Annotated in this window: 59 protein-coding genes, 4 pseudogenes and 1 riboswitch (1 of these 64 only partly in view); of the genes and pseudogenes, 30 read left to right on the forward strand and 33 right to left on the reverse strand. The window is 63.9% G+C overall.

The window, feature by feature from the left end; translation table 11 throughout:
• Positions 1-111: 111 nt before the first annotated feature.
• Together B4383_RS22910 and B4383_RS22915 are read left to right on the forward strand one after the other, a co-directional pair.
• Positions 112-480, forward strand: a pseudogene (locus tag B4383_RS22910) (hypothetical protein); the annotation flags it as partial.
• Between the two features lie 265 nt (positions 481-745).
• A pseudogene (locus B4383_RS22915) lies at positions 746-1,520 on the forward strand (glucose 1-dehydrogenase).
• A gap of 3 nt (positions 1,521-1,523) precedes the next feature.
• On the opposite strand, the gene B4383_RS22920 reads toward B4383_RS22915, so the two are convergent.
• A complete protein-coding gene (locus tag B4383_RS22920; protein ID WP_078293620.1) occupies positions 1,524-2,318 on the reverse strand; it encodes an alpha/beta fold hydrolase in 795 nt (264 codons plus the stop codon).
• 31 nt (positions 2,319-2,349) lie between these two features.
• On the reverse strand, positions 2,350-2,769 hold the full coding sequence (locus tag B4383_RS22925; RefSeq protein ID WP_078293622.1) for a TIGR03618 family F420-dependent PPOX class oxidoreductase: 420 nt from the start codon (positions 2,767-2,769) through the stop codon (positions 2,350-2,352).
• Positions 2,770-2,853: 84 nt separating this feature from the next.
• Between B4383_RS22925 and B4383_RS22930 the strand changes: the two genes are divergently transcribed.
• Complete coding sequence (locus B4383_RS22930) at positions 2,854-3,537, forward strand: hypothetical protein (RefSeq protein ID WP_078293775.1); 684 nt, start codon at positions 2,854-2,856, stop codon at positions 3,535-3,537.
• A 32-nt stretch (positions 3,538-3,569) separates the two neighbouring features.
• On the opposite strand, the gene B4383_RS22935 is transcribed toward B4383_RS22930, so the two are convergent.
• Positions 3,570-5,135, reverse strand: a complete 1,566-nt coding sequence (locus B4383_RS22935) for a carboxyl transferase domain-containing protein (protein ID WP_078293624.1) — start codon at positions 5,133-5,135, stop codon at positions 3,570-3,572.
• Between the two features lie 110 nt (positions 5,136-5,245).
• Between B4383_RS22935 and B4383_RS22940 the strand changes: the two genes are divergently transcribed.
• Genes B4383_RS22940 through B4383_RS22970 form a run of 7 tightly spaced genes read left to right on the forward strand, consistent with a single transcriptional unit; the run spans position 5,246 to position 11,724 of the window.
• Positions 5,246-6,403 (forward strand): acyl-protein synthetase, encoded by a 1,158-nt coding sequence (locus B4383_RS22940; protein ID WP_078293626.1) that lies wholly within the window; start codon positions 5,246-5,248, stop codon positions 6,401-6,403.
• A complete protein-coding gene (locus tag B4383_RS22945; RefSeq protein ID WP_078293628.1) occupies positions 6,403-6,804 on the forward strand; it encodes an iron-sulfur cluster assembly scaffold protein in 402 nt (133 codons plus the stop codon). Before B4383_RS22940 ends, B4383_RS22945 begins: the two co-directional genes overlap by 1 nt.
• A complete protein-coding gene (locus tag B4383_RS22950) occupies positions 6,779-7,969 on the forward strand; it encodes a cysteine desulfurase family protein (RefSeq protein WP_078293631.1) in 1,191 nt (396 codons plus the stop codon). The genes B4383_RS22945 and B4383_RS22950 overlap by 26 nt, the downstream gene beginning before the upstream one ends.
• Positions 7,966-9,072 (forward strand): ABC transporter permease, encoded by a 1,107-nt coding sequence (locus B4383_RS22955; protein WP_078293634.1) that lies wholly within the window; start codon positions 7,966-7,968, stop codon positions 9,070-9,072. The genes B4383_RS22950 and B4383_RS22955 overlap by 4 nt, the downstream gene beginning before the upstream one ends.
• 5 nt (positions 9,073-9,077) lie before the next feature.
• Positions 9,078-9,764, forward strand: a complete 687-nt coding sequence (locus tag B4383_RS22960; RefSeq protein WP_078293777.1) for an ABC transporter ATP-binding protein — start codon at positions 9,078-9,080, stop codon at positions 9,762-9,764.
• Entirely contained in the window at positions 9,761-10,066 is a 306-nt protein-coding gene (locus B4383_RS22965) for an acyl carrier protein (protein ID WP_078293637.1), read from the forward strand. The genes B4383_RS22960 and B4383_RS22965 overlap by 4 nt, the downstream gene beginning before the upstream one ends.
• Before the next feature lie 23 nt (positions 10,067-10,089).
• Positions 10,090-11,724: an AMP-binding protein gene (locus B4383_RS22970; protein ID WP_078293780.1), complete on the forward strand. Its 1,635-nt coding sequence runs from the start codon at positions 10,090-10,092 to the stop codon at positions 11,722-11,724.
• On the opposite strand, the gene B4383_RS22975 is transcribed toward B4383_RS22970, so the two are convergent.
• Positions 11,721-12,614 (reverse strand): amidohydrolase family protein, encoded by an 894-nt coding sequence (locus tag B4383_RS22975; protein WP_078293639.1) that lies wholly within the window; start codon positions 12,612-12,614, stop codon positions 11,721-11,723. The two genes, B4383_RS22970 and B4383_RS22975, sit on opposite strands and share 4 nt — an antisense overlap.
• A 143-nt stretch (positions 12,615-12,757) precedes the next feature.
• On the opposite strand from B4383_RS22975, the gene B4383_RS22980 reads away from it, so the two are divergent.
• Positions 12,758-13,471 (forward strand): DUF1326 domain-containing protein, encoded by a 714-nt coding sequence (locus tag B4383_RS22980; protein WP_078293782.1) that lies wholly within the window; start codon positions 12,758-12,760, stop codon positions 13,469-13,471.
• A 73-nt stretch (positions 13,472-13,544) separates the two neighbouring features.
• Here B4383_RS22980 and B4383_RS22985 read toward each other — a convergent pair whose 3' ends face one another.
• Complete coding sequence (locus B4383_RS22985) at positions 13,545-13,991, reverse strand: GNAT family N-acetyltransferase (RefSeq protein WP_078293641.1); 447 nt, start codon at positions 13,989-13,991, stop codon at positions 13,545-13,547.
• Positions 13,991-14,449, reverse strand: a complete 459-nt coding sequence (locus tag B4383_RS22990; RefSeq protein WP_139360999.1) for an SRPBCC family protein — start codon at positions 14,447-14,449, stop codon at positions 13,991-13,993. Before B4383_RS22990 ends, B4383_RS22985 begins: the two co-directional genes overlap by 1 nt.
• A gap of 169 nt (positions 14,450-14,618) precedes the next feature.
• Between B4383_RS22990 and B4383_RS22995 the strand changes: the two genes are divergently transcribed.
• A complete protein-coding gene (locus B4383_RS22995; protein ID WP_078293645.1) occupies positions 14,619-15,407 on the forward strand; it encodes an SDR family oxidoreductase in 789 nt (262 codons plus the stop codon).
• Positions 15,408-15,599: 192 nt separating this feature from the next.
• On the opposite strand, the gene B4383_RS23000 is transcribed toward B4383_RS22995, so the two are convergent.
• Entirely contained in the window at positions 15,600-16,034 is a 435-nt protein-coding gene (locus B4383_RS23000) for a helix-turn-helix domain-containing protein (RefSeq protein WP_217697271.1), read from the reverse strand.
• Here B4383_RS23000 and B4383_RS23005 point away from each other — a divergent pair.
• Positions 15,989-16,417, forward strand: coding sequence for a DUF3237 family protein (locus B4383_RS23005; protein WP_286143908.1), 429 nt, complete (start codon positions 15,989-15,991; stop codon positions 16,415-16,417). The two genes, B4383_RS23000 and B4383_RS23005, sit on opposite strands and share 46 nt — an antisense overlap.
• Before the next feature lie 89 nt (positions 16,418-16,506).
• On the opposite strand, the gene B4383_RS23010 is transcribed toward B4383_RS23005, so the two are convergent.
• Positions 16,507-16,791 carry a hypothetical protein gene (locus tag B4383_RS23010; protein WP_078293657.1) on the reverse strand — a complete coding sequence of 95 codons (285 nt, stop codon included), beginning with the start codon at positions 16,789-16,791 and terminating at the stop codon, positions 16,507-16,509.
• A gap of 229 nt (positions 16,792-17,020) precedes the next feature.
• Between B4383_RS23010 and B4383_RS27295 the strand changes: the two genes are divergently transcribed.
• Entirely contained in the window at positions 17,021-17,149 is a 129-nt protein-coding gene (locus B4383_RS27295) for a hypothetical protein (protein WP_286150725.1), read from the forward strand.
• Positions 17,148-17,424: pseudogene (locus tag B4383_RS27300) on the forward strand (CGNR zinc finger domain-containing protein); the annotation flags it as partial. The gene B4383_RS27295 and the pseudogene B4383_RS27300, both read left to right, overlap by 2 nt.
• Here B4383_RS27300 and B4383_RS23025 read toward each other — a convergent pair.
• Entirely contained in the window at positions 17,421-18,080 is a 660-nt protein-coding gene (locus tag B4383_RS23025; protein ID WP_078293666.1) for a DedA family protein, read from the reverse strand. The pseudogene B4383_RS27300 and the gene B4383_RS23025 sit on opposite strands and share 4 nt — an antisense overlap.
• Positions 18,081-18,235: 155 nt before the next feature.
• Here B4383_RS23025 and B4383_RS23030 point away from each other — a divergent pair, with 155 nt between their 5' ends.
• A complete protein-coding gene (locus tag B4383_RS23030) occupies positions 18,236-19,273 on the forward strand; it encodes an endonuclease/exonuclease/phosphatase family protein (RefSeq protein ID WP_078293671.1) in 1,038 nt (345 codons plus the stop codon).
• 3 nt (positions 19,274-19,276) lie between these two features.
• Here B4383_RS23030 and B4383_RS23035 read toward each other — a convergent pair whose 3' ends face one another.
• The 3 genes and pseudogenes from B4383_RS23035 to B4383_RS23045 form a co-directional block, all read right to left on the reverse strand.
• Entirely contained in the window at positions 19,277-19,705 is a 429-nt protein-coding gene (locus tag B4383_RS23035; protein ID WP_078293673.1) for a hypothetical protein, read from the reverse strand.
• 26 nt (positions 19,706-19,731) lie between these two features.
• Positions 19,732-20,365 (reverse strand): annotated as a pseudogene (locus B4383_RS23040) (phosphoribosyltransferase family protein).
• Positions 20,355-21,359: a LysR family transcriptional regulator gene (locus B4383_RS23045; RefSeq protein ID WP_078293675.1), complete on the reverse strand. Its 1,005-nt coding sequence runs from the start codon at positions 21,357-21,359 to the stop codon at positions 20,355-20,357. Before B4383_RS23045 ends, B4383_RS23040 begins: the two are co-directional and overlap by 11 nt.
• A 149-nt stretch (positions 21,360-21,508) precedes the next feature.
• On the opposite strand from B4383_RS23045, the gene B4383_RS23050 reads away from it, so the two are divergent.
• The 3 genes from B4383_RS23050 to B4383_RS23060 all read left to right on the forward strand — a co-directional run bounded on the left by B4383_RS23050 (position 21,509) and on the right by B4383_RS23060 (position 24,577).
• Positions 21,509-22,282 (forward strand): SDR family oxidoreductase, encoded by a 774-nt coding sequence (locus tag B4383_RS23050; protein WP_078293677.1) that lies wholly within the window; start codon positions 21,509-21,511, stop codon positions 22,280-22,282.
• 163 nt (positions 22,283-22,445) lie between these two features.
• On the forward strand, positions 22,446-23,645 hold the full coding sequence (locus B4383_RS23055) for a CoA transferase (protein ID WP_078293679.1): 1,200 nt from the start codon (positions 22,446-22,448) through the stop codon (positions 23,643-23,645).
• 29 nt (positions 23,646-23,674) lie between these two features.
• Positions 23,675-24,577, forward strand: coding sequence for a hydroxymethylglutaryl-CoA lyase (locus B4383_RS23060; protein WP_078293784.1), 903 nt, complete (start codon positions 23,675-23,677; stop codon positions 24,575-24,577).
• Here B4383_RS23060 and B4383_RS23065 read toward each other — a convergent pair.
• Positions 24,574-24,864 carry a YiaA/YiaB family inner membrane protein gene (locus B4383_RS23065; RefSeq protein WP_078293681.1) on the reverse strand — a complete coding sequence of 97 codons (291 nt, stop codon included), beginning with the start codon at positions 24,862-24,864 and terminating at the stop codon, positions 24,574-24,576. The two genes, B4383_RS23060 and B4383_RS23065, sit on opposite strands and share 4 nt — an antisense overlap.
• 237 nt (positions 24,865-25,101) lie before the next feature.
• On the opposite strand from B4383_RS23065, the gene B4383_RS23070 reads away from it, so the two are divergent.
• Positions 25,102-25,656, forward strand: a complete 555-nt coding sequence (locus B4383_RS23070; RefSeq protein WP_078293683.1) for an SRPBCC family protein — start codon at positions 25,102-25,104, stop codon at positions 25,654-25,656.
• Here B4383_RS23070 and B4383_RS23075 read toward each other — a convergent pair.
• From B4383_RS23075 to B4383_RS23095, 5 genes are all read right to left on the reverse strand, one after another.
• Complete coding sequence (locus tag B4383_RS23075) at positions 25,646-26,266, reverse strand: TetR/AcrR family transcriptional regulator (protein ID WP_078293686.1); 621 nt, start codon at positions 26,264-26,266, stop codon at positions 25,646-25,648. The genes B4383_RS23070 and B4383_RS23075 overlap by 11 nt on opposite strands.
• 68 nt (positions 26,267-26,334) lie before the next feature.
• Positions 26,335-26,934, reverse strand: a complete 600-nt coding sequence (locus tag B4383_RS23080) for a helix-turn-helix domain-containing protein (RefSeq protein WP_078293786.1) — start codon at positions 26,932-26,934, stop codon at positions 26,335-26,337.
• An 11-nt stretch (positions 26,935-26,945) separates the two neighbouring features.
• Positions 26,946-27,893 (reverse strand): oxygenase MpaB family protein, encoded by a 948-nt coding sequence (locus B4383_RS23085; RefSeq protein ID WP_078293788.1) that lies wholly within the window; start codon positions 27,891-27,893, stop codon positions 26,946-26,948.
• Between the two features lie 52 nt (positions 27,894-27,945).
• Positions 27,946-28,362, reverse strand: coding sequence for a nitroreductase family deazaflavin-dependent oxidoreductase (locus tag B4383_RS23090; protein WP_078293688.1), 417 nt, complete (start codon positions 28,360-28,362; stop codon positions 27,946-27,948).
• On the reverse strand, positions 28,359-29,612 hold the full coding sequence (locus B4383_RS23095; RefSeq protein ID WP_078293691.1) for an NADH:flavin oxidoreductase/NADH oxidase family protein: 1,254 nt from the start codon (positions 29,610-29,612) through the stop codon (positions 28,359-28,361). The genes B4383_RS23090 and B4383_RS23095 overlap by 4 nt, the downstream gene beginning before the upstream one ends.
• Before the next feature lie 120 nt (positions 29,613-29,732).
• On the opposite strand from B4383_RS23095, the gene B4383_RS23100 reads away from it, so the two are divergent.
• On the forward strand, positions 29,733-30,308 hold the full coding sequence (locus tag B4383_RS23100) for a TetR/AcrR family transcriptional regulator (RefSeq protein WP_078293695.1): 576 nt from the start codon (positions 29,733-29,735) through the stop codon (positions 30,306-30,308).
• A gap of 42 nt (positions 30,309-30,350) precedes the next feature.
• On the opposite strand, the gene B4383_RS23105 is transcribed toward B4383_RS23100, so the two are convergent.
• Positions 30,351-31,424 (reverse strand): diacylglycerol kinase, encoded by a 1,074-nt coding sequence (locus tag B4383_RS23105; RefSeq protein WP_078293697.1) that lies wholly within the window; start codon positions 31,422-31,424, stop codon positions 30,351-30,353.
• 21 nt (positions 31,425-31,445) lie between these two features.
• Positions 31,446-32,237, reverse strand: a complete 792-nt coding sequence (locus tag B4383_RS23110) for an SDR family oxidoreductase (protein ID WP_078293700.1) — start codon at positions 32,235-32,237, stop codon at positions 31,446-31,448.
• Positions 32,238-32,329: 92 nt separating this feature from the next.
• On the opposite strand from B4383_RS23110, the gene B4383_RS23115 reads away from it, so the two are divergent.
• On the forward strand, positions 32,330-33,190 hold the full coding sequence (locus B4383_RS23115; RefSeq protein WP_078293702.1) for a helix-turn-helix domain-containing protein: 861 nt from the start codon (positions 32,330-32,332) through the stop codon (positions 33,188-33,190).
• Positions 33,191-33,194: 4 nt separating this feature from the next.
• Here the strand turns inward: B4383_RS23115 and B4383_RS23120 are convergent, their stop codons facing one another.
• Entirely contained in the window at positions 33,195-34,079 is an 885-nt protein-coding gene (locus B4383_RS23120) for an AIM24 family protein (RefSeq protein WP_078293705.1), read from the reverse strand.
• Between the two features lie 21 nt (positions 34,080-34,100).
• A complete protein-coding gene (locus B4383_RS23125; protein ID WP_078293708.1) occupies positions 34,101-34,757 on the reverse strand; it encodes a VOC family protein in 657 nt (218 codons plus the stop codon).
• A gap of 50 nt (positions 34,758-34,807) precedes the next feature.
• Here B4383_RS23125 and B4383_RS23130 point away from each other — a divergent pair, with 50 nt between their 5' ends.
• The gene (locus B4383_RS23130) at positions 34,808-35,905 is read left to right on the forward strand and encodes an LLM class flavin-dependent oxidoreductase (RefSeq protein ID WP_078293713.1); all 1,098 of its coding nucleotides are present in this window, start codon (positions 34,808-34,810) and stop codon (positions 35,903-35,905) included.
• An 11-nt stretch (positions 35,906-35,916) separates the two neighbouring features.
• Here the strand turns inward: B4383_RS23130 and B4383_RS23135 are convergent, their stop codons facing one another.
• Positions 35,917-36,213 carry a hypothetical protein gene (locus tag B4383_RS23135; RefSeq protein WP_078293716.1) on the reverse strand — a complete coding sequence of 99 codons (297 nt, stop codon included), beginning with the start codon at positions 36,211-36,213 and terminating at the stop codon, positions 35,917-35,919.
• 149 nt (positions 36,214-36,362) lie between these two features.
• Between B4383_RS23135 and fadD8 the strand changes: the two genes are divergently transcribed.
• Positions 36,363-37,952, forward strand: coding sequence for a fatty-acid--CoA ligase FadD8 (gene fadD8, locus B4383_RS23140; protein WP_078293718.1), 1,590 nt, complete (start codon positions 36,363-36,365; stop codon positions 37,950-37,952).
• Here the strand turns inward: fadD8 and B4383_RS23145 are convergent.
• A complete protein-coding gene (locus tag B4383_RS23145) occupies positions 37,949-38,539 on the reverse strand; it encodes a TetR/AcrR family transcriptional regulator (RefSeq protein WP_078293720.1) in 591 nt (196 codons plus the stop codon). The two genes, fadD8 and B4383_RS23145, sit on opposite strands and share 4 nt — an antisense overlap.
• The gene (locus B4383_RS23150) at positions 38,529-38,948 is read right to left on the reverse strand and encodes a PaaI family thioesterase (protein WP_078293723.1); all 420 of its coding nucleotides are present in this window, start codon (positions 38,946-38,948) and stop codon (positions 38,529-38,531) included. The genes B4383_RS23145 and B4383_RS23150 overlap by 11 nt, the downstream gene beginning before the upstream one ends.
• A 75-nt stretch (positions 38,949-39,023) precedes the next feature.
• A riboswitch (cobalamin riboswitch) is annotated at positions 39,024-39,247 on the forward strand.
• 134 nt (positions 39,248-39,381) lie between these two features.
• Between B4383_RS23150 and metE the strand changes: the two genes are divergently transcribed.
• The 4 genes from metE (at position 39,382) to B4383_RS23170 (ending at position 44,168) form a co-directional block, all read left to right on the forward strand.
• A complete protein-coding gene (metE, locus tag B4383_RS23155; protein ID WP_078293725.1) occupies positions 39,382-41,652 on the forward strand; it encodes a 5-methyltetrahydropteroyltriglutamate--homocysteine S-methyltransferase in 2,271 nt (756 codons plus the stop codon).
• A gap of 99 nt (positions 41,653-41,751) precedes the next feature.
• Positions 41,752-42,651, forward strand: a complete 900-nt coding sequence (locus tag B4383_RS23160; RefSeq protein WP_078293728.1) for a mycobacterial-type methylenetetrahydrofolate reductase — start codon at positions 41,752-41,754, stop codon at positions 42,649-42,651.
• Between the two features lie 60 nt (positions 42,652-42,711).
• On the forward strand, positions 42,712-43,275 hold the full coding sequence (locus tag B4383_RS23165; RefSeq protein WP_078293731.1) for a GNAT family N-acetyltransferase: 564 nt from the start codon (positions 42,712-42,714) through the stop codon (positions 43,273-43,275).
• A gap of 56 nt (positions 43,276-43,331) precedes the next feature.
• Positions 43,332-44,168, forward strand: a complete 837-nt coding sequence (locus B4383_RS23170; RefSeq protein WP_139361002.1) for a DUF6578 domain-containing protein — start codon at positions 43,332-43,334, stop codon at positions 44,166-44,168.
• A 73-nt stretch (positions 44,169-44,241) separates the two neighbouring features.
• On the opposite strand, the gene B4383_RS23175 is transcribed toward B4383_RS23170, so the two are convergent.
• The 3 genes from B4383_RS23175 to prpD are packed head-to-tail and all read right to left on the reverse strand — an operon-like array spanning position 44,242 to position 47,791.
• Positions 44,242-45,363: a bifunctional 2-methylcitrate synthase/citrate synthase gene (locus tag B4383_RS23175; protein ID WP_078293738.1), complete on the reverse strand. Its 1,122-nt coding sequence runs from the start codon at positions 45,361-45,363 to the stop codon at positions 44,242-44,244.
• Entirely contained in the window at positions 45,360-46,280 is a 921-nt protein-coding gene (gene prpB, locus B4383_RS23180; RefSeq protein WP_078293741.1) for a methylisocitrate lyase, read from the reverse strand. The genes B4383_RS23175 and prpB overlap by 4 nt, the downstream gene beginning before the upstream one ends.
• Positions 46,277-47,791, reverse strand: coding sequence for a 2-methylcitrate dehydratase PrpD (gene prpD / locus B4383_RS23185; protein WP_078293790.1), 1,515 nt, complete (start codon positions 47,789-47,791; stop codon positions 46,277-46,279). The genes prpB and prpD overlap by 4 nt, the downstream gene beginning before the upstream one ends.
• A gap of 118 nt (positions 47,792-47,909) precedes the next feature.
• Here prpD and B4383_RS23190 point away from each other — a divergent pair, with 118 nt between their 5' ends.
• Positions 47,910-49,331, forward strand: coding sequence for a short-chain fatty acyl-CoA regulator family protein (locus B4383_RS23190; protein ID WP_078293743.1), 1,422 nt, complete (start codon positions 47,910-47,912; stop codon positions 49,329-49,331).
• Here B4383_RS23190 and B4383_RS23195 read toward each other — a convergent pair.
• From B4383_RS23195 to B4383_RS23210, 4 genes are read right to left on the reverse strand one after another with little or no spacing between them, the layout of a single operon-like run.
• Positions 49,322-50,557, reverse strand: coding sequence for an MFS transporter (locus B4383_RS23195; protein WP_286143909.1), 1,236 nt, complete (start codon positions 50,555-50,557; stop codon positions 49,322-49,324). The genes B4383_RS23190 and B4383_RS23195 overlap by 10 nt on opposite strands.
• Complete coding sequence (locus B4383_RS23200) at positions 50,521-51,255, reverse strand: alpha/beta hydrolase (protein ID WP_078293748.1); 735 nt, start codon at positions 51,253-51,255, stop codon at positions 50,521-50,523. The genes B4383_RS23195 and B4383_RS23200 overlap by 37 nt, the downstream gene beginning before the upstream one ends.
• Positions 51,252-51,896, reverse strand: coding sequence for a class I SAM-dependent methyltransferase (locus B4383_RS23205; RefSeq protein WP_078293750.1), 645 nt, complete (start codon positions 51,894-51,896; stop codon positions 51,252-51,254). Before B4383_RS23205 ends, B4383_RS23200 begins: the two co-directional genes overlap by 4 nt.
• Positions 51,897-51,942: 46 nt before the next feature.
• Positions 51,943-52,320 (reverse strand): DUF427 domain-containing protein, encoded by a 378-nt coding sequence (locus tag B4383_RS23210; protein ID WP_078293752.1) that lies wholly within the window; start codon positions 52,318-52,320, stop codon positions 51,943-51,945.
• Between the two features lie 98 nt (positions 52,321-52,418).
• On the opposite strand from B4383_RS23210, the gene B4383_RS23215 reads away from it, so the two are divergent.
• The gene (locus B4383_RS23215; protein WP_078293754.1) at positions 52,419-53,600 is read left to right on the forward strand and encodes an acyl-CoA dehydrogenase family protein; all 1,182 of its coding nucleotides are present in this window, start codon (positions 52,419-52,421) and stop codon (positions 53,598-53,600) included.
• Between the two features lie 336 nt (positions 53,601-53,936).
• Here the strand turns inward: B4383_RS23215 and B4383_RS23220 are convergent, their stop codons facing one another.
• A protein-coding gene (locus B4383_RS23220; protein ID WP_078293757.1) for a KasA/KasB family beta-ketoacyl-ACP synthase crosses the window boundary here: on the reverse strand, positions 53,937-54,882 show its 3' portion. 311 nt of this gene lie beyond the right edge of the window; the window shows 946 of its 1,257 coding nt (coding positions 312-1,257); its start codon lies beyond the right edge, outside the window — the gene reads right to left on this strand; it ends in the stop codon at positions 53,937-53,939.

Here is a 54,882-nt window from a genome sequence, read left to right on the forward strand (position 1 = left end):
CGTAATCAGTACGGCTATGGCGGAGGGTAATTCCCGCCATAATCATCAGCAAATATGACGCAAGCCACATATTTTGGTAGGCCATCAAGCTCGTTGTTAGCGTCCGGTCTCATGTCTGATCTCGCTGCTTTGCTGGCGTTTATCCATCAGGTCTCGGGTACGCCGTATATCTCGGGCGGAGACTCCGCACGGGGCACCGACTGCTCCGGCCTGGCCTCCTGGGTGTCCAACGTCGCCACCGATCGCCCCGCGTTCGGTTCTCGGTTCAACACCGGGAACCAGGAGCGTGCGCTCCTTGCACGTGGTTTCAAGTACGGCACCGCTCCTGGTGCACTGGTGATTGGCTGGAATGGCGGTCACACCGCCGTCACGCTGCCCGACGGCACGGCCGTGTCCAGTGGCGAGGGAGGCGGCGTCAGGATTGGTGGAGGCGGCGCCTACCAGTCGCAGTTCAAGCGACATATGTATCTGCCAATGGACAACACGGACGAGGCTGGGGCTGCGCCGTTGGATGTGCCCGCGCATGGGGAGGGTCCCGAGGTGATCCCCGCATCGGTGCTAGCGCCGAAGCCCGAGCCCGTACCCGCCGATGGTGCTTCCGCAGAAGCGGAGTCTGTCGAGATCTAAAGGATTCGAATCCTTTGGTGCCACCTCATAATTGGTGTGCACCGGTGTTATCGCTCACTCCTCCCGTAGGGTGGGAGAGGCTCCGCATGCGCTCGTGGGGTTGTGGTTGCCTGAAATCATGAATGGCAATTCTGCTCTGCTACAAGGAAAAGAACATCATCGTCACGGGTGGTGCTCGCGGGCTCGGCGCGTCCTTCGCGCACCGCATCGTGTCGCACGGCGGCAGGGTTGTCATCGCCGATGTGCTCGATGACAATGGCCGACAGCTTGCCGCCGAGCTCGGTGACTCCGCGTGATTCGCGCACCTGGACGTGACCGATGCCGATCAGTGGCGGGCACTGATCGAGACCACATTCGCGGAGTTCGGTTCGGTCACCGGCTTGGTCAACAACGCCGGGATGTCCAGTGCCTCGCTGGTCGCCGACGAGCCGCTTGAACACTTCCGCAAGGTGATCGACGTGAACCGCGTTGGCGTCTTCATCGGCGTGCAGGCCGTTATCCCGCAGATGCGCGTATGTCGCGGTGGTTCGATCGTGAACATCTCGTCGGCCGCCGGCCTCGTCGGTCTGGCGCTCACCTCCGGCTATGGCGCGTCCAAATGGGGCGTGCGGGGTCTGTCCAAGGTTGCAGCCGTCGAACTGGGACTCGATCGTATTCGGGTCAACTCCGTGCACCCTGGCGTTGTGTACACGCCCATGACGGCTCATGCCGGCTTTCAGCAGGGGGACGGCAACATGCCCATCACCGCCATGGGCCGGGTGGGGACTCCCGAGGAGGTGGCCGGCGCGGTCACCTATCTACTGTCGGACGCCGCGAGTTGCGTCACCGGGGCCCAGCTCGCCGTGGATGGCGGCTGGACGGCCGGCCCCACCGTGAAAACAATGACGGGTTAGTAGTTAGGAGAGCAGGTTCGTGATCTCCCGTGCGACCTGCGCTGGCAACTCCAGCTGAGGGAAATGGGTCGTGCCGCACAGCCGTGCGTAGCTGAACCAGGGATTGCGCGACTGGAACTCGTCGTGGAGATCGTCGTAGGCGGTGCGTTCCGGCCTGCAGAAGATGTGGTGAACGCGTCGCGGTTCGGTCAGCTTCTCCATGCGTGACATGGGTGAGCCCCATGTGGTGTACGCATCCTCGATGACTCGGCCGGCCCGTGCCCACACGTCGAACCCGAATCCGCCCATCTCGGAGCGGATGTGCCGGTTGACGGCCTCGTTGTCGCTACCGGCCAGCCAGGCGCGGAGGAACTCGAGGCGGCTGGATTGCCAGCGCAGCGGATCGCGGAATGCTCTTATGCCGTTGAGGAATTCGGTGGGGGCCTCCGACATGATGAGGTCCACGATGACGACGCTCGGCACCCGCACCGCGCCGAGCCGTTCGGCGATCTCCAGCGCCGTCCAGCCGGCGTGAGCATGAGCGACGGGGACAATCGACTGCACGCTGAGGGCGTCGAGCAACCCGGTGACATCTGAAATCTGTTCCGCAAGACCAAAGTCGGCAACGGCGGTGCGGTCGATGCCGTGGCCGCGCCAGTCCATGCGAATGATGCGGTGGCGGGGGAGGAGGTGCGGCAACAGCTCGTCATACGCGCGGTGGTCGTGCCCCCATCCGGTGAGTAGCAGGATTGCGGGCCCATCGTCCAGGCCCTGATCGTCGAAGGTGAGCTGCGCACCATTGATGGTGATGGTGTACATCGGGAGTCTCCTGGGTAGTCAGAGGCAGGTATCAGAGAGCAGCGTGGACGCGGACGGGATGTACCCGCACGATCGCCTCTCCGGGTGCGCTGTGATGCTCGTCCACGTAGGCTGCGGCGCGCTCGGCTCCCAGGTACCGGGCGGTGATGTCGATCAGGGTGGTGCGAACCTCAGCCTCGTCCGGTTCCAGCTTGGCTTCGCCCTGGATCTGGACATACAGGTAGGGCTCGGTTGGTGTTGCCGCGGTGATTGTGGCACGCGGGTCCCGTTGCAACGCTCTGACTTTCAGAGTGTCTACACGAGTGACGAACTGCAGGTGATCGTCGGCGAGCCGGTACCAGATGGGTAGTACGAGCGGGCGTCCGTCGGTTCCGAGGTACCCCAGCTGCCCTACCAGTGCGGGAGTCGAATCGAGGAACTGGCGGACGGATGGATCGTGGATCGAGGTCATGAGTCCACAACCTAGAATCTCAACCGCGCTTGAGGTCAAATTCGCACTTCCGTCAGGAGGCGGCGTGCCGGAATAATGCATCGGGTGACTCGCGTACTCGCGATCGGAATTGCGATGCTGGCGCTCGTCGCGGGTGGGCAACCCGCGGGATACGCCCACGCCGGTCCACAGTCGTGCGTTGCGGGCGATCCGGCCCACCCTCAGGCAGAGCTGTTCGCGACCAACAATACCGCGATCATCACCGACCCCGCCGATGGGCGTCTGCTGGACCCACTCGATGACTTCTCGCTACAAGTCAGCGCAATGACCGTCCAGAATCTGGTGCTGCCCGTGCGGTCGACGCCGGTCGACGGTGTGTATTGGTCGCAGGACAACAACCGAATGACCTACGAGCGGTCGCGCGCCTTCGAACTTGCCTGCGTGGATCGCGATGATCTACAACGCATCGGCGAGCAGGTGGGTCGGCAGTTCGGTCAGGAATCGGTGCTCACCTTCGAATATCTGCCGGCGGGGGACGCTGGGATCAATGCTGTGGCCGTGGAGGTTCCGGGGATCGATCGGGTGCGGTTCCACGACGCGCTGGCCGCGGACGGGACTGCGCGCGAGGCATTGGCCGGCGGGTCGGTGACCGAAGACGGGTGGTTGGCCCTGATCGCGGATATCAAAGATGTGGACACGGCGCGACGCCTGGTCGAGGCAGCCGGTGGCCGTGGGAAGGACGCCACCATCCGGTATGGAAGGCGTGAGTTCGTGGAGGCGGCGCAGTAACGGGTTCAGGGTTCCGAGCGCCGGCTGAGCCACTACCAGGTATCGACGACAGATCTGCGCGGCGGCAGCGGTTCTCGCATGGCGGCAGCGAAGGTCGAGGCGATGAGGGATCGCGTCTCGGCCGGGTCGATCACATCGTCGATCTCGAAGATCTGAGCGGCGTTGAGTGCCTTGGCATTCTCTTGGGCCGCGGCGGTGCCCTGACGCACGGCTTCCTCCCGGGCAGCCTCGTCGGGAATCGCTTCCAATTCCTTACGCAGCCCCAGTCGCACCGCGCCCTCCAGGCCCATGGGCCCCAGATGCGCGCCCGGCCAGGCGACTGTCAGCAGTGGTTCATGCAGGCTGCCGCCGGTCATGGCTTGTGCGCCAAGGCCATACCCGCGGCGCAGGATGACCGAAACAAGCGGTACGCGTAGCGCGGCCCCGGCGACGAGCATGCGCGATGCACGCCGGACCAGTGCATCGGCCTCCGCGGCGGGACCCACCATGTACCCCGGGCAGTCGACTAGTGAGAGCATCGGTAAGCCGAAGGCATCGCACAGCTGCAGGAACCGAGCGGCCTTATCCGATGCGGCGGCAGTGATCGCTCCCGCCATCACCATCGAATTGTTGGCGAGGATGCCAACGGCGCGGCCCTCAATACGCGCGAGGGCCGTCACCATCTCGGGCGCGAACTTCTCCCGCAGGAACGTCACCGAGCCCGCGTCGGCGAGCGTCTCGATGATCGGTGCCACCGGATAAGCCCTCCGTGCACGCTCGGGAATCATTGTCCGTAAGACGGTTTGGTCCATTGCCTGTCCGGGCTCTATTGCCCCCTGGAAATACCCGATGAGCCGTTTGGTGACGGCGACGGCCTGCTGCTCGTCGTCGACGACCACGTCCACGACCCCATTGGGTGATTGCACAGACAACGGCCCGACCTCATCGGGATGCACCTCACCGAGTCCGCCGCCGGCGATCATGGCCGGGCCACCCATGCCGATGGATGTGTCCTTGGTCGCCACGATCAGATCCGAGCAACCCGCGATGACGGCGTTGCCCGCGAAGCACCGTCCCTTGACTACCGAGATCCGCGGCACCACCCCCGATAGCGCGGCCCACAACTTGAACGCGCGGACGTCGAGCATGGAGACCACGGGATAGTCGGTGTCACCGGGGCGTCCGCCGCCTCCCTCGGCGAAGAACACCGTTGGCAGCTTCATGCGTTCGATGAGATCGAACAGTCTGTCCTTCTTATGGTGGCCGAGTGCGCCCTGCGTTCCGGCCAGCACGGTGTAGTCGTATGACAGCACGGCGCACGCGCTGCGGTCAGCGCCGAACATGTCGCCGTTGACGCGGGCCGTCCCGGCGACGAGGCCATCGGCGGGTGTGCGGGCGATCAAGTCGGCGATGTCGCGTCGCCCACGCTGCGCGGCGATGGCGAATCGCCCGTATTCCACGAATGACCCCGCATCTACCAGATCGGCGATGTTTTCGCGTGCGGTGCGACTGCCGCCGGCATGACGGCGGGCAACCGCATCGGGGCGGGCGGCATCCTCGGTAAGCGCACGTCGTCTCAGTAGCTCAGCGTGGTCCGCACGCAATGGTTCTTCAGCCATGGTCCGGACTCTTCCATAAAGCCCGGAAACTCTGCGGGAACTTTTCCTCACGATGATTCGACCACTCCATCGGTGCCCTGTGTGGGCGAGGCAGTCAAAGGAGATGCGCAGTGGATTTGGTCACCATGCTCGGGATGCCGGGGGAAGCCCTCCGGGCGACGCGGGACGACTGGCGGGGGTCGCTCGCCGACGTGGTGCGTCGGGCCTTCGCGTTGCACTTCGACCGCAACGGGTTCTATCGCGCCCAGTGCGAGGCTGTAGGCCTCACCCCGACTGACATTCGCGGCTGGGCTGACCTGCAGCGCATCCCCTTGCTTCCGGTCAGCATGTTCAAACAGGCTGGCGCGCATATCCTCATGACCTGCGGGCTTGAGGATGTCGAGATCGAGATCAGGTCTACCGGCACGAGCGGCGTGCCGTCGGTAGCGCGACGCGATGCGATGACGGTGACCCGGGCGTCCGTCGGAATCTTTGGGGGATACCGGGACTTCTTCGGTATTTCCCAGGGTGCGGGGCTATTCCTGTGCCCGTCTACCGCCGAGGTGCCCGAGATGGGCATGGTCAAGATCTTCAACCTTCTGACCGGGATGCTCGACGATCACCGCTACATCGTGCGCGAATACTCCTTCGATCCCGAGGAGGCTCTGGCACAGCTGCGGAGCTGGGAGGGGCGGATGACGCGGCACCTGATCGGTCCGCCCTTCATCATCGCCCGGTTCCTGAAATACCTGGAGCTCGAGGATATTCCGCTCACCCTCGATCCCGATTCGTTGATCATCATGCTCGGCGGGTGGAAGCAGTACACCGGAAACTCGATCAGCCGAGACGACTTCAACGAGAAGGCACAACGCGTGCTGGGCATTGACCGCACCCGCATCCGTGACATGTACGGCATGATCGAGTCCAACATGCTGGCCATCGAGTGCGAGCATCAGCGCAAGCATGTGCCGCCGTGGTGCTACATCTCGATCCGGGACGTCACCGACGCGGCCGTCGAGCTTGAACCCGGTAAGACCGGCGGGATAGCGATCCTTGACGCGCTGAACACCGCGTACCCCGGTTTCCTGCTCTCCGACGACATCGGTGAGGTGGATGAGAGCGATTGCCCCTGCGGCCGCACCGGCCAGACCGTGAAGTTCCGGCGGCGGCGTCAAGGTGCCGAACTGGGCTGCTGCGCCGTGAGTATCGAAAAGTACATAGACTCAAGGGAAGTCGTCGCCGAGTGCGAGCTGGCTTCTGCTGGGGCCTCTCAAGGGGCGGGCGCCTAGTGCCCCGGTTCAGTGCGACGGTGGTCGACCACTTCACCAACCCGCGCAACTCGGGCCGCCTGGCGCAGGTCGATGTGACGGCCTTCATCGGTAACCCGGTGTGTGGGGACCAGATCCTGTTGACCGCGCAGATCCAGGAGGAGGTCGTGAGTCAGGTCGGATTCGAGGCATACGGATGCTCGGCTTCCCTGGCGGTCGCGTCCATCCTCACCGAGCGGCTCACCGGTATGTCGGTGGAAGCGATCGCGACGATCCAAGCGACGCAGGTCACTGAGTGGTCGGGGGGCCTCTCGCCGGAACAGCAGCACGTCGCCGCGCTCGGCGCCGACGTCGCCCAGCGCCTAGCCAACAACTATCGCAACGGAATTGACGAAGATGTCAGCACCATCCCTGAAACTTAGACTGCCCGCGCAGTCGGCGCCGTCTGACATTTACTTGGACTATGCCGCTACCGCACCCCTGCATCCGCGGGCCGCACAGGCGATATTGAGCGGACACCGCCTGGTCGGCAATCCATCGAGCCGCCACAGCGCTGGACGTGACGCCGCCGATGCCCTCGCCGATGCCCGGCAGACCATTGCTGCGCTGTTCGGAGCTGACGCCGAGGAGGTTGTGCTGACTTCCGGCGGAAGTGAGGCGAACACCCTGGCGTTGTGGGGAACCTTTGCCGCCGTGGGATTTCGGGGCCACCTCGTGACCTCGTCCATTGAGCACCCGGCAGTCGTGGAGAACGCTCATGCGCTGCAAGACCTGGGCGTGGGGGTGACCTTCGTGGATCCCGCGCCGACGGGACATGTCGATGCCGTGGCTGTGGGTCGGGCGCTGCACCGCGATACTGTGCTGGTCTCGGTGATGCACGCAAACAACGAGACCGGCGCGATCCAGCCTGTCCGGGAGATCGCCGATATCGCCACGCGATCGGGCGTCGCGTGCCATGTGGATGCCGTGCACACTGCGGGCAAGCTGGATCTGACAAGCCTTGGTGCCACGATGATCTCGGTGTCGGCGCACAAGTTCGGCGGCCCTCGCGGTGTAGGCGCGCTACTGGTACGGGGTGGGCACCAACTGTTGCCGGTCATGCGTGGCGGACCGCAGGAGAACCGGTTGCGTGCGGGCACGGAGAACGTGCCCGGCGCACTCGGCATGGCCGCCGCGGCCGACGTGTGTCTGCGTACGGCGTCGATGGGGTACCGGCTGGGAATTCGGGACCGTCGCGAGCAGCTGATCGCCGGGCTTCGCTCTGTGGGCGGTGTACACCTCAACGCCACCGACCCGGTACTGGAGGAGACCGTCAGCGTGCGTTTCGACGGCATTCGTGCTGACACCCTCGCGGACGATCTCGACATGCACGGCATCTATGTATCCACCGGATCGGCGTGCCACGCCGGGGAGGACTCGGTTTCCCATGTACTGCAAGCGATGCGGCTGACCGAGGATCAAGCGCGGGCCACGGTGCGATTCTCGATGGGGCCGGACGTGTCGCCGGATGACGTCGAGAGGGTCATCGCGGTCACTACTCGGGCTGTGCACAGGCTGCGCGCGATGGCAGGCGGGATGGTCCGATGATTGTCGCCGTCAAGAACCTTGTCGCCGAGCGTGCCCGATTCGTCCTGTCGGTGATTGGGGTCGCTGTCGCGGTGATTCTGGTGCTGGTGATGTCTGGCATTTTTGTGGGCACCACAAATCAGGTGACCACTTACATCGACCACTCCAAAGGCGCGGTGTGGGTGGTTCAGCCCGGCGTTTCCCAGATGTTCCGTGCGGTGTCGTGGCTGCCCGGCGACGGCAAGGACAGGTTGCTCAAGGTCCCCGGCGTACAGTCGGCAGAGCCGATCCTTGGCCTGCCATCCGATTTCGTGCACAACGGTGGGCACACCGCGTATTTCGTCGTTGGATACGACACAGCCACCGGTGTGGGAGGCCCGTGGTCGTTATCGGAGGGCCGCAACGTGAGTGGGTCCGGCGAGGTCGTGCTCGATCGAGTGCTCGCCAAGAAGAACAAGATCCACGTCGGTGACACGGTGCAGCTCGTGGACGGTGATTTCATCGTCGTAGGGTTGTCCAACCAAACCGCCGCCGTGGGAAACTTCTACGCGTTCATCTCGCTGCCGGACGCGGCCCGTCTGCTGCGCGCGGGAAATCGTGTGTCCTACTTCCTGATTCATCCTGCCGAAGGATTCACCGCCGACCAGGTCGCGGACTCGGTCCGGAAGACGGTTCCCGGGATGGACGCGCTCACCTCGGCCACTTTCGCCGAGAACAGCCGGGCGATTGTCATCTCGATGATCGGGCGACCGTTGAAGACGATGATCGGGATCGCCGCGCTGGTGGGGGTGGCGCTCGTGGGGTTGACCGTTCTCGCGGTGACCACCGAGCAGATGAGTGATTTCGGAGTGCTGCGCGCGTTGGGCGTTCGTCCCGCGCAGTTGTGCCGCACCGTGATTGCCCAGGCCATCCTGATCGCCGGACTCGGATACCTGTCGGGGGCGGGCGTCACCTATGGGGTGCAGTTCCTGGTGAAGGATCGGCTGGGAGATGTCACGGTGGAGGTCACTCCCATCATGCTCGTCGCCATGGCCGCGGCGACCGCCGCCATGGCGATCATCGGATCACTGATTCCTATCCGGCGGGTGACACGGATCGACCCTGCTCAGGCCTTTCGGAGGTGAATTCGATGAATCCTGTGTTGCAACTTGAGAATGTGGAGCACCAGTACGGCAGCGGCGACGCGGCGGTGCGGGCTCTGCGGGGCCTGGATCTGACGGTCAGACCCCACGAGGTGGTGCTGGTTGTCGGCCCCTCGGGCGGAGGTAAGACCACTGCCCTTCTCGTCATGGGGATGTTGCTGACCCCGGGATCGGGGCGGGTCCGGATCGACGGCCAGGACGTTGGTGAACTTGGCGAGCGGAAACGGGCGCGAATCCGATTGGAGCGCTTGGGATTCCTATTCCAGGAGTACAACCTGCTCAATGCGCTGACGAGTGCGGAGAATGTGGCGCTGCCGCTGCGCTATGCCGGGGTGGGCAAGGATGTGGCCATGTCACGCGCCCGGGAATTGCTTGGAGAGCTCGGGTTGGCCCATCGCACTGATCACCGGCCGCCGACGCTTTCGGGAGGTGAGAAACAACGTGTGGCGGCGGCCAGGGCTCTGGTTGCGCGCCCCGGTCTGGTGCTCGCCGACGAGCCGACCGCGAACCTGGATTCGGCTACTGGCAAGAAGGTGGCCGAGCAACTCGCGGCCGCCGCGAGGACTCAAGGGGCGGCGGTGGTGATCGTGACGCACGATCTGCGCCTCACGGGAATCGCTGATCGCGTGCTGCACCTTGAGGACGGCGTGCTGCTGGAGAAAGAGGAAGAATGACCGAAACCTTTGTACTACCCGATGATACGGAGATCGTCGGCGCGCTTCGAGATGCCTTGACCCGGCTGCTTCCCCCGGAAGATCTGACACATGTCGACCTCGACGCGGTTGATGCCGATTCCCCGTTGCTCGCCCTTCCCATTGACTCCGTGGTGCTCATGGCGTTGATGAACGAGCTGGAGGACAGGTTCACGGTCTTCATTCCGGAAGAGGAAGCATTCGCGTTTACGGTGGTGGGCGATATCGGAGCTTTCATTCGTCAGCGTCTTAGCGATAAGGCGAAACGTCGCGAACAGGCATGAGTCACCTGGCGATTCGTCAGCATGTGAAGGCGAATGCTCCGGCCATGGCATCCGGCGCGATCGACTACGCCATGCTGCTGCACTCGGAGCTGGAGCAGATCGACTTCTACGACTCGCGTAGCCATCTGTACACCCTTCCGGCGGTAAACCTGGTTCTTACCACGCGGATTCGCGCGGCGGTGCTGGCCGGACGCGGCCTTCATCGTGGCGATCGGGTGGCAATGATCGCGGCGAGCGACGAGGAGTACCTGACGACGCTGCTGGCGGTGCTGCTGCTGGGTGCGGTACCGTGCGCGATCGCGCCCCCGCCGACTCCATCGCGGCCGGAATCCGCGGGTGTGGCGCACCTGAGTGCGGCGCTTACGGTGCTGAATCCGGTCATGGTGATCGCGCAACCGCGAGTGGCGGTGGCGGTCGCGCACCCGGTAGTCGTGACGTATGACGAGCTGGTGGATGCCGACCCGATTGACTTGCAGCGGTGTTCGCAGCCCCATCCCGGTGATATCCACCATATCCAGCTGACCTCGGGGTCCACGTCGGCTCCCAAAGCGGTGCTGTTGACGCATGGCAATGTGGTCCACAATGCCAGCGCAATTGCTTATGGCACAAGGGCGTTGCGCGGACGGGATAAGGTGTTCAGCTGGCTGCCGTTCTACCATGACATGGGGTTCATTCAGGTGCTGGCGGCACTGCTCTACGGCCTGCAGGTCGGGGTGATGACCCCGATGGGGTTCCTACGGGATCCGATGTCCTGGCTGCGGCACATGTCCCAGCACGGGTCGACGCACACTGCGGGCCCACCCTTCGCGTATCGGGCGGTATCGGAGGCGATCTCGCGCGGTGGCGCACTCGCGGACGTGGACTTGTCCGCGTTGCGTCACGCCTACGTCGGCGCCGAGCCCCTTCCGTTATCGGTGCTGCGAGAGGTCACCGAGCGGCTCGCACCGCTGGGGATGCGGACAGATGTGTTGGTGCCGTGCTACGGCATGGCTGAAACAGTGCTCGCGACAACCGTTGCGCTGCAACGCTGTGCGCCTGACACGTCGTCCTTCGGCAGGGTGCGGGTCGGTCGCAGGCGTGATGACGACCAGCCTGTCGTGTCCTGCGGACAGGTGGTTGATGGCCTGGAACTTCGGATCGTCGCCCCCGACGGCGAGCTAGTGCCCGACGGTGCGCTGGGCGATATCCAGGTGAGCGGGCCGTCGGTGATGTCGGGCTACTTGACCACAGACGGCGGGGTCGCAGTGCCCGCGGATGGCTGGCATGACACCGGCGACCGGGGCTTTCTCGCTGACGGTGAACTGTTTGTGGTGGGCCGTCACAAGGAGATGCTCATCGTGCGCGGTCGCAATTTCCCGCCCTATGACATCGAGCGGGAGATCGACGGCATGTGCGGCGCCGGCGGTGTTTCCGTTGTCTTCTCGCTGCGTGACGAGCAGCGAGCCCGCGAATCGGTGATCGCTGTCGTCGGAACACGGGCGGCGGCCGAGGAGTATGAGGCACTGCGCACGCGCATCGCCGGCGGGGTACGCGCAGCCTTTGGGTTCTCCCTCGATGAGATCGTGCTGGTGCCGGCGCGAACAATTCCCCGGACCAGCAGCGGAAAACGTCAGCGGCTTACGGTGCGCGAGGCGTATCGAGCCGGCTCGCTCATCTAGCCGTCAACGCCGAACAGCTTTGCGCCGTTGCGGTAGAGGACATCGCGCATCCACCCGTCGTCGACACCGGGCACGGACCGCAGCGCTGTGATTGCCTCGGCATATCCGTAGGGGATGTTCGGAAAGTCGCTGCCGAAGAAGATCTTGTGCCCTAGATCCACAAGCCGTGGGTAGGCAGCTTCCGGGAACGGCGCCTTCTCGTTGGAGAACGTGGTGAAGGCCATGGTGGTGTCGAGCCGCACCTCGTCGTACCGCGCAGAGATATCGAGGAAGTCCGAGTACTCGGGCATACCCATGTGCGCGATGATCAGGTGTAGTCGCGGAAACTGCGTCAGCAGCACCCGGATTGGCTCGGGCCCGGTGAATTCGCCCGGAGCCGGGCCCGAGCCGCAATGGATCACCACCGGAACTCCGGCGTCCTCGAGAAGACCCCACACCGGGAGGAGCAGCGGATCAATGGGGGAGAACGCACCAACCTGAATGTGGACCTTGAAGATGCGGGCTCCCGCCTCGATGGCCTCGCGCACATAGTCGACGGCGTGGGATTCGGGAAAGAAGGTGGCGGTGTGGATGCAGTCGGGGGTCTGCGCCGCGAACTGGGTCGCCCACTGGTTCAGCCAGGCAGCCATCTGCGGTTTGTGCGCGTAGATCAACGAGGTGAAGCGGAGCACTCCGAACTCCCGCAGCATCTGAACCCGCCGCGACTCCTCGGCGCGGTAGGTGATTGGCCAGGGGCGCCCGATGAGGGGCCCGGCCGAGTCGAAGTAGGCCCACACCTTGTCCATGACGGATTTGGGCATGAAGTGGGTGTGCACGTCCACGATCCCCGGGATGCCCAGTTCCTGCCAGAGCTGTCTGACGGGCGCGGGGTCGAAGGCTGATGCGGGCATGGACCTATCTATATCAATCGATCCGTCCATCGGGTGCGACTGCTCCCAAAGATACCCCCTAGGGGTATTTGCCAAAATCGGGGAGCCGCTGCTACCTTCAGCTTGTCAGATACCCCCATGGGGTATGGAAAGGAATGGATGAAATGCCGGCGACGGATACCTACGACTGGAATCTCAAGGGCGATTGGTTCGACGTGTGCAGCTGCAAGCTGCCCTGCCCGTGCAGCTTCGCGCAGGAACCCACACACGGGGACTGCCTCTTCACCTTGGTGTGGCATGTCAATGAAGGCCATTGGGGCGATGTCGAGTTGAGCAATCTGGGCGTGGTCGCTCAGGGCGAGTTCAAGGGGAACATGTGGATAGGTGACCCGGACGCGACGATGAAGCTGATGTTCTACATCGACGAGTCCGCGGACGCCCGTCAGCGCATCGCGCTGGAGCGAATCTTTACGGGTAAAGAGGGCGGCTGGCCCGCGGAGTTCGCGAGCCTCATCGAGGAGCTGCGCGGTATCGAATACGTCCCGATCAACTTCGACAAGGCCGATGATCTCGCGAGTTGGGGTGCAGAGATCCCCGGCAAGGTGGACCTCCGTGTCGAGGCGCTGACCGGTCCGACCGCCGACCCCAGTCGGCGAGTCACGACGGCGAACGCACCCGGAGCGGAAGTGGGGCCGGGTCAGGTCGCGACCTGGGGTGTGGTCAAGAAGGACCACTCCGTCGGGTTCGAATGGTCACACGAGCATCGCGGCGAGTCGAGCAAGCACTTCCCATTCGATTGGCGTCCTGACGGCACGGTTGAGGTTGTGTCAGAGGAGTTGGTGTCGGCTCAGCAGGGTGGATGCTGCTGCTCGGACTGAGCGGATCGGTGGACCGGAAACGCCCTCGGCATCTATCCGGGGGCGTTTCCGGATCGCCGGTGTCCGAGGCTCCCTACGGCCGCCACACCATCATCGATTGGGCATCGGTGAATCCGCAGCGCCGGTAGAGAGGTGTGGAGGGCGCGGACGGAGAGAGCACGAGTTTGGCGTAGTGCCGACGCTCCGCTTCTGCAAGTACGGTCTGAACTAGTGCTTCGCCGATGCCGAGACCCCGTGCGGACGGAAGGACGTACAGGTGTCCGAGGTATCCCCAGCTTGCCGCCGCTCGGGGGTTGGGGCTGGGCATCCGTTCGTGCGCGGTCACGCATACCATCCCGACCGCGCACCCTTGGTAGTGTGCCGTCCACACGGTGCGTGAACCCATCCAGGACGCGACGTGGGAGACGAACTCCGGCGACGGTGTTTCGGCGATATGGCAATCCGCAACGTCCTCTTGTGCCCAACACCAACGTAATCCGGCGACGTCGACAGGATCGCCGATGGTGATCACGTGCCTCATCACGACGCCATCGTTGTCGGTAGGCCGAAGAGCCGACGAATCAACAGCACACGAAGGCCCCATCGATGTGGATGCGTGGCGGTCCCGGTGACAGAGCGTTCGAGGTTGTCAAGAAGCTGTTCAACAACCGCGTCGTGTGCCGGAACCACGAGAGTCGTGAGCTTGATCCAATCACTGACGCCGCATTCAAGGTCGAGGGTGTGCTGCACCAGCACTCCGGCGCGGCGAGGCACCGCTTCCAAGACATGTCGGCCGTCGATGACCTTCCCATTCACGCTGTCGAAGGTGAACTCGACGAACCGTCCAGGAACATATGTGGTGCATGTGTATCGGATCTTCCCGTGTCCGCCGCTGGCCCCTTCAGGCAGCGGACGGTCCAAAATCATTGGGCTCCAGTCAGTCCCGGGCCAGAATCGATCTGTGGGTGATCCGAGGGTGGCGAATAACGGCGCGATCACGTCGAGATTTTTTCCTGGAAACTGCCGTTCGTGAACGTTTCTGACTCGCCAGCTGGGTACAGCACTGCGGCCGGTCCAGCGGACACGCGGACGATGGAACGAGCTCATGATCTCAAGTCAATCAGCCCGCTGGGAATGAACTCGGGTGCGGTGAGACTTCAATAGACACGTGAACATCGATCTGACTGGTAAGACCGCCTTAGTCACTGGGTCCACGCAGGGTATTGGACTGGAAATCGTCCGGCAGCTCGCCGCCAGCGGTGCGCGGGCTGTGGTGAATGGTCGCTCGCAGGACCGCGTCGATGAGGCCATCGCCGAGATTGGGCTGCAGAACGGCAGTGTCATCGGAGTCGCCGCGGACGTTTCGACTGCCGAGGGAGTGGAGCTGCTCCGCGAGCAGCTCCCCGAGGTGGACATCCTGGTCAACAACTTGGGCATCTTCGGTGCCGTACCGGCACGTGAGATCACCGACGAACAGTGGCGGAACTACTTCGAGGTGAATGTGCTGTCCGCCGTGCGCCTTATCCGGGCGTACTTGCCGGGGATGATCGAGGCTGGATGGGGCCGCATCATTCAAATCGCCAGTGACTCGGCGATTGTCATCCCGCAGGAGATGATCCACTACGGCGTCTCCAAGACCGCGTTGTTGGGGGTGACGCGTGGGTTCGCGAAGGATGCCGCCGGCTCCGGCGTCACCGTCAACTCGGTCATCGCCGGGCCCACGCACACCGCGGGTGTGGAGGACTTCGTCTATCAGCTTGTCGACACGTCGCTGCCCTGGGATGAGGCACAGCGTGAATTCATGAAGAAGCATCGGCCACAGTCGCTGCTGCAGCGCTTGATCGAACCGGTGGAGATCGCCAACCTGGTCGTCTACCTCAGCTCCCCGTTCGCGTCTGCCACGACGGGCGCTGCGGTTCGTGCCGACGGCGGGTACGTGGATTCGATCCTGCCTTAGCGGCCGCTGGTCGTTGTGGAGTGCGTCTCGTCGATGTCCAGAACGGTGACGAGGGTACGCACCCACCACAGTCGTTGTTGGCGGCCTCGCCTCGCGTAGGGTTCGAGAATGCCGGCGCTGCGGCGAAATGCCGCTCCGCAAGCAGCTTCCGTGGCAAGCGCCAGATGTAGAGCGGCGACGGCAAGACGGGTGTCATCGCACGGTGGTCGGCGACCATGGGACGGCCTCCGGGCAGCATGGAGGGTGTCGACGACGGGGATCCAGTAGCCCGGCACCGTCATCGCGCCACCCTGCAGCGTGAAGGGCGATGGCCAACTCCCCGTAGCCGTCTTCATAGACATTGGCGATGCAGTCCACCAACTCCGACACCTGCGCGCCGCGGCTGACCCAGTCATGGGTGGCGTTCTCGACTGCGTCGCGGATCCGGGTACCGCCGTGATGCAGTAGTGCCACGAGCAGACCGTCGCGGTTCTTGAAATGGTGAGCGACGCCCGCATTGGTCATACCGACTCGGGTGGCGACGGCACGTACCTCGACGGCGTGCGGTCCGGCCTCGACGAGAAGCTCCTCAGCGGCCTTTGGTGCCGCTCTTCCGGGGCGTCTGGCACGTGGCTCAGTACGTAGTATTGCCCACTACGCCGGCCGGCACACGAGTGGTTATCGAAATTCCGGAGGGCAGGCTGGAGGGTCGAGGGATTTCCGCGCAGACTCTGGGCGGCGCGAATGCCGACTGGTTCGTTATCGGGCCGGACGGGACTGGCACCGCAGATTATCGAGGAACCATGCAGACCGCTGACGGCGCGGCGATCTATATACACGGCCATGGCCGGTGCGATATGTCGGCAGGTTTTTCGGCCGGAGCGGTCTTGCGCGGACATGCACATTTCGAGACCGGCAGTGACCAGTACCACTGGCTGAACAAGGTACACGGAGTATTTCGCGGAGTTGTCGTCGGTGACGGCGCGGTGGGAACGGGTGTCTACCATGATGAGTACTTCGAAGTCCGCTGATCCTGCCCTGGCTTGTCCATCTTCTCGTTCAACGGCAAAGAGCCGCTTCCGTAGGCTGATCCGGAAGCGGCTCTTGGTCTTTGGGTGGGTTAGTTGATGCCGCCGATGAACTCGCCGCTGGCGGGCGGGGTGTAACGCATCTGCGGGCCGGCGTTGTTCATCGAGTACTGGCCGGTGCCCAGCCGGGCATGATCCCGGTTATTGCCGCCCGAGCCGTTATTGCCCGCGCCGGCGACGACACTGGAGGTCGGCGCGGCGGTCAATTCGATGGCGGCGAAGCTTGGCACCAAGATCGCGAGACCGATACCGGCCGCGGCGACAACGCGGCTTGCGTTAGTGGAAATTGCCTTCGAGGTGGCGGTGATGGCGGTCATTGTGTCTGCGCTCCAATGCTTTTGAAGATCTACTTGCGATGCTTCTAATAACGTGAGCACTATCTGTTGCCATCCACGATGGCCTGTGATAAATCAGTCAGCCCGGCGCGGAATATTCGGGGGGAACGGCCTGTTCGATAAGGCAAGACAACCGAATGCGACAAACGCGGAACCCCACGGCCATACGACCGAGGGTGGTCCGCGTTCGCGAATACAGTTTGATTCGGTTGTGCGTGGTGCATCGGCGATGTCCACGTGCACCGTCGAGAAGGCGGTGGCGCCGCGCAGTCCCTCGACGCGGGTCACCACACACGGCGACAGTGGTGCATCGGCGATGTCGTTCAACTGGACCGTGTGACCTGCGGGCCCTGTGTGACGCCTTGCGGTGCCTGGCCGCCGAAGTCACCGAGGATCCGAGACCGCCGACGTCCGGCATGACGCACACCCAGGCCGTCACCACGATCAGCACGCTCGCTCGTCAGGCCGTCGACTTCTTCGGCGGCCCGGAACGCCACCAACTGCGTGCTCTACTTCGTAGAGGAGCACCCTCGTTGGGAATGGTGCACGCCGAGGTGCGGTAACTGCGCTCGGGTGAAACGGCATTACGACCGTCAGACCGTGGTGGGCTCCTAGCCGTAATCGGTGACCGCGCGCCGTTTCTCCAGGAGCACCTTGGCGGCCGTCGCGGCGGCCGGGAGGGTCGACAAGATGGCGACGACCAAGATGATGACGTCCAGGTGTTCGCCGACGAAGGCGACGTTACCCAGGAAGTAGCCGACCGTTGTCAGCCCGACACCCCATGCTGCGCTACCGATGGCGTTGTACAGCAAGAATTGTGGATAGCGCATCCCGGACATGCCGGCGATGACCGGGGTGAAGGTGCGCACCACGCCGATGAACTGGGCAACCAGCAGTGTCTTGGGTCCGTGTTTATCGAAGAACTCGCGGGAGGCGGTTAGATACCGCTGTTTGAAGAAGCGGGCATCTTCCTTCTTGAACAGCGCCGGACCCAGCCGACGCCCGATGAAGTACCCGCATTGGCTGCCGAGCAGAGCCGCCACGGCGGCGCATGGCGCCAACACTTGGATCGAGACAGGTGAATTCGGCTGGGCGGCAATCAGTCCTGCGGAGAACAACAGGGTGTCGCCGGGTAGAAACGGAAACAGCAGGCCGGTCTCGATGAAGACGATGACCATGACTCCGGCCAGTACGGCGCCACCGAACAATCCGCCCGCGCCCAGCCAGTACATCGGATCCATGACGTCCGCGGGCGCCAGACCCATGTCCATGGCTGGAAGTTAGCCACGGAACATTGCGGGATAGGAAACAACACGAGAACCCCACCTGGCGCGCTTACGGTGAGTGGGCGTTCCGGCATGACGGACATGTATCAATCGGGCGAATACTCTCGACGTACGGAGGTTCGCGGAATACCGTGGCACGCATGGTTCGCACCACCTTGAGTGTCGCGACGTTCAACATGTACAACTTGCAGGACGCGGACACACCGCTCTACCCCACCTCGAAGCCATGGACTCCCGAGGAATTCAAGCGCAAGAGCGAATGGGCGGCATGGCAATTGGGGATCATCGGGGCGGATATCGTTGGGATGCAGGAAGTGTGGAGCAAGAAGGCACTGGAGGCGGTCCTTGCGGTGGACCCGCAGGGCCTGGCCGACGAATACGACGTCCTGGCCACTCCTGCGATAGGAACCTCCATCACCTGCGCCGCGCTGGTTCGTAAGGGCCTATTGACCGGAAAGCCCAGGTGGATAACCGACTTCCCCAAGGCTGTGCGGCTTGAGTCCAGGGACGACCCCGCGGACCCGCAGGCACCCGTTATCGACGTCTCGATCAAGAGCTTCTCCCGGCCCGTGCTGAACTTCCAGGTTCAGCTGCGCGACGACGAACCGGCCACGGAAGTCTTTGTGGTGCACCTCAAGTCCAAGCTGCCCACGCAGATCAGCAGGGAGGCCTGGTACAAGAAGTCCTCGGCGACCTACCGGCCGCATCAACAGGCGCTGGGTGATGGGATCTCAACCATCCGCCGCACCGCCGAGGCGGTGGCTGTGCGGGTGCTGCTCAACGGGGTCATGCGCGACACCGAGACTCCGGTCATCGTGCTGGGCGATATGAACGACGGCAAAGAGAGCAACACGGCCAACATCCTGACCAGCCAACCGCGCTATCTCGTCGGAGATTCTCAGGGGGGCAGCGACTTTGGACTCTACTCGGCGCAAACGTTGCAGGAATATCGGGACACACGCGACGTGTACTACACCCACGTACATCAAGATCTGCGGGAGTCACTCGACCACGTGATGGTCAGCGAGCAGTTCTACGACCACAGCCGTAAGCGGGTCTGGCTCTTCGACGGGCTGCTGATCAACAACGACCATCTCAACTTCGAGAATCACCGGGAGGCGGGTACCGGCGACCACGGCATCGTCAGGGTGAGCTTCAAGCACGACCCCGTGAAGTGATCGTTACGACATGCTGAGAACTGGCCGGTCGCCGAGTGGGTTCGCCAGCGGCACGGCAAGACTGCCCTGCACGGCGATCAGGACGCACGCCCTGCCGACGGCCTCCCGTGGCGTGCCACCGCGCAGTGCGATCTCTACGGCGTCATCGGTCTCGCGGACGGTCGCGTGCACGCCGTGGCACTGCGGTGTGCCGCTGGTGAAGTGCACGACCACGGCGTTGCCGTCGGGGGAGCGACTCCAGGTGTCGAATGTACTCGGACGGCTGTCGAGGATTCGCGCGTCGTCCTCAAATACGACAGATGAAGCGCCGGGCGGAACCTCCATCGGGGTGGCGACCGAGGTATCGGCTGCTGCCCGCGGCGTATCGAGCCCGCGATCGCCACAGCCCGCGAGGACGGCGAGAGACAGGACTGCCATGACGACCGTGCGCATGCCCCCACGGTAGGCGCCCGGTCAGGTTATCTGGTGATTGGCGGAGAGAGTAGGGCACGGACCTCGTCGTCGGAGATCTGGTGAAAGTCCTCGTAGGCGTCGCCTACCGCCTGGAATCGGGAGGGGCATGACGCGACCACGAAATCGTCCACAAGGGAACCGAATCGGTGGAACGCCGGTTGGGGGGGCAACGGGAACCGCCGCCACCACTCGAGCGGGCGATGTTCGCTTGATCGCCCGCAATGCGACGCGCATCGTCGCACCGGTGGCAATGCCGTCGTCGACCAGAACAACCGTCTTGTCCTCGATGTCGATGCTGTGGTGTCTTAGGTACAGCTGTTCGCGTCGGGCCAGTTCGCGACGCTCACGGGCGGTTACATCCCTGAGCTGTTCGGGGCCGATTCCCATCGCGCGCACGATGTCCTCGTCGACGACCACCTCGCCGCCGCTGGCAATGGCCCCCATCGCGTACTCCTCATGTTCCGGAACGCCGAGCTTGCGTACGACTAGCACTTCTAGAGGAGCCCTCAGGGCTGTCGCGATCTCCCGCCCCACCGGAATTCCGCCACGTGGCAGCGCGAGCACCACGACGTCCTGCATCTTGTATGGCGCAAGGATGCTCGCCAGTACACGGCCGGCGTCCTGGTGATCACTGAACATCCGATCCGGGCGTGACATGGGCGGGTTTTGGGCTCGTGCTCCGAGTGCCTCCATCTTCCAACGGTGATGTCGTGCTGACAACAGCCGTGCGCTGCACGGCTTCGAACAGCCGGTTGCGGACGGCCGACACCGAATGCGGGAGCCACACCGCCTGCACGGGAACCAGTGGGGGATCTGCGATCTCGATCACTCGCACCTTGCCGCGGTAGACAACGCCCGGGTCCTCGGTGACGAACGCGCAATGATCGGGGTTCGCGAGCACCGCCGTGTACGGCGGGGTGCCCTGCACCGGATTGACCAGTAGTTGTGGCTCGAAACCGCTTCGGCGGCAATGTGAAACCAGCAGGTCCGTGTAGAAGGAGTGGCGGGGCGGGGCCCACACCACGATGGGATAGTCCGCGATCTCGATGATATCGATCCGATCGCTGGCGGCGAGGGGGTGAGATTGCACGACCGCGATGCGCAGCGGCTGGTAGAGCACAGTGTCGGTGGCCAGGTCGGTGGGCATATCCACCCCGCGGCGTAGCGCCAGGTCGAGCGAGCCATCGAGGAGGCCCTCGCGCATGGTTCCCGGGAAGACCTGTCGGACGGTGATCGACACCAGGGGGTCCGAGATGACCGCAGGCTCGATGATCCGATAGACCTCCTCACTGGATATCGCAGGAGAGTGCCCGATGACAAAGGCCCGCTGCGGATTCGAGAAATTGCGTGTTGCGTTGGCCAGCACACGTATTCCGGCCAGGAGCGGCCTTGCTCCGGTGTACAGCTCGTGGCCGGCGTCGGTCAGTTGCAGACTGCGTTGCGCGCGTGAGAACAGCTCGACGCCAAGGTCGCGCTCCAGTTGGCGTATCGCCGACGACAGCGCCTGCTGGGTGATAAACAATTCCGCCGCAGCGGCGGCCAGAGTCGGGGCCTCCGCGGCCACGACGAACTGAAACAATCGCCGGGAATCCAGCAAGTTGGCCAGCGAACTATCTGCGGCTGTCGCGCTCATCTGCAATGACAACTCCTACTTGTGCGTATACAAGAATAATATGGTTTTTCCTTGTGCTAGTTAAACCTATGATTTTGTAGGGAGATGTGGGTAGCCATGAGACCCACTCGCCATGACGGGTCCGCGCACGTGTAAAGGGAGATAATCGAGTGACAGATCATTCGCTAAATGGTAAGACAGTTCTCGTCACCGGTGGAGGCAAGAATCTGGGTGGGCTCATCGCCCGGGATCTCGCCGCCAATGGCGCCGGTGCCGTCGCGATCCATTACAACAGCGCGTCGAGCAAGGACGCCGCCGATGAGACGGTGGCCGCGATCCAAGCGGGCGGAGCGAAGGCGGTGGCGTTCCAGGGTGACCTGACCACCGGAGACGCAGTAAGCAAACTATTCGCGGACACCGTCGAAGCGGTGGGGCGTCCCGACATCGCAATCAACACGGTCGGCAAGGTCATCAAAAAGCCGTTCACCGAAATCACCGAGGAGGAGTACGACTCGGCGAGCGCGGTCAACGCCAAATCCGCATTCCTGTTCCTCAAGGAGGCGGGTAAGCACGTTAACGATAACGGCAAGATCGTCACGCTGGTGACATCGCTGCTGGGTGCGTACACCCCGTTCTATGCGGCGTATGCCGGAACCAAGGCGCCCGTCGAACACTTCACCCGCGCTGCGTCGAAGGAGTTCGGGGAGCGTGGTATCTCGGTGACGGCCGTGGGTCCGGGCCCGATGGACACGCCGTTCTTCTACCCGGCAGAGGGTGAGGATGCCGTGGCGTATCACAAGACCGCCGCCGCACTCTCACCGTTCTCGAAGACCGGACTGACCGATATCGAGGACGTTGCTCCGTTCATCCGCTTCCTCGTCAGTGATGGCTGGTGGATCACCGGGCAGACCATCCTGATCAACGGCGGCTACACCACGAAGTAGTCACTGCTGCGATAGCGACCTCGTCCGGGACGTCGAGGTCGCGGGGACTGGCCGCCGTCGCCTTGGCGAGTAAGACGCTCGCCAAGGCGACGGCGGCCAGTTCTGTTCATGCCGGTGGTTAGACGATGCCGGCGTTCAATTGGTTCGGGGTAGCGTCACTGCAATGACGGGTGCTCTCGATGGGATCCGGGTGCTGGAACTGGGCACCCTGATCGCCGGGCCTTTCGCGGGGCGGTTACTCGGGGATATGGGCGCCGAGGTGCTCAAGATTGAGCCGCCCGGTGCACCGGATCCGCTACGGACCTGGGGTCAGGCGGAGGTCGACGGGCACCACGTGTTCTGGACGGTGCACGCTCGCAACAAGAAGGCCATCACCCTGGATCTGCGCACCGAGGCCGGGCGCACACTGTTTCTCGATCTCGTCGAGAAGTCGGATGTGATCGTCGAGAACTTCCGGCCCGGGACCCTGGAGAAGTGGGGTCTGGGCTACAACGTCCTGGCGGAACGCAACAACGGCATCATCTTGGTCCGCGTCTCCGGTTATGGACAGACCGGTCCGGATGCGCACAAGGCCGGATACGCCTCGGTGGCCGAAGCCGCCAGCGGCCTGCGGCACCTCAACGGATTCCCCGGTGGCCCGCCGCCGCGGATGGCGCTCTCGATTGGTGACACTCTCGCCGGGATGTTCGCGGCCCAGGGCGCACTGGCAGCGCTCTATCGGCGGACCGTCACCGGTCGCGGACAGATCGTCGATGCGGCGCTGACCGAGAGTTGTTTGGCCGTGCAGGAATCCACGATTCCCGACTACGACGTGGGTGGGGTGGTACGGGGCCCGTCAGGTACCCGGTTGGAAGGCATCGCGCCATCGAACATCTACCAGAGCGCCGATGGCAGTTGGGTGGTCATCGCCGCTAACCAGGACACCGTGTTCCGCAGATTGTGTGAGGCGATGGATCAACCGGAGCTGAGCACCGATGATCGATTTGTCAATCACGTTGCACGTGGCCGTAATCAGGATGAGCTCGACGCGATCATCGCCGGGTGGGCGGCACAACGCCTGCCCTCCGACATCATCGATGTGCTCAGCGCGGCCGGCGTGATCGCCGGACCCATCAATACCGTTGCCGATGTGGTGCAGGACCCGCAGCTCAAGGCGCGGGAGATGCTCGTCGAGCATTTCGACGAGCGCCTCGGCCGCTCGGTGCTGGGACCCGGAGTGGTTCCGGTGCTGTCCGAATCGCCGGGCGGCGTCCGGAATGCGGGCCCGGCCCGGCCCGGGCAACACAACGAGGACGTCTTCGTGGGGCTGCTGGGCAAGAGCGCCGCCGATATCGAGAAGCTGCGTGCCGAGGGGGTGCTATGAGCACGATGAGCCGCTTGCGCGAGGAGCACGTGCCGCTGCCCGCCCACGTCACCATCCGCGAGGTGCTGCTGCGGGATGGACTTCAGCTCGAGACACCGATCTCGTTGGCGGACAAGCTGAAACTTCTCGACGCGATCGTCGCGACAGGGGTGCGGGAGGTAGAGGCCACCGCGTTTGTGTCACCCTCCAAGATGCCGGCGCTGGCCGACGCCGCAGAACTGTCGGCGCAGCTGTACAACTATCCGGATATCGAGTTCTCCGCACTCGTCGCCAGCCCGAACGGTGCCAAGCGTGCGCTTGCGGCCGGGCTCACCTCACTGGAGTACGTGGTCTCTGCGTCGGACGGACACAGTCGCGCCAACGTGGGCAGCACTAGTGCCGAGGCCACTGCGCGCATCGAGGAGATCGTGGCGCTCGCGCGTGATACGGGTGCCACGGTGGAAGTCATCGTGGCCTGCTCATGGGACTGCCCCTTCGACGGCGCCACCCCCGAACATCGGGTTCTCGACATCGTGCGCAGGGCCCGGGAAGGGGGCGCGGATCGTTTCGCCCTGGCCGACACCATCGGCACCACCACCCCACGCCGCGTCACGAATCTCGTTGCGGCCGTTCGACCCATTGTCGACGGCGCACCGCTGGGCGCGCACTTCCACAACACCCGAGGATCGGGTTTGGCCAGCGCCTACGCCGCTGTGCAATCCGGGGTGACGCGGCTCGACTCTTCGATCGGTGGACTCGGCGGCTGCCCGTTCGCGCCCGGCGCGACCGGCAATATCGCCACCGAGGATCTGGTGTATCTGCTGCGGGACAGCGATATTGACGTCGACGTTGATCTCGAGGCCGCGATCGAGGCAGCCCGACTGGTGCAATCGGTAGTCGGGCACGAGGTCCCGAGCGCTTTGCTGCGCGCGGGTGACCGATTGCTGACCTAGACCGCCGACTTCAGCGGGTTGTGTTCGGCGTAGATCTGCTCGATGCGCGCCTCGTCGAGCCGGTTGCGTACCTGTTGCGATTCGTGGGTATCACGCACGACCTTGGCTAGCCCGAAGCAGCTGGTGACCAGGAAGAGCGTGCACACCGCCAGGAACGCACGGGGCCATGGCGATATCGGCAGGTACGCGACGCCACCCAGTGTCGAGGCGAATGCGACCGCGAAGGCGATGGCGGATTGGACGTAGTACGCGGTGGATGCGCGGACCGTGGGCTCCGATGTGCTCATGCGACCACAGTGGCAGTCGCCGCCCGGTATGGCATGAGTAGAGCTACCCGATGTGCGGGCGCAAGTTTGCGTGTCGGTCGCCGGTAGCGATACGGGGGCTGGCCCCAGGAAATGAGGCCCCGGGCTGGTCTCGATCACTAACTTCCGCGCTTGCCCTTCTGCGGGTGCTGGTAGGGGTCTAGCTTGCTAACTGACTCTCGGGTCAGTTAGCAAGCCGCGTCGAATTCAAGGAGGACCATGTCCACTCCGGTGCTGATCGGGATCATCGTGGGAGTGCTGGCTATCGGGGGGCTGCTGGGAGCAGCAGTGCTTTTCGGTCTCGCCTCCGGTGACAGCGGACCCCGTCGTTTTGGGGTGACCATGCCGGACACCGACTTTTTCGACAAGACGGCATCATTTGCGGTCACCGCGCAGATCAGCGTGCCGGGGCCCGTCGAGCGCGTGTGGACCCAGGTCTCGGAGGGCGGCTATCTGGAGTCGATTCCTTTTGTGTCCGGCCCGGTGAGATCGGGTGACCACGTGGTGACCCGCACGCCGCTGTTCGCGATCACTGAGAAGGTGGTCCACAGCGAGGAGGGCCTCAAGCTGGTCGCGATCGGCACGGGTATTTCAGTTCCACTGGTGCTCAAGTCGTTCGGCGAACGCTGGGAGCTGGCCGCTGAGGGCAACAAGGTGCTGGTGCGCTGGACGGTGGCGGTCACCCCGAAGTGGGTCGGTTGGTTCCCGTTGCGCTGGACGGCGTTCGCGGTGCGCCCGTTCCTGCGCACGTTGTTGTTCCTGGCTATCCGTTAGCCGCCGCACGCGCCAGCGGGACATCTCCGAGAACAATCCCGCTGAACATCGTGGCGATCGTGTCGGCGACTTCGGTCATCGTTGTTGCGGGATCAGCGGATTCGGCGATGATGCTGTTGGCCGTGACGAACATAGTCATGAGCATCCGGGCCGCCATGTGGGTGTGCACATCGGCTTTCAGCTCGCCACGGGCAGCGAGGGTTTCCATGAGGGTGACCAAGGGCGGTAGCACGATGGTCTCGTCGATGTGGCGGTATGTCTCCTCGCCGAGGACCATCGGTGCCTGACGCATGAGCTCCCGGTAGGTCGTGTCGTTGAGTGACCGCGACAAATAGACCCATGCGGAGGTGGCGGCGACCTGCGGGCCGCTCGGGCCCGGCTTGTCCAGACGGCGGATGGCGGTGGTGACGGTGTCGGCGGTCTCGGTCAGGCATTCGGTGAGCAGCGCGGTGAACATCGCTTGCTTATCGGAGAAGTGGTAGTAGAACGTGCCCTTGCTGACCTCGATGCTGCTGACGATGTCGTCGACGGTCACGCTGTTGTAGCCCGTGGTTGTGAAATGCCGACGTGCGGAATCCAGAAGATCGGAACGAGTCTGTTCTGCGTACATCTGCCGCCGAGTAGCCATGCGAATAGTCTAGTCAGATCCCGACTCGTGGTCAGTTTCTGAACTAAGACTCACCACACCATGCGCGCGAGATATGTCTGTGCATAGCGGCGCACCGCCACGGTATCGGTGATATCGAGAACACCCGCGCGATTCGTAAGCAACGAACCCACAAGGCGCACAAGGATTTCCGATACCGCCAGCACGGCCTCGTCGGGCATGGTGACGCCGCTGTGCCGAAGAGAGGTCGCCACCAGCGCACTGGCGCGCACGATGGCCTTATCGCCAGAGGGGGTGTTCAGTCCGATCACCAGCTCGGGCTCGTTCTCGATGATGGTGCCCGCCAAGCGGTTTTCGGTGATGAGCCGCATGGCCAATGTGAAGCACTCGACAATGGCACCTTGCGCATCCTGGCCATGGGCGACGATGGCGAGCTGGCCGAAGATGAGCAGGCACTCGGCTTCGATGAGGTGCTCGAACAGCGCTTCCTTGGTGGGGAAGCGGCGGTAGAGGGTGCGTCGGCTTACCCCGGCACGTCGCGCGATGGCGTCCATGTTGGCACGGCGCATGCCGTGTCGCTCGAACTCGGTGCGCGCAGCATCGAGCACGGCATCGGCGGGTGGGGCGATGGTCACCCCTTGAGTATTCGCCTCTTCGCGCACGCTGCTCATCGGTGTGTGGGTCATGCCGCCCGGTTGTACAGCGGACGGGGGTCGACTCCTTCACGCTTCCAGCCCTCGGAAGCCCACGGCAGGTAGAGCGCACGCACCGGCAGCCTGTTGAACACCGGGTTCAGCGTGCGCATGACCTTGGCGAAGCGCTGAAAATTGCGTTCCTTCTTGTCGTTCCACTCCAGTCGGCAGACCGCCTTCATCTGCGGTGGGAGTGTTCCGACGATGACGGTCCGGATGAAGGCGTTCAAGGGCGCCGATAACACCCGCCATAGGGGCTTGGGAATCTGCTTGGGCCCGGGCACACCCTGACGGATGTACCCCGTTGCGTACAGGATCGTCTTCGTCGGCACGAACCGGTCGAACATCCCCTCCATGTACGTGACGAACTCGTCGTAGGTCTGCGGCTGATTGCGGGCGCTGACGCCGTACAGGCTGTACCAGACCTTGCTCTCCTCGAAGATTCGCACCTTCTCCGCGTAGGACAGACGCCGGATGAACGTGTCGGTGATGTACAGCACCTGATCGACGAACGTCGCGTGAGCCCAGTAGAAGAGCTCCGGATTGAGCGCGTGGTACCGCGACCCGTCACTGATGGTTCCGGTGATCGGCTTATGAAAATCGCGCACCATTCGGCCCCACTTCTGCGGGTCTGCCGAATAGATGGTCTTCATGATGGGCGGGCCGGAGCGGCGTGCCCGGCCGAAGGTGTCGGTGAAGATCACCGAGTGGTCCTCGACCGCCTTGCCCAGCTGCTCGATGCAGTTCTCGGTGCCTGCGAGTCGCTGAAAGCCCAGCACGCCGCGGATATCGCCGTAGAACTTCCACACCAGGGAATCGGCACCCAGTCGCGGTGCTTGCGCGGAGTCGCCGCCGGCGTCATCCACCGGCATAGGAATTGCTTCCCGGAGCCCTTCGTCCAGGGTGACGGGGCGAGTGATGGCGCTCTGATCGACCATGAGCACCACGCTAGCTCAATGGCACAAAACTGCGCAAGTGTGCCAAGGGTGATTAGTCGGTGAAGTCGATACGTACCGATACGGGGGTGGTTTCCAGTGCCTTGACCACCCGCGCACCGACGGCCCCGAACTTGCGGCCCCGCGCGACGACGTCATCATCGGGCCGGAACTGGGCGGTGCCGGTGCGCCACCTGTTTCCCTGCTTCAGGCGGACATTCGGGTTCGCAGCAATGTTGCTGCCCCAGCCCGAGCGGGTGCCGTGCTGGCTGATCACCCACGCGCCGGTCGCGTCGAACTGGACCGAGACCGGGACCCGCCGCAGCTGGCCGGTCTTGCGGCCGGTGCTCTCCAGCTCCGAGGCGAGCGCCGTGTGCAGGCCGAGCTTCGTCAATGCCGCGACGGCTGGATTGAGCAGGTAGCGCCCCATCGCCCGCTCCCTGCGGAACTTGCGCAGTGTCTTGTCCGTCATGAACTTCTCCTTCTCCGAAAGGCGTCGACTCCATTGTTCTTGAGGAGCCGAAGTGCGGTGATCCATGGGCCGATAGTGGGGTCCGGGTCGGTCCCCGCGCCCAGGCGGTGCAGTTGGGTGTTGTGCCACTGGAGTTCCAGTGCGCTGAGGAAAGACTTCGCCCTGCCGGTCGCCGCGAGCCACGCAGGCATGGGGAGGGAGGCTTCCGGGACGGTGAGCTTGTCGTGGCGTGCCGTCAGCAGGCTGTCGGCGGCGACCGGGTTGACGGTGGTTGGACGCCCGAGTCCCACGACATCGCAATCGCCCGATCGGACAGCCTCTGACATCGCGGCCTCGGTGCGGAACCCGCCGGTCACCGCGATCGGAACAGCTCCGGCCGCCTCGCGGGCGGTGCGGGCGTACTCCAGGAAGTAGGCCTCGCGGGCCTGGGTCGACGCCGATGTGACCAGCGGTCTGCCCTCCATCGCCGGGGATTCGTAAGTACCGCCGCTGATTTCGATGAGGTCGACCTCTTCGGAGGCGAGTGCTGCGATGACTGCCCGCGACTCCTCCTCGGTGAAGCCTCCGCGCTGGAAGTCCGCGGAGTTGAGCTTGATGGCGACCGAGAAGCCGGGGCTCACGGCAGCCCGAGTGCGGCGGACAACTTCGAGGACGAAGCGCATGCGACGTTCGGGGTCACCGCCCCACCGGTCGGTGCGCCGGTTGGTGCGCGGCGACAGGAACTGCGCCACCAGATAGCCGTGTGCGCCGTGGATTTGAACACCGTCGAACCCGGCGGTATCCGCGATCGTGGCCGTAGTGGCGTATCGGTCGATGATGTTCTCGATCTCGTCGTCGGCGAGCTCGCGTGGGGCCTGCCAGCCGGGGACATTCATCTTGATTGCCGAGGGTGCCACCGGCTGGGATGCCGTGGCGAGCGGGTTGGCTTGCCTGCCGGGATGGTTGACCTGCATCCAAATCAGGCCGCCGCCGTCCTTGGTCGCCTTGGCCCACCGGGACAGTCCGTCGAGATGTCTGTCGTCCTCGATGACCACGTTCCCCGGCTCGCCCAGATGACTGCGGTCGACCATCACATTGCCGGTCACGACGAGGCCGAAGCCGCCGGTTCCCCAGCGGCGGTACAGCTCGACGAGCCGGTGGTCAGGGCCCTGGGATGCGTCGCCGAGGCCCTCGCTGAGGGCCGACTTCATGAGCCGATTGCGCAGAACCTGGCCCGAGGCCAGGGGGAGGGGGTCGTGTAGGTCTGCCACGCGGCCGACGCTAGTACACCGATTGGTTTACTGCAATGTTCCGGTAATTGCCCCATGCCGGAGACGCCTCGGTAGACTGAGCGGTATAGTTAACACCTGACAAGTTTGGAGGCAGGCAGGATGTCGGCACGTGACGCCTTGATCGCAAGCGTGACGGGTCTGGTGCGGCGCAGGGGCGTCGCGGGAACCGGTCTCAACGCACTGCTCGAGGACAGCGGTGTTTCACGGAGAACCATCTACCTGAACTTCCCCGGCGGCAAGCAGGAGCTGGTCGCCGAGGCGACTCGTCTTGCGGGGCGGGAGCTGACGGACATCATCAAGGCGGCCGGTGACGGGATTGACCCGGCCCGGGGGATTGAACTGTTCATCGAGCTATGGAAGGCGCAGCTCGGCGAAACCGAGATGCAGGCGGGGTGTCCGATCGTCGCTGCTGTGCTGGGACGTACCGACGCACCTCAGGCCGCCGCGGCGGCGGCCGACGCCTTCCGGGATTGGCATGAGCTCCTCGCGGGACGCCTCGAGAAGTACGGGGTGGAAGCGGCCACCGCTCGCTCGCTGGCGCGGACAATGATCGCCGCGATCGAAGGTGCGGTCATCATGTCGATCGCGGAGCAGTCGACCGAGACACTCGATGACGTCGGACAACGTTTGGCGGAGCTGATCCGGCTGCACATCCCGGCTGAATCCAAGCCGTGACCTCCCACCCGGCTGCGCAGTAGGGTCGGCAGACGCGCAGCGTTACCCTGCGCGCCCCTTCCCCGTGATCAGCGGTAGATCCAGTGTGGTGCGCACACCGGCGTCGGCCGCGACGACGGCAGGTACCGCATTGACCACGCGCATGGCCGTCGCGATCAGATTGGCGTAGTTGTGATCGCCACGCGCGCTGGATGAGCCCAAATCCAGGATGTAGCTGGGCTCCCCAGTGATCTCGACACGATAGGTGCCACCTTCGTGTGCGGGCTGTGGCCAGTCCGGTGCCAGATCCTCGCGCAGGCGAGTGAAGTGCTCGAGGACCGTCACGGCCTTGCCGTCCTTCATGCCGCGCACCTCGAAATGCAGCGCGGCCATCGTTCCCGCGGGGATATGCCCCGATGAGATCTCGAAATCCTCGGGCGCGGGCAGTTTTTCGTAGGCCTCAGTGACTTCGTCCAGGTCGATGCCGAGACCGGCGGAGAGCTGTCGTACCACCGAGCCCCAGGCCAGGGACAGCACTCCCGGCTGCAGCAGGATGGGCGTCTCGTCCATCGGCTTTCCGAAGCCCATGACGTCGAACATCACCGTTGCACTGTCGTAGGTGGCGTAGTCCACGATCTCGATACAGCGCACCTGATCGATGCGTTGGCAGGTGCCCATGAGCGCAAGCGGTAGCAGGTCATTGGCAAAACCTGGATCGATTCCACCAATGAAGATCGACGAGTTACCTTCCCGTGCCGCGGTTTCGATGGGTTCCAGCATGTTCTCCGGGAGGACGCCCCACGGATACTGCAGAAATACCGGCGCGCTGGCGGCGATGTTGATTCCGGCCTCGAGGATCGAGCGCAGATCCTCGAGCGCTTCCATCAGCCGGTTGTCGGTCATGGCGGTGTAGACCACACAGTCGGGCTTGAGTGCCAGAATCTCCGCCGGGTCGGTGGTCGCGGAGATGCCGGTGGTGGGGTCGAGCCCGGCGAGCTCACCCGCGTCCTTTCCGGCCTTGTTCGCTCCGGAGACCCACACCCCGACCAGCTCCATGTTCGGGTCGGTGATCACGCCGGCGAGTGCATGCTGGCCGACATTGCCTGTGCCCCAGACGGCTACACGTGTTTTCGTCATATCAGTCCCTTTTGGAAGCGGTCAGGAAAGGTCGGGTAGGGGAATGTCGAGGTTGGGCGCGATGAGGCCGCCGTCGACTTCGAGCACCTTGCCGGTCAGGAAGCTGCCGGCCGGTGAGGCGAGGTAGACGGCGGCTGCCGCGATATCGGCCGGATCTCCCAGTCGATGCAGCGGCGTGTTCTTCTCCAGCGTTGCGCGCACCTCGTCGTTGCCCGCCACGATTTCCAGGGCAGAGGTGAGGATGGAGCCGGGGGCGATGCCGTTGACTCGAATTCTCGGACTCAAATCCATTGCGGCCGTGCGGGTATACTGAGCCAGCGCGCCCTTGGCGGTGCAGTAACCCAGGAAGGCCCGGCCCGGTAGTCGGCCCATGGTGGACGTGATGTTGATGACCGACGCGTTGTCGGATTTGAGCAGGTGTGGCACGGCGGCGCGCAGCAGTGCATGCCCGTTGAGGACATTGAATGAGAAGGCCTCGGCGAGGTCCTCGTTGGTGGTGTCCAAGAACGGTTTCGGCATGGTGCCGCCCACGTTGTTGACGACGATGTCGAGTCGTCCGAACCGGTCGACTGCCTTCTGGGCCAGCGAGGCGGATGCTTCGGTATCGGACAGATCGGCGACGACGATCTCGGCCTGCCTCCCTGCCGCCTCCACCGTCTCCGCGACCTCCCGCAGCTGCGATTCGGTACGCGAGGCGATCAGCACATCGGCGCCCGCCTGTGCGAAGGCCTCCGCAATCGCCGCGCCGAGCCCACGGCCCGCGCCGGTAACGACCGCGACGTTGCCGTCGAGCCTGAAACGGTCCAGAATCATGTCTACCTCCGTGTCGAATATTCGACTACCTTGGGGCGAATAGTCGATGCACTGTAGACCTGGACCTTGCATTGCGCAAGAGGGGAGAACCCATGCCGGCCACCTCGCCGCCGACCGTTCGTGTGGTGCGAATCGTGGAAATGCTTGCTGCTGCAACACAACCCAAATCGCTTAGCGATATTGCCGCAACCACGGGCATTTCCCGTGCCACCGCGACCGCCGTGGTGAACGAGTTGGAGGCCGCGGGGTGGTTGGTGCGTGATGATGAGCTTCGGTACCGCGTCGGGTTGGCCCTGCCCCGTGCCGTCGAGGCCACCATGCCCCGGGAGATTCAGGATGCACTGGCCCGAATTGCCGCAGAGGCGCATGCCGGGGCGACGGTCAGCCGAATAAGCTCGAAGACGTTGACGATCGTTGCCAAGGCGCAGGCGGGACGCCGGGCTGTCGCGGGATTCGCGGTGGGCCAGAGCATCCCGCTTGCCTTTCCCGCCGGTTCGGCGGTCATGCCGTGGCGTTCGTCCGACGAACGTGCGCGGTGGCTCGGTACGGCCCGTGGCCTGAGTGCGCGTTCCGGTCAGCGGCTCGTGCAGCAGGTTGCCGACTATGGATATGTGGTCTACCGCCCCGATCACGATGACACCGGGATGGTCGATCTGCTCTCGGACCTGCTTGGTTCGGTGGGCTCGGAGGTAATGGAGGCGGCGCTGCGCGAACGGCTGCTACGACAGCTGTCCCGGCTCACCTCGCGTCCCTACTCGAGCAATGAACTGACGTCGGACGAGGCACTGCCGATCAGCTATCTGGCGGCACCCATTTTCGAGGGCGCCGATGCCGCGTACGAACTTCAGCTGGGTCCGCTGCTGCCCAGCGCGACCCGTAGGGAGCGGGACGTGCTGATCACGACATTGACGCGCGGAGCGCGGGAGCTATCCGGACTGCTTGGGGAGAGGTGACGCCCTAGCCTGCGGTGACGACGGGGACGCCCTCGGACGGTTGCACGATGACGAACCCCTGGCCCTGGAATGCGACTTGGAGCGCCTCTCCGGAGCCGCGGCCGATGAGGGCGCCGGCCTTGAAGCTCGTCTTGAGCTGGGTCTGCAGATTCGCCGACCAGGCTACTACCGCGTTGGTATCGGCGAATGTGGGCGCCTCGGCGGCATTGAGCACCACTGGCGGACCGTCGGTGGTCAGCGCGACCCAACCGGTTCCGCGGAATGTCGTGTTGAACAGACCGCCTGTCACCATGCTGGCGCCCTTGACCCGCTCGATGTTCCAGTTCAGTCCGGCCGAAAAGGCCAGCACATTCTTGCCGCTGATCGAGAGGCCCGCGTTGTTCAGATTCAGCAGATGAACGTCGAAGGCACGTTCGGCAAGGAACACGTCGCCTTGGCCCGAACACCGCATGAGGGGCAGGCCTTCACCGGTCAGCGCCTTCTTCAGGAACTTGGCCGCGCCGCCGCCCTCGAAGGCGAAGTCGACATTGCCCTGGTAGGCCACCATCGATCCCTGACGTGCCAGGAATGGCTCGCCGAGGCGAACGCGCAACAGCTTTGCGTTCTGGTTGGAGATCGGCTTGGCCTCGTTTTCGCTGAATCGACCGTCCACCAGATCTCCACTGATACCGGAGAATTGGTCGCCGATGGGCTGAGCCTGAGGCGCCGGCTGTGCAGCCGCGGCGGGCGACGTGACCTGTGGTTCGGCCGGTGCGGAGCCTCCGATCGGTGCCGAACTGACCCTGCCCTGGTGTGCGACTTGGTCTGTCCAGCGCTGGCCGTCGTGCCAGCGGAATTCGAACCGGCCGTCGGGATCAGGCTGCCAGCTTCCGGGGTTCGGAGTCGTCATGAACTCCAACCTAGTAGGCGGCTAGCGCTGTTCGATCAAGATTGTCGGGACTGCCAGCCCGGGATCCTTGACGGTGGCGACTCGTGTTCCCGGCTTGTGGCCGTTGCGGATATCACTGAGCGTGACATCGGCGGCTGTCAGGCGAGCATGGGTCGCGTCGATATCGGCGGTGCGCCAGGCGATTCCCCACAGTGAATCGGGGCCGGAGGGGGCGTCGTCGCGCAACACCACCTCAACCACCAGCCCGGCGCACCGGAAGAACAACTGGTGCACACCCCACGACTGCATGCGATCCAGGCGCAGGTCGAAGCCGAGCCGTCCGCACAACGTCGCGATGATTCTGTCGCGATTGGGGGAGAGCAGCACCAGGTGATCGATCTGGCCACTCGGTGGCTCCGGACGTGCGGGCCGCTGACTCAGTCCCAGGGTGAGTCCGTCGGCCTGGCCCGCGGCGAGCTCTCCGTGAGGAGTCAGGGGAAGGCCGCGTCGATCGACCAGCCGAGCCGCGGAGGACAGGTCCTCGACGCGAAACAGCATCCCGGGGTGCGGCGCCCATTCGGGGAGCCCGAGATGGAGCTGGGGATGCGGAATTTCCGTGCCGAGCAGCCTCGAGTAAGCGGCCTTTGCGTCAGCGAGATTTGGGACGTCCAGAAGCACCGAGTCCAGTTCGGTGATCATCAGAGAATTTCCCCCTGCCGGACCGGAGTCCGCTTATGCATACTGGTGGTGTGCGCTTTCAGCTTCTCGACATTGTCTTCCATCTGCCAAACCCCTCGACGGGGGCGTTGGCGCCCGCCGCCGACCGGCTGAACCGGGTGGTCGAGACCGCGGTGCTGGCGGAGAGCCTGGGTTTTGACTCCTTCGCGGTCGGGGAACGACATGCGGGAGACGTGCTGTCCTCGGCTCCTACGGTGTTGTTGGGAGCGGTGGCCGCCGCCACCGACCGGATCCTGTTATCCACCGGCGTCACGGTGCTATCCCTCTTGGACCCGGTGCGTGCGGCAGAGGACTTCGCCACCATCGACCAGCTGAGCCGCGGCCGGCTCGAAATCGTCATCGGGAAGGGCAACGAAGACCGTCAGTACCCGTTGATGGGCCTGGATATCGCCCGACAGTACGAGTACCTGCAGGAGAACTACGAGTTGCTGCGGCGGCTGCTGCGTGAGGAGCACGTGGATTGGGCGGGGGTGCACCGGCACCCACTTGCCGACGCGACGACGCTGCCCAGGCCGTACGATGGACCGTTCCGGATCTGGCATGGGTCGGCGACTTCGACGTTCGCGGTCGAACTCGCCGCCAAGTGGGGTGACCCGATAGTCACCGCAAATGCCTTGCAGCCCAAGGAAAACTACAAGGTTCTTATCGACAGGTATCGGGAGCTGTATGCACAGAACGGGCACGACCCGGCCAACCTGCATGTGGGTGCGGGCTCGGGTGGGCTGTACCTGGCCGATACGACCGAACAGGCCATCGCGCAGTACCGGCCCATCTATGAGGCACGCCTGGCGCAGATGGCGAAGCTCAAAGACCATCCGAACGCCGTTGGCAAATTTCCGTCCTTCGAATCGATCGAGGACGCGGCAGCTCGCGGGCCGGTGTTGGCCGGTTCGCCGGAACGTGTGGCCGAGAAGATCATTCAGTGGCATGACGCGTTCGGCCACGAGTTTCAGTCGATTTCGTTGAGCCCCGAGGCCGACTTCGAGGAACAGCAGGACACCCTGCGCCGATTCGCCGAAGAGGTTGTCCCGCTGGTGAAGGCGGAGGTCACCTCGACGCTGTGGAGCCCCCAAGACACGCAGCGAGCCAAGGGATTCACCGTGACCTAAGGGGCGCCCTATCAGATCTGACCCGGGCGATTCATCGGGTTCAGCGGGCTGGCGGGGTTGGCCGGGTTGTTGGGATTCATGGGACTGGCCGGGTTCGCGGGGTTGTTTGGGTTGAGCGGGCTGGCGGGGTTTGCCGGATTCGACATGCTGTTCGGGCCGTATGGGCCAACGTTGCAGACCGCATTGGCGTTGCCGATGCAATCGCCGGGGTTGAACGGATCGGGATCTGCCGGGTCGGCGCTCGCGAAAGGCGTGGCAAACAGCGTCAAGGCCATGAGTAGCGCGCCGGTGGCCGTCGACTTGGGCATTTAGCTAGCCTAGCAAGCCTATTGAATCTTTCTCGGGGGACTGGACGGGGCGCTGCGTAGCGGGTGGACGTGCCCGTTCTTGCCCAAAACTAGAACATGTTCTAACGTCGAGCGAAGTGCCTGATCGGCGACCATTACTGAGGAGCGCGATGCCTGACCCATTTGACCCACTGCACGGGTCGATCAACTCCGGGCACCTGCTGGTCGCCGCCCTGAAAAAGAACGCCAACGCGCCCGCGCTGGTGCTCGGGGACGTGACGCTCACCGGCGCACAGATGGCCGACGAGATCAGCAAGTACATCCAGGCGTTCACCGCGCTGGTGCCCGATCCGACCGATGGTCAGGGCATGTTGGCACTCAACCGCCCCGAGGTGCTGTTGGTCATCGGCGCGGGGCAGCTGCTGGGCACCCGGCGTACCGCGCTGCATCCACTCGGGTCGCTCGACGACCATGCCTATGTGCTGGCCGACGCCCAGATCACCACGCTGGTCATCGACCCCACCCCGCAGTTCGTCGAGCGCGCCGCCGCCCTGGTGGAGAAGGTGCCTACGCTGACCCGCGTTCTGACACTCGGCCCGGTCCCCGCCGAGCTGGCCGAGGTTGGGCATGACCTGGTCGCCGCGGCCGCGGATCTTGCGGCGAAGCCGCTGGTGCCGGTCAACCTGTCGCCGGACCACATCAATGGCCTTACCTATACGGGCGGAACGACGGGTAAGCCCAAGGGCGTCATCGGCACCTCACAGTCGATTCTCACCATGACGCAGATCCAGCTGGCCGAGTGGGAGTGGCCGGAGCGCCCCAAATTCCTGATGTGTACCCCGCTTTCACATGCCGGTGCCGCGTTCTTCATGCCGACCCTGATGAAGGGTGGGTCCATGGTGGTGTTGCCCAAGTTCGATGCGGGCGCCGTGCTGGCCGCGATCGAAGAGCACAAGATCACGGCCACCATGCTGGTGCCCTCGATGATCTACGCGCTGATGGACCATCCGGATTCACACACTCGCGACCTGTCCTCGCTGCAGACCGTTTACTACGGCGCCTCGGCCATCAACCCGGTGCGGCTGGCGGAGGCCATCGAGCGGTTCGGGCCGATCTTTGCGCAGTACTTCGGACAGTCCGAGGCGCCGATGGTGATCAGCTACCTGGCCAAGGGTGATCACGATGCCCAGCGGCTCTCCAGCTGCGGCAGGCCCTCGGCATTCCTGCGTACCGCGCTGCTCGACGACAACGACCAGCCGGTGAATCAGGGCGAGCCCGGCGAGATCTGCGTGGCCGGACCGTTGGTGGCGGGGGGCTATTGGGAACTGCCCGAGCAGACCGCCGACACCTTCAAGAACGGCTGGCTGCGTACCGGCGATATCGCGCGCGAGGACGAGGACGGTTTCTGGTTCATCGTCGACCGCACCAAGGACATGATCGTCACTGGTGGTTTCAACGTGTTCCCCCGTGAGGTGGAAGATGTTGTCGCCGAACATCCTTCGGTGGCGCAGGTTGGTGTCATCGGGGTGCCCGACGAGAAGTGGGGCGAAGCGGTCACGGCAATCGTGGTGCTGCGTGCGGATGCCGACCGCAGCGGTGACGCGGTGTCCAAGATGACGTCCGAGATTCAGTCCGCAGTCAAGGACCGCAAGGGTTCGGTGCAGTCGCCCAAGCATGTGATCGTCGCCGATTCGCTGCCGCTGACCGCGCTCGGCAAGCTCGACAAAAAGGCACTGCGTCAGAAATACGCCACGGTCTAGTTCTGCGGCGAGAGGAGATTCCGCGCGCTCGTGTGGATGAACTCGCGTAGCCACGGCGCCGGCTCACCCTTGTCGGGGAGATGACGCCGCACCGCGGCGTAGGGCATATCGATCAGTGCGAACATAACCTTGTCGAGCACCTCGGTAGTGACTTCACCAAACTGCCGTTCGGCGAACTCGCGCAACGCCATGCGGACCCGCGAGTTCAGCGCCGTGAGGTCGGCGACGAGGGTGCCGGGCCAGTGCGCCACCAGATCGGCCTTCTCGTACTGGAGTAGCAACAGCGCTTCGTTACGGTTCGCCCCCGTCCAATCGAAGGCGTGATCGATGGTCGCGGAGAGGACCTCCTGAGCATTGGGCAATGCGAGCGCCGTGATAATCCCGTCCTGATAGCGGGCGATCGAACGCAGCCAGAGGCGGGCCATGAGCTCGTCGCGGCTGGAGAATCGGTGATAGATCGACCCCGAGGGCGCACCGAGGGTCCGTCCGATGGCGGCAGCCGTGGCTGCCGACGGCCCTCCCGTAGTCACCAGCCTCAGCGCCGCATCGAGAATGTCGTCGGCGGTGTACTGAGGCCTACGCCCCACGGTGCCGAACCATGCTCGTGCCCTGGGCGACCGCGACAAGCTTGGTGTTGCCGTCGTGGTCCTCGACGGATATCTCGCAGCGGCCCAGAGCCTTGGTGCGTCCGGCGCTCACCAGGGATGCGTCGGCGAGTAGGCGCACGCCGTCGCGGGCGGGTGACACGTACTCGATGGTGTATCCGCTGGTGACGATGTCGGCACCGAGACCGAGCCCGCACGCGTAGGTGATCGCGTTGTCGGCCAGGTAGCTCAGCACTCCGCCGTGAATGAATCCGCTCTGCTGGCGCAGCTCGTCGCGGATGTCCAGCGAGAGCTGCACTCCGGACTCGTCGATCCGGCTGATTGAGGTACCCAGGAGGCGACTGAATGGCTGGGCCTCGAGCACCTGTTGTGCCTGGTCACGTGTGATCACAATATTAGAGAATAGTCACTAATAACTGGATGGGCGAGCGTGCATATGATGTAAGGCGCAGCTGGTTTGTCAGTGTCGGCTTCGGTCGGTACTGGCATCGAGTGACGGTCCCCACGGGGCTGCCATGAGAGGGAACCCGGTGAGAATCCGGGACTGTCCCGCAGCGGTATGCAGGAACGATCGCCGTCATAAGCACTGGGAAAGCCACCAACGATCCTGGGAAGCGACGGCCCGTAGGAAAACCTGAGCCCGGGTAATGCCTGCAAGTCCGAAGACCTGCCAGTTGTGTCGGGTGCGCCGCGCCCGACGGATCATCGCCTCGCGGAATGGGCGTATGGCCGAATCGGTTTCAACCAGCACATTGCGTGCTGGTTACTCGGGCTCGGCTTGCTTGTCCTGGGCGGTGGCCACCACGCCGTAGACAGAGGACAGCATGACCACTCCATCATTCAAGGCAACCACGCTCGGTTCGGCGCGCATCGGCCCGCGTCGTGAGCTCAAACGGGCTACCGAACGCTACTGGGCCGGGCGCACCAGTCGTACCGAGCTTGAGACCGTCGCAGCCGGGCTTCGGCGCGACAACTGGTCCGCACTGGCGGCCGCCGGGCTCGACTCCGTCCCGGTGAACACCTTCTCGTACTACGACCAGGTGCTCGATACCGCGGTGCTGCTGGGAGCGCTCCCGCCCCGCGTCGCCGGCATTAGCGACGACCTCGACCGCTACTTCGCCGCCGCACGTGGCAATGACGATGTGACGCCGCTGGAAATGACCAAATGGTTCGACACCAACTACCACTACCTGGTGCCGGAGATCGGACCGGACACAAAGTTCACGCTCAACCCGACGAAGCTGTTCGGTGAGCTGAAAGAGGCTGCAGCCCTAAGTATTCTGGCTCGACCGGTTGTCGTCGGCCCCATCACTTTCCTTGCGTTGAGCAAGTCCGTCGACGGAGCCGGTGCACCCATCGAGCGCCTCGACGAGGTGGTATCGCTGTACGAGCAGCTGCTGGTGCAGCTTTCGGAGGCCGGGATTGGTTGGGTCCAGATCGATGAGCCCGTACTCGTCACCGACATCCTGCCGAACGGCCCGGAGCTGGCCGAGCGGGTGTACGGCCGCCTCGGCACCGTTGCCGACCGGCCCGCGATCTTCGTCGCGAGCTATTTCGGGGACCTGGGTGCCGCACTCCCGGCCTTGGCCCGCACCCCGATCGAGGCGATCGGTATCGACCTGGTCTACGGGTCGGCATCGGGCATTGCCTCGGTGCCGGAGCTGGCCGGAAAGACCGTTGTGGCCGGTGTTGTCGATGGCCGAAACATCTGGCGCACCAACCTGGAGTCTGCGCTGGGCACCCTCGGAACGCTCGTGGGATCGGCAGGCGCGGTGGCGGTCTCGACATCGTGCTCGACGCTGCATGTGCCCTACTCGCTGGAACCGGAGACCGAACTCGATGACCAGCTGCGCAGCTGGTTGGCTTTCGCTGACGAGAAGGTCAAGGAAGTCGTGGTGCTGGCGCAGGCACTGGGCGAGGGGCGCGATGTTGTTGCCGCGGAGTTCGCGGCGTCGAATGAGGCCGTCGAATCTCGCAAGACGGATCCGCGTCTCAACAACGGTCAGATTCGTGCTCGGCTGGATTCGATTCTGGCGATAGGTGTTTCACGCGGCGATGCCGCAGAGCGCCGTCGTAGTCAGGACGAGCGGCTGAAGCTGCCCGAGTTGCCGACTACGACGATCGGGTCGTTCCCGCAGACCGTCGAGATCCGCAAGGCGCGACAGGCCCTGACCAAGGGCGAGATCGACGACGCCGAGTACGTGCGACGGATGCGTGCCGAGGTCGCCGATGTCATTGCGCTACAGGAGAAGCTTGGCCTGGACGTGCTGGTGCATGGCGAGCCGGAACGCAACGATATGGTGCAGTACTTCGCCGAGCAGCTGGATGGTTTCTTCGCCACACAGAACGGCTGGGTTCAGTCGTACGGCAGCCGCTGCGTACGCCCGCCGATCCTGTATGGCGATGTAGCGCGACAGAACCCGATGACCGTCGAGTGGGCCACCTACGCTCAGTCGCTGACCCCGAAGTACGTCAAGGGCATGCTGACCGGGCCGGTGACCATCCTCGCGTGGTCGTTTGTGCGTGACGATCAGCCGTTGGCGGACACCGCCAACCAGATCGCGCTGGCTATTCGGGACGAGACGGTGGATCTGCAGAACGCCGGTATCGCCATCATTCAGGTGGATGAGCCTGCGTTGCGTGAGCTGCTGCCGCTGCGCTCGGCGGACAAGCCCGCGTACCTGGACTGGGCAGTCGGCGCATTCCGGCTCTCCACCTCGGGTGTCTCCGATGCGACGCAGATCCACACGCACCTGTGCTACTCGGAATTCGGCGAGGTGATCGGCGCGATCGCTGACCTGGATGCGGACGTGACCTCGATCGAGGCTGCCCGTTCGCACATGGAGGTGCTCGATGATCTCAACGCGATCGGCTTCTCCAACAGCGTCGGCCCGGGCGTGTATGACATCCACTCGCCGCGGGTGCCGTCGACGGCCGAGATGGCGAATTCGCTACGTGAGGCGCTGCAGGCCGTTCCTGCGCAGCGTCTCTGGGTCAATCCCGACTGTGGCCTGAAGACCCGGAAGGCTGACGAGGTAACTGCCTCGCTGGCCAACCTGGTGGCCGCTGCGACCGAGGTGCGTGCGGGCGCCTAGTTCCCGATGAGCGCGCGAGCAGTCCCCTACGCGGGGGACTGCTCGCGCGTGAATTTAATTGGTGTATAAACCATTAGCGAGACTAATCGGAGGTCCCTGGTGTCCATGAATACCGTTGCGCTGGAGTTGGTGCCTCCCAATGTCGATGGCGGACTCGACAAGGCGTCCGAAGAACTGGAGAAACTGTCCAGGTTCTCGGCGGAATTCGGCATCGACGGGCGCATCGACCACGTCATGATCCCCTCGATGATCGTGGAGGACGGCGATCGCCCACTGGAGATGAAGCCGAAACTGGATGTCGTCGACTATTGGTCGATCATCCGGTCCGAGCTACCCACCATGCGGGGACTGTGCACCCAGGTCACATCCTTTTCTGACGAGACGTCATTGCGGAGCCGGCTGACCGGCCTGACCGAAGCCGGGATGGACGGCGTGATCTTCGTCGGTGTACCGCGCACCATGAGCGATGGCGAAGGCTCGGGCATTCCACCGACCGACGCGTTGTCGAAGTTCGATGACATCGTCGATAACAGGGGAGTGATTCTGATCCCCACCCGCAGTGGGGAACAGGGCCGCTTTTCCTTCAAATGCGATAAGGGCGCCACCTTCGCCATGACCCAGCTGCTGTACTCCGATGCGGTGGTTGGCTTTCTGCAAGAGTTCGCACGCTCAAGCGACCACCGGCCGGAGGTTCTGCTGTCGTTCGGTTTCGTGCCCAAGCTGGAGTCCAAGGTCGGGCTCATCGACTGGCTGATCCAGGATCCCGGCAATGAAGCCGTTGCGCGCGAACAGAATTTCGTCAGGTCGCTGGCTGCCTGCGAACCCGATGCCAGACGTCCACAGCTTGTCGATCTCTACAAACGAGTCATCGACGGCGTGGCAGACCTCGGTTTTCCCTTGAGCGTGCACTTCGAAGCGCCGTACGGTCTCGCCAGGCCGGCTTTCGAGACTTTCGCCGAGATGCTGGGGTACTGGTCACCCGCACGCGAGACCTCCTGACGGAGGCGGCAGCCCGGAATTCCGTTGACCACGTCCGAATTCGTGGTTGAGACTGGTCGCATGGAACCTATCGAGTTGCAGACGGACCGGTTGGTTCTGCGTGCCGTCACCACCGCAGACGAGGCCGCGCTTGTTGAAGCCTGCAACGACCCGGAGATCACGCACTACCTCCCGCTCCCGGTGCCGTACTCCCTTGAGGATGCGCGGAATTTCATCGTCAGGTCGGCGCAGGAGTGGGCAGACAACTCCCGATATGGGTTCGGGTTCTTCCTCATAGACACGGGCGAGCTCGCCGGCACCTGTTCGCTCAAGTCGATCACACCTGGCGTGGTGGAGGTCGGATACTGGTCGGCCTCGCAGTATCGGCGCAAGGGGCTCACGACCGAGGCGATTCGGCGACTGTGCCAGTGGGGATTTGATCAGCTGGCCGCCCATCGCATCGAGTGGTGGGCCGTTGTCGGCAACGACGGTTCGCGGGCCGTGGCGGAAGCGGTCGGGTTCGAGATGGAGGGGTTGTTGCGCCAGCGCGCGTATCGACGAGAGGAACCTGCAGATTGGTGGGTAGGCGGGCTGTTATCTCGGCCCAAGTGGCCGAGTATTGACGCTCGGCGTGCTGCTGGCTAACCTTGCCATCGGTACACCGGGTCCGGAGCGTTCGTGCTCCGTTCGCCTAACGCTCGGTGCTTTCAGTGATCAACAGGGTTCCGGATCGGAACAAATCTCTTGTATACCTGGGTATTTCACATTGGGAATACCAGTGCTGCGGTAGTACTCCTGAGATCGGCCAGGTTGTCGATTGGCACGTCTGCGCGTATCCCGCAGAGAGTGGCTACCTACTGGCCTCGGCGGCGGCAGTCAATTGGGACGAGGACCGCGAGATTATTCGATTTCCGTACGGGTGTGCGAGCTGGGATCCGACACGCGGAGATCCCGCGAATTCGCTGGTAATCCTCTGGGCTACTTGGCATGAGAGTCAAAGCTGGCCCCGGCTGCGTGGCGTTGTCGAGGAACTGTACGACGTGTCGGCCACCAGGTGCAGAGACGCGTCTGGTTGCATGATCCATCGGCCCACGTCGTTTCAGTACCGACCCGTCGAGCTTGCGACGAGATGGCCCGGGGAGCCACCGATGGGTGAGATCGGACACCGCGTGATCACGGGATCGGTTGTGGGGCTGCGCGTGACCTCGTCAGTCGAGCCAACCGACGGTGACATTGAGGCGCTGCGCGACGAGCGCGACCGAGGTCGACGAACGCTGCTCGTTTACGGGCCGCCGGAAGCGTTTGGCGCAGTACTCCCGACACGGGGAGCCCGAGTCATAGTCGATCTCGCGGACCCTCGGCTGAGCGTGGACGATATGCGCAGCTATGCGGGTGTTGTCACGGGCATTGCCGGGCAAGTAAGTCGCACGGTGCACTCACCAGATGGGCTCTACACCGGCTTTCTTAATATCGATCCGGAGGCGCCCCCACCGGATGAGCTGTTCATTCAATTGCTCTGCGACAGGATGCCGAACTAGCCGAATCGAGTGTGCGGTTTACGTCGACAAATCAGCGAGATTTCGACGTAAACCGCACACTGGGCGATGAGGTCTATGACGCGAGTGACCGCTGAGGCTTTCCGGAGTACTCGCTCAGTGGTCGGATCAGGGCGTTCGCCGCGGCCTGTTCCATGATGTGTGCGGTCCAGCCAGTAATCCGGCTCATCACGAAAATTGGTGTGAAGCAGGGGATGTCGAATCCCATCAGGTAGTAGGCGGGCCCGGTGGGGAAATCCAGATTGGGCTTGATGCCGGTGGCCGCGTCCATCTCGGATTCCAGCACCTTGTAGATCTCGAGCCACTGACGACCGTCACGAACCCGCGCAACGTCCTCCAGTGCGGCACGCATCGTCGGCACCCGGGAATCGCCGTTCTTGTACACGCGATGCCCGAAGCCCATGACCTTCTCTTTGCGGGTCCGCTTGCCCTGCAACCATTCTGCCGCCTTAGTGGCGTCACCGATCTCGATCATGTCGTGCATGACGGCCTCGTTGGCGCCGCCATGCAGGGAGCCCTTGAGTGCGCCGATGGCGGCGGTGACCGCACTGTAGATATCGGATTGCGTCGAGGTCACCACGCGGGCGGCGAAGGTCGAGGCGTTGAAGCTATGCTCGGCGTACAGGATCATCGACTGCTCGAACGCCGTGACGATCACCGGGTCGGGCACTTCGCCGAAGCACATCCGCAGGAAGTTGGCCGAGTAGCCGAGGTGGCTATGGGGCTGAATGGGGTCCAGCCCGCGGCGGCGGCGCATGTCGGCCGCGACGATCGTTGGCAGCACCGCGAACATGCGAAGTGACTTGGCGTAGTTGGCTTCCGGGGTGCTGTCGTCCTCGGAAGGATCCTCGGCTCCCAGGACGCTGATCGCCGTGCGCACTACGTCCATCGGATGGCAGGTCTCGGGCAACTTGGCCAGCAGCGCCATCAGGGAGCGGTCCAGACGGCGCTGCGCACGCTCACGTTGATTGAACAGTGCGAGCTCGCCCTCATTGGGCAGCTCGTCGTGCCACAGCAGGTACGCGACCTGCTCGAAGCTGCATCGGGCGGCGAGATCCTGCACCGGGTATCCGCGGTAGGTGAGGGAATTGGTCTCGGGCACCACCTTGGAGATGGCGGTGGTGTCCACCACGACGCCGGCAAGTCCCTTGTGAATGGTCGGGGTCGCGGTGGTCATCGGGCTCCTCCTCCATTGAGGCTGAAATTGAAGATCTCGGTGTCGAACTGGTTGTATTCGGAGTAGCGGAGCAGCTCGTACAAGCGGCTCCGGTGCTGCATCTGGTCCAGCAGTCCAGATTGCGTGCCCGCCGAATCGATTTCACGAAGACCTTGCTCTACGGCGAACATCGCCAGCCGCAGGGTCGTGACGGGATAGATGACGACGTTGTACCCGACTTCGCGGAGCTGGTCTGCCGTCACGAGTTCGGACTTCCCGAATTCGGTCATGTTGGCGAGCAGGGGAACATCGACCGCGGCGCGGAACTTCTCGAACTCGCCGATGTCGCTGAGCGCCTCGGTGAAGATGAGATCCGCGCCGGCATCGGCATAGGCCTTTGCGCGGTCGATTGCCGCGGGCAACCCCTCGATACCCGCCGCATCGGTGCGGGCGCAGATCACGAAATTGGGGTCGCGCCGTGCGGAAACCGCCGCACGGAGGCGCCGAACCATCTCCGCGGTCTCGACGACGGCCTTGCCGTCAAGATGCCCGCACCGCTTGGGATTCACCTGATCCTCCAGATGAAGCCCGGCGACTCCGCTGTCTTCGAGGACCGTCACCGTGCGGGCGGCACTCATCGGCTCGCCGAAGCCGGTGTCGGCATCGATCAGGGTCGGCAGGTCGGTGACCGTGGCGATCTGTCGACCTCGTGCCGACACCTCGGTGAGTGTCGTCAACCCGATATCGGGCAGAGCCAGATCGGCGGACAGTACGGCCCCCGACACGTAAACACCCTCGAACCCGATTTCCTGAATTAGCTTGGCCACCAGGGGCGAAAACGCTCCGGGTAGGCGCAGCAGGTCGTCCGAGGCCAGGCCTTCCCGGAATGCGGCGCGCTTGGCAGCCGCATCCGTGGCGGAGGCAAGAAGTGAGGTCACTTAAAGATCCCCTCGGGAGTCGTGGGCGCCTTGTCGAGGACAACGGCATCCACGAGCGGGTTGAGCGCGCCCAGCGAGCCTGCCTTCAGGTCGACCAATCCCTGTGCCACGGAAAGGAATCGATCCTGCTCACGCTGTTCGATGACGCCATCGGACAAGACCGTGAACTTGTTGACGTAGTTCTCCCGGGCGAAGGGGCGTGCCCCCAGCGGATGGGCATCGGCGATCGCGAGCTCGTCGGTGATCACCTCGCCGTTCTTGAGAGTGACGACGGCCTTGCAGCCGAAGGCTTTCTCGTCGGGGTTGGTGGAGTGATAACGGCGAGTCCATTCCGGATCTTCGACGGTGCTGATCTTGTTCCAGAGCTCGATGGTCTCGGAACAATGCGCGCGCTCCGGGGCGTACGAGCGCTCGTGGTGCCAGGTGCCGTCTTCGAGTGCGACGGCGAAGATGTACATCACCGAGTGATCGAGCGTCTCGCGCGAGGCGTCGGGGTCGAACTTCTGCGGATCGTTTGATCCAGTCCCGATCACCACGTGCGTGTGGTGGCTGGTGTGCAGCACGATCGTCGCGATCTGAGAAAGGTCGCCGATGCGCTCACGCATTCTGCGGGCCAGGTCAATGGGCGCCTGGCTCTGGTACTCGGCCGAATGCTCCTTGGTGTAGCTGTCCAGGATGGCGCGCTTTTCCTCGCCGGGGCCCGGCAGCGGAACTTCGTAGACCTTCTCGGGTCCGCCGAGCAGCCAGGCGATCACGCCGTCCTCACCCTCCCAGATCGGGGACGGCGCACCCTCACCGCGCATGGCGCGGTCGACGGCTTCGATCGCGACCTTCCCGGCCCAGGCCGGTGCGTAGGCCTTCCAGCTGGAGATGAGCCCCTTGCGGGACTGCCGGGTCGCAGTGGTCAGGTGCAGGGCCTGACCAATGGCCTGATAGATCGTCTCGGTGTCGAGCTTCAGCATGGTGCCCAGGCCGGCGGCCACCGAGGGGCCGAGGTGCGCAACGTGGTCAATCTTGTGCTCGTGCAGACAGATTCCACGGGTGAGGTTGATCTGAGTTTCGTAGGCGGTGGCCAGACCGCGAATGAGATCGGCTCCGCCGATGCCGAGCTGCTGGGCCACGGCCACCAACGGCGGAATGTTGTCGCCGGGGTGTGAGTAGTCGGCGGCCAGGAAGGTGTCGTGAAAGTCCAGCTCGCGTACGGCGACGCCATTGGCCCATGCTGCCCACTCGGCCGAGTAGCCACCGCTGAGACCGAAGACGTTGGCACCGCGTCCGCCGGAAGACACAGCGTGTGCCTGCGCCTGGCGGCGTGCGACGGTGACGGGACGGCGGATGACTGAGGCGGCGCTGACGGCGGCGTTGTCGATGATCCGGTTGATGACCATCGCTTCGGTGTCGGCGGGAACGGCAACGGGGTCAGAAGCGACCTCGGCGATCTTCCAGGCGAGGTGTTGGTCGCGGGGGAAGTCGTCGGCGCTACGGCGGGTGTGTACGGAGTGAACGTGCATGATCCGCACATTACGCACGTGGTTAGGAGATAAAAAGACCATGTAAATGCGTATTTCTGTATCCTTAGTCGGCATATCTTGCAAACATTGCGAATAGATGTGGAGTTATCCTGACGACATGTCCAGACCGTTCGCCGGAGCGCGGTTGCGGAGGTTGCGCGAGGAGCGCGGCCTGACGCAAGCCGCGCTCGCGCGTGTTCTGGACTTGTCGACGAGCTACGTCAATCAGCTGGAGAACGATGCGCGTCCGGTAACGGTTGCGGTACTACTGCGGCTCACCGAACGGTTCGACCTCTCGCCGCACTACTTCTCCCCGGACTCCGATGCCCGGCTTGTCGCGGATCTTGGCGAGATATTCACCGAGGCGTCCGTGGGTGAGGTGAGTGATCTGCAGCTCGAGGAGCTGGTCGCCCGAATGCCATCGGTGGGTCAGACCCTGGTGGGCATGCACCGCAGGCTGCGGGATGTCACTGCGGAGCTGGAGAGCTACCGCGCGACCGAGAACGCGGCAACAATCGGTGACTCGATACGAGAGCCGTTGCGTCCCATGCCGTTCGAGGAGGTCCGCGACTTCTTCTACGATCACAAGAACTATCTCGGTGAGCTCGACACTGCCGCTGAAGATCTATTCGAGCATTATGGTTTGCACATCGGTGGGCTTGACGCGCAGCTGGCCGCGGTGTTGAAGCAAGATCATGGCATCGCGGTTACCGTGACCAAGGGTGGGGCACTTTCGGATTCGGCCAAACGCCGGTTCGACACGGATGCTGGGGTTTTGCGTATCGCACATTGGCTCACGCCCGGTCAGCGTGCGTTCCAAATGGCCACCCAACTGGCTCTGTTGACGCAGACCGAGACCATGGCGGCCATCCTCTCCGGTGCCGAGCAGCTGAGCCCGGAGGCCATTGGCGTCGCCCGGATCGGCCTGGCCAACTACTTCGCTGGTTCATTCCTCTTGCCCTACAAACAATTTCACCATGCTGCGGAGTTCAGCCGGTATGACGTCGACATCCTGGCACGGCAGTTCGAGGTCGGACACGAGACCGTCTGTCACCGTCTGTCCACGCTGCAACGCCCCTCCATGCGTGGGGTTCCGTTCATCCTGGTGCGCACCGATCGGGCGGGGAATATCTCGAAACGTCAATCCGCCACGGCGTTTCACTTCTCCAGGGTGGGTGGAAACTGCCCACTGTGGGTCGTACACGAGGCGTTTTCAAACCCGGGGCAGTTTGTGACCCAGGTCGCGGAGATGCCCGATGGCCGCACGTACTTCTGGGTCGCACGCACGAGTAGCACGTCAACAGGTGGATTTCTGAGCACGCCGAAGTCGTTCGCGATCGGGCTGGGATGCGATATCGCCCATGCCCATCGTCTGGTGTATTCGACAGGAATCGCGATCGACGATCCGGCAACCGCCGTGCCAATTGGCCCGGGCTGCAAGGTGTGCGTGCGCGAATCCTGCGCACAACGTGCGTTTCCCTACATTGGCCGCAGCGTCCACGTCGACGAGGACGCCAGCAGCCGCCTGCCTTACACCTGAGCGGCGTGCCGCAGCACGGTGGGCGCGGCGGCGATCAATGCCACCAACTGAATCACGCCGACCACCGCGATGAGCATGGGAATGGACACCTCGTACAGGTAACCCGTGAGGGTCCCGCCGATCGCGGTCGCAGTGCCGAGCACGGCCGCATAGACCCCGTACGCGGTGGCCCGGCGCGGCGACGGGACGAGGTCTGCGACCACAGCGCGCAGGGTGGATTCCTGAATCCCGACGGCGGCACCCCACAGCAGCGCGCCGAGCACGATGCCCACCAACGAGTCCGTGAATGCCAGCATTGGTACGGCGGCGCCGACGATGGGCAGAACCACAAGGGTTTTCGGTCCCTTGCGGTCATATGCCCAGCCGGAGAACAGGGCGGCGGCGGCCGCGGCGGCCATTGCGACGGCGTATACCAACGGCACCGCGGCGGGCGCCAGGACGCCGCGATCGACCATGTGAAACGACAGCACGCCAAAGGTCGCGAATCCAGATACGGTGATCCCGGAGAATCCCGCGTACAGCCAAAACTTCAACGGCAGTTGGAGTTTGTGGCGTACGGCCGATGTGCCGTGGGTATCTGCGGCGTCCTCATACCGTTCGGGATGAGGTACTCGCCGGCGAAGCCAGAACAGCAGGGCCAGCGCTGCGGCTCCCGGAATCGCCAGCACGGCAAATGTCGGCAGGTAATTCCCCTGGGTGAGGGCGAGCATGCCGGCGACCACCAGCGGGCCGGTGATCGCGCCGACCTGGTCCATGGCTTCATGGACCGCGAAACCCTTCCCGCGGCCGGTGACTGAGGTGGCGTGCGAGAGCAAGGTGTCCTTGGCAGGGCTGCGTACCGCCTTGCCCACACGTTCGGCGATCACCAAGGTGGCGGCAACCCAGAGCACGCTGGCCATCCCCAGGAACGGAACCGTGACCACGGTGAGCGCATAACCGGCGATGGTCCAGCTCCAGAACATGCGGGTGCGGTCGGTGAGGGGGCCCGACACCAGCCGTAGCGCCAGCGCGCCGGCCTCGCCGATTCCGGTCACCACACCCACGACGAGAGCGGTTGCCCCGAGCGATGCCAGGAGCGGTCCGGTGATCGAGCGCGCGCCTTCGTAGACGATGTCGGCGAACATGCTGATGACGCCAAAGGTGGTGACAAATCGCCAAGCCGAAAGGCGCTGTGGCACAGCTGGATAATCTAGTCGATCCACCGGCTTACCTGCTCGGCGATCCATACGCCGTCGTCGAGGGGAAGGTCGTGTCCGGCGGAAGTATGTACCGCCAGGGGGGCACCGAATGTGTTGGCAATCGCGCTTGACGCGGAGGAACTCACGAGTCGATCGTGTGCGGAGGTCAGAACCAGCAGCGGAGTGTCGATATGTTTCGGCATCCGGAAACCGATGGCCGCAATAGTCTGGCGGGCGATGCTGGCGCTCGAGGGACGCTGAGTCTGCAGGTACCCCGCCCACCGCTGGGATAGCGCGTCGAGATCGAGATCGAGGTCGGGGTTGTTGGCGGTCTGTGCCAGGATCGCGCGCTCGCGCGGCAGGTCGGCACGGAACCGTCCGAGCACCAGGTTGGGAATCGACGACGGCAGGAACCGCTGCCACACCGGCGTTGCGGCGGTGCTCGAATTGATGATGACGGCGCGCTCGAAGTCTCCGGGGTAGCGCGCGCACCAATCGAGTCCGATCATGCCGCCCAGAGATATGGAGAGCAGCGACCACGTATCGCTGCCACGGTCCAGCCGGGACCGGATGTCGTCCGTGATCGCCGAGATGTTCGCGGGGGATGTGCGGTGGAACTCGGTGCCGAATCCGGGCGCGTCCAGGCATTCCACCTGAACACCAAGCGATTCGGCGAAGACGTGCGGGAACTGCTCCCAGTGGCGCTTCTCGCGGCTCAGGCCACGCAGCAGCAGCCACCGTGTCATCGCTTGATGCCCACCGTGAGCCGATCGAACTCCACGAAGGGAAGGGTGAAGGGATGACGCACCGGTCGCTGCACCGCAACTTCGAATCCGGCGGTTTCGAACATCTGACGCATCTCGGCCTTCGACGGAACGCTTGCGGGCACACGGTCGCCGAAGACCCGGCGCAGGAGCGGGGCGGAGGCGCGGTCGGGCGTGAAAGTGGTGATCGCGGTGAATCCGCCGGGAGCCAGCACGCGATGGAACTCGGCGAGTGCAGCGGGCTGATCAAAGAAATGGAACGCCGAGGTGGACACCACCGCGTCCAACGCGCCGTCGTCGAACGGCAGCTTCTCGGCAGGCGCGAACTGCCAGTCGACGAGCGCCGAACGGGCCTTCGCCTGGGCGAGCATTCCTTCGGACATATCGACCCCGTGCACCTGCTCGGGTTCGAGTTCCTCCTGGATGCGGGTGGCCAGAATGCCGGTACCGCAGGCGATATCGACGACTCGCTGAGACTCGTGTTGACGCAGCAGGGCAAGCATCTCGTCCTGTGCGGGGCGGTACACCCATTGTTGTAGGGGTGCCCAGTCGTAAGCCTTGGCGGCGCGCCCCCAGAACCGCGTCACCTGATCGTTGAAAGCTCGCCGTTGAACCGTCGTCATGCGCACAAGGTACGCCAGCAACCAGGGGGTCGCCAGACGGGTGCGCTCACTGTGCGGTGACGTCGACCCGGTTGGGGTAGAAGGCCAGATGACGGGTGATCTGGGAGACCGCCGGGTACGGGTCTTCGTACGTCCAGACGGCGTCCTCGATCGTTCCCTCAGATGTGTGCACCGAGTAATACGACGCCTCGCCCTTGTACGGGCAATAGGTGTGGGTATCGGTGCGCTGTAGTACCTCCCAGTTCACTGCGTCGGGTGGGAGGTAGTACACGGGTGGGTAGGTGGCCTCCTGCAGCCGCAGCGCATTGGTGGTGTCGGCGATGGTGCGATCGCCGGACGTGACCACGACGCGAGTATTGGAGGGCACGATGTCGATGGGGTGGTCCGGGCCGGGAACCAGATGCGGCCTGTTGGGGGTGGACATATTTCCGAGGGTAGGCTTCCCTGGCTCTGCAGGTTTGAGCGGCTGTACCGCTTCGGTTCCTGGCCGGGACAAGGCCCCCGGGCGCTAGGGTCTGCGACATGGCTGCGGATGCTGACCGAAGTGACCCCGACGAGCTGTTCGGTATCGACGCGCTGCTCAGCGACGAGGAACGTGCGATTCGCAATAGCGTGCGTGCGCTGGTTCAGGCGCGCGTAGTTCCGAACGTCCAGCGCTGGTATGAACATGGTGATCTACCCGTGCGCAAGCTTGCGCTGGAGCTGGGCAAGATCGGTGTGCTCGGCATGCACCTGCAGGGTTATGGATGCTCCGGAACGTCCTCTCTGGCATACGGACTGGCGTGCATGGAGCTCGAGGCGGGCGACTCGGGGATCCGTTCACTGGTCAGCGTGCAGGGATCACTGGCGATGTACGCCATCTATGCCTATGGCAGCGATGCGCAGAAACAGAAATGGCTGCCCCGGATGGCGACAGGGGAGGAGCTGGGATGTTTCGGCCTGACCGAACCGGATTTCGGGTCCAATCCCGGTGGAATGCGCACCCATGCCCGGCGCGATGGCAGCGACTGGATCATCAACGGCACCAAGATGTGGATCACCAACGGGTCGATCGCCGACGTTGCCGTCATCTGGGCGCAGACTGACGACGGAGTGCGTGGCTTCCTGGTATCGACCGATTCGGCGGGGTTTAACGCCGAGACCATCCGGTCCAAGATGTCCTTGCGCGCCTCGGTGACCGCTGAACTCAGTCTCAGCGATGTGCGGGTGCCGGAAAAGAACCGGCTACCGCTGGCGATCGGGCTCAAGGCACCACTGTCCTGTCTCAACGAGGCGCGCTTTGGCATCATCTTCGGCTCGATGGGTGCGGCTCGTGAATGTTTGCGCACAGCAATCGATTACGCGCAGACCCGTGAACAGTTCGATCGCCCGATCGCCGGATTCCAGTTGACCCAGGAGAAGCTGGCCAACATGACCCTGGAATACGGCAAGGGGCTGCTGTTGGCTCTGCATCTGGGGCGTCGTAAGGATGCGGATACGTTGACCACCCCACAGGTCAGTCTGGGCAAGCTCAACAATGTGCGCGAGGCGATCGAGATCGCCAGAACGGCCCGGACAATTCTTGGTGCGAACGGGATTTCGGGTGAGTATCCCGTCATGCGACATGCCAACAATCTGGAGTCGGTGTTGACCTACGAGGGCACCAGCGAGATGCATACGCTGGTGATCGGCCAGGCACTCACCGGTATCGCGGCGTTCCGGTAATCACCTCACGTCGACACTGCGTGTCGGGGGCAGTGTCCGTCAGCGTTGCGTCGCCTTCCATTTTCCCTACCAGTCATTGGATTCGTCCCAGTCCTCGGTCTTGGCGAAATGCGGGGCTGGTTCCTGGTCTTCTTCGTCTGCGTTCCCCTCGCGTCCTGAATCTGGATTCAGGAAAGCGTAGCGTCGTTGTACGGGCCTGAGGCGAGGTACGTTGCCAGGATTTCAAATGTGCACTGCGTGCGTGGTCTCGCCCCGTCCAACGCAGACGCGCCGCCTAGCCGCGGAATCGTGCGATACGAATCCGCGGCCAGACGGCGTGTCAGGGAAAGAAGTGGATCAGTACTTGCCGAGGGCGATCGCCACGTTGTGGCCACCGAACCCGAACGAGTTGTTGATCGCGTACTTGTAGTCGCCCTTGCGGGGCTCCTTGCTGACGACGTCGAGTTCGATCTCCGGATCGGGCGTCTCATAGTTGAGGGTGGGCGGAATGATGCCCTCCTGCAACGACTTCACCGTGATGACAGCTTCGACGGCACCGACCGCACCCACCGAGTGCCCGAGGGCGCCCTTGGGTGCGTAGACCGCGGCGTGGTGCAAGTTCGAGTTATGGATGGCCCTGCCCTCAGCGACATCTCCCACGCTCGTTGCGGTGGCATGGGCGTTGACGTGGTCGATGTCCTTGGCGTCCAGTCCGGCGGTCTCTAGGGCACGGTCCATCGCCTTGGCCGCGCCGATGCCGTCCGGATGCGGTGCCACTACGTGGAAACCGTCCGACGTGATGCCCGCACCGAGAAGCCGGGCGTAAATCCGCGCTCCCCGGGCCTTGGCGTGTTCCTCGGTCTCGATGACCATGAGTGCCGCGCCCTCGCCGAAGACGAAGCCGGTGCGATTCTTGTCGAACGGACGCGAGGCACCTGCGGGGTTGTCGTTGTCGGTCGACATCACGATGCGCATGTTGGCGAACGCGGCGATCGGGACCGCCTCGATAGCCGCCTCGACGCCGCCGCAGATGGCGATATCGGCATCGCCGTAGGCGATCTGACGCCACGCGTGCGCAATGCCCTCGTTGCCCGACGCGCATGCCGATACCGGCGTGATGACACCGCCGCGGGCCTTGCGCTCCAGTCCGATGACGGCGGCCGCTCCGTTGGGCATGAACATCTGAACAGCTAGAGGCGAAACGACTTTCGTGCCCTTGGCGCGCATCTCGTCGTAGGCCTCGACCATCTTCTCGGCGCCGCCGAGGCCAGTGCCGACCGACACCGCAAGACGTTCCAGGTCG

Origin of the sequence: Mycobacterium sp. D16R24, from assembly GCF_002013385.1 — a bacterium.
In the GTDB taxonomy this organism is placed as follows: Bacteria; Actinomycetota; Actinomycetes; order Mycobacteriales; family Mycobacteriaceae; genus Mycobacterium.

Bases quoted from the DNA above. Each gene is read 5' to 3' on its own strand.
- B4383_RS23205 (WP_078293750.1), bottom strand. From the start codon at position 51,896: ATGACGACGGTTCAACGGCGAGCTTTCAACGATCAGGTGACGCGGTTC.
- B4383_RS23010 (WP_078293657.1), bottom strand. From the start codon at position 16,791: ATGACCGCCATCACCGCCACCTCGAAGGCAATTTCCACTAACGCAAGC.
- B4383_RS22935 (WP_078293624.1), bottom strand. From the start codon at position 5,135: ATGGCTGAAGAACCATTGCGTGCGGACCACGCTGAGCTACTGAGACGA.
- fadD8 (WP_078293718.1), top strand. From the start codon at position 36,363: ATGCCTGACCCATTTGACCCACTGCACGGGTCGATCAACTCCGGGCAC.
- metE (WP_078293725.1), top strand. From the start codon at position 39,382: ATGACCACTCCATCATTCAAGGCAACCACGCTCGGTTCGGCGCGCATC.
- B4383_RS23045 (WP_078293675.1), bottom strand. From the start codon at position 21,359: ATGAGCGCGACAGCCGCAGATAGTTCGCTGGCCAACTTGCTGGATTCC.
- B4383_RS22950 (WP_078293631.1), top strand. From the start codon at position 6,779: ATGTCAGCACCATCCCTGAAACTTAGACTGCCCGCGCAGTCGGCGCCG.
- B4383_RS23065 (WP_078293681.1), bottom strand. From the start codon at position 24,864: ATGAGCACATCGGAGCCCACGGTCCGCGCATCCACCGCGTACTACGTC.
- B4383_RS23120 (WP_078293705.1), bottom strand. From the start codon at position 34,079: ATGACGACTCCGAACCCCGGAAGCTGGCAGCCTGATCCCGACGGCCGG.
- B4383_RS23190 (WP_078293743.1), top strand. From the start codon at position 47,910: ATGTCCAGACCGTTCGCCGGAGCGCGGTTGCGGAGGTTGCGCGAGGAG.
- B4383_RS23125 (WP_078293708.1), bottom strand. From the start codon at position 34,757: ATGATCACCGAACTGGACTCGGTGCTTCTGGACGTCCCAAATCTCGCT.
- B4383_RS23135 (WP_078293716.1), bottom strand. From the start codon at position 36,213: ATGCCCAAGTCGACGGCCACCGGCGCGCTACTCATGGCCTTGACGCTG.
- B4383_RS22955 (WP_078293634.1), top strand. From the start codon at position 7,966: ATGATTGTCGCCGTCAAGAACCTTGTCGCCGAGCGTGCCCGATTCGTC.
- B4383_RS23090 (WP_078293688.1), bottom strand. From the start codon at position 28,362: ATGACGGACAAGACACTGCGCAAGTTCCGCAGGGAGCGGGCGATGGGG.
- B4383_RS23210 (WP_078293752.1), bottom strand. From the start codon at position 52,320: ATGTCCACCCCCAACAGGCCGCATCTGGTTCCCGGCCCGGACCACCCC.
- B4383_RS22925 (WP_078293622.1), bottom strand. From the start codon at position 2,769: ATGACCTCGATCCACGATCCATCCGTCCGCCAGTTCCTCGATTCGACT.
- prpD (WP_078293790.1), bottom strand. From the start codon at position 47,791: ATGCACGTTCACTCCGTACACACCCGCCGTAGCGCCGACGACTTCCCC.
- B4383_RS23165 (WP_078293731.1), top strand. From the start codon at position 42,712: ATGGAACCTATCGAGTTGCAGACGGACCGGTTGGTTCTGCGTGCCGTC.
- B4383_RS23115 (WP_078293702.1), top strand. From the start codon at position 32,330: ATGCCGGCCACCTCGCCGCCGACCGTTCGTGTGGTGCGAATCGTGGAA.
- B4383_RS22965 (WP_078293637.1), top strand. From the start codon at position 9,761: ATGACCGAAACCTTTGTACTACCCGATGATACGGAGATCGTCGGCGCG.
- B4383_RS23035 (WP_078293673.1), bottom strand. From the start codon at position 19,705: ATGCGCACGGTCGTCATGGCAGTCCTGTCTCTCGCCGTCCTCGCGGGC.
- B4383_RS22920 (WP_078293620.1), bottom strand. From the start codon at position 2,318: ATGTACACCATCACCATCAATGGTGCGCAGCTCACCTTCGACGATCAG.
- B4383_RS23100 (WP_078293695.1), top strand. From the start codon at position 29,733: ATGTCGGCACGTGACGCCTTGATCGCAAGCGTGACGGGTCTGGTGCGG.
- B4383_RS23055 (WP_078293679.1), top strand. From the start codon at position 22,446: ATGACGGGTGCTCTCGATGGGATCCGGGTGCTGGAACTGGGCACCCTG.
- B4383_RS22985 (WP_078293641.1), bottom strand. From the start codon at position 13,991: ATGAGGCACGTGATCACCATCGGCGATCCTGTCGACGTCGCCGGATTA.
- B4383_RS22980 (WP_078293782.1), top strand. From the start codon at position 12,758: ATGCCGGCGACGGATACCTACGACTGGAATCTCAAGGGCGATTGGTTC.
- B4383_RS22960 (WP_078293777.1), top strand. From the start codon at position 9,078: ATGAATCCTGTGTTGCAACTTGAGAATGTGGAGCACCAGTACGGCAGC.
- B4383_RS23175 (WP_078293738.1), bottom strand. From the start codon at position 45,363: ATGACCACCGCGACCCCGACCATTCACAAGGGACTTGCCGGCGTCGTG.
- B4383_RS23075 (WP_078293686.1), bottom strand. From the start codon at position 26,266: ATGTACGCAGAACAGACTCGTTCCGATCTTCTGGATTCCGCACGTCGG.
- B4383_RS23195 (WP_286143909.1), bottom strand. From the start codon at position 50,557: ATGGATCGCCGAGCAGGTAAGCCGGTGGATCGACTAGATTATCCAGCT.
- B4383_RS23080 (WP_078293786.1), bottom strand. From the start codon at position 26,934: ATGAGCAGCGTGCGCGAAGAGGCGAATACTCAAGGGGTGACCATCGCC.
- B4383_RS23070 (WP_078293683.1), top strand. From the start codon at position 25,102: ATGTCCACTCCGGTGCTGATCGGGATCATCGTGGGAGTGCTGGCTATC.
- B4383_RS23025 (WP_078293666.1), bottom strand. From the start codon at position 18,080: ATGGACATGGGTCTGGCGCCCGCGGACGTCATGGATCCGATGTACTGG.
- B4383_RS23200 (WP_078293748.1), bottom strand. From the start codon at position 51,255: ATGACACGGTGGCTGCTGCTGCGTGGCCTGAGCCGCGAGAAGCGCCAC.
- B4383_RS23110 (WP_078293700.1), bottom strand. From the start codon at position 32,237: ATGATTCTGGACCGTTTCAGGCTCGACGGCAACGTCGCGGTCGTTACC.
- B4383_RS23215 (WP_078293754.1), top strand. From the start codon at position 52,419: ATGGCTGCGGATGCTGACCGAAGTGACCCCGACGAGCTGTTCGGTATC.
- B4383_RS23085 (WP_078293788.1), bottom strand. From the start codon at position 27,893: ATGGTCGATCAGAGCGCCATCACTCGCCCCGTCACCCTGGACGAAGGG.
- B4383_RS22975 (WP_078293639.1), bottom strand. From the start codon at position 12,614: ATGCCCGCATCAGCCTTCGACCCCGCGCCCGTCAGACAGCTCTGGCAG.
- B4383_RS23105 (WP_078293697.1), bottom strand. From the start codon at position 31,424: ATGACGAAAACACGTGTAGCCGTCTGGGGCACAGGCAATGTCGGCCAG.
- B4383_RS23030 (WP_078293671.1), top strand. From the start codon at position 18,236: ATGGTTCGCACCACCTTGAGTGTCGCGACGTTCAACATGTACAACTTG.